The organism is Burkholderia cepacia (assembly GCF_001039005.1).
Lineage (GTDB): Bacteria > Pseudomonadota > Gammaproteobacteria > Burkholderiales > Burkholderiaceae > Burkholderia > Burkholderia theae.
The window spans coordinates 1-56,215 of sequence record NZ_LDWR01000001.1; the positions used below are offsets into that span (position 1 = coordinate 1).

Consider the following 56,215-nt stretch of genomic DNA (forward strand, 5'->3'; position numbering starts at 1 on the left):
GTCTGGCTTAAACATACAAGCGACCCGCTGCCGTCGGTCTGTCCCCCGGGACGTTCACGAACGTGCCACCGCGTGGCACGGTGCTGATCGCGTCACGCTGGAATTAACAGGGCCGGATATGCGCACATTGTCCAGATACACAAACGCCGTCGCGTGGCGGTTGCCGCGCGACGGCGTTCGGTTGCGTGCACCCGGAACGGGCGCGGCGCGATTCGGACGGCTCAGCCCAGGAAGTGGCGGGCGTAGCGCGCGTTGATGTCGGACAGGCGGAACAGCGTCAGGAAATCCGCGCAGTTGAAGTCGGGATCCCAGGCCGGCGCGCCGCAGATCTTCGCACCGAGACGCAGGTAGCCCTTGATCAGCGGCGGCGGCGCCACGACGGTGCCCGTCTGCAGTTCGTCGACCGGCAGTGCCGTGTGCGGGAATGCGCGGTACTCGGGCGCCGTCAGCGAGCTCGCCGCCAGCGACTGGTACAGGTTCGCCGCATAGTGGCCGCCATCGGCCATCGACACGCTCGCGCAGCCGAGCATCGTCTCGTAGCCGTTCTGCATCATGTACGCGCCAAGACCGCCCCACAGCGCCATGATGACGGCGCCGCTGCGGTAGTCGCTGTGCACGCACGAGCGGCCGACTTCGACCATCTTGCCGCGCAGGTGCGTGAGGCGCGACAGGTCGAATTCGCCTTCCGCGTACAGACGGCCGACACGCGCCGCCTGGTGCGGCGGAAGCACGCGATACGTACCGACGACCTTCAGCGTATCGAGATCGCGAACCAGCAGGTGGTCGCAGTACGCATCGAACGGATCGACGTCGAGACCGGAGGGGCCACTGACCTGCGCGCCCATCTCTTCGGCGAACACGCTGTAGCGCAGGCGCTGGGCTTCGCGCAATTCGTCTTCCGTGCGCGCCCACGCGGCGCGCAGGCGATACTCGGATGTGACGGTTTCGGCAGCGCGCGGCAGGTGGCGCCGCGATGTGTCAAGGGGCAGCGAGGCAAATGGGAGCGTAGGCGTCGGCAGTTCTCGCATTAGGCTTTCCTGGTCGTAAGGAATAGGACGACATGCCCGCCAATGTAGTAATCGGCCGTGACCGTTATGTGGCACGACCGTGTCCTTTCAATGACGTGTCGCCGAAATGACTTTAGCAGAAAGCTTGCGAAACCGTATGATGAATCCCTTTAACCCCCGTCAGGCCTGCTTCACACCAGTTCCGGCGTCAATACCGCCCGCAGCACGGCCTGCCGGCTGCCGTCACGCGTGCGGCTCGCGAGCCACACCACACCGCCCTTCTTGACGCTCCAGCTGTCGTCGCTGCCGGCGATCAGTTGCGCGGCGACGCTGCCGAGCGTCGGCTGGTGCCCGACGATCACGACCGTCGGTGCGATCCCTTCCGGCCATCCTGCCGCCTCGAGCACGTCGTCGACGCTGCCGCCCGGCGCGAGCGCGTCGACGGTCCGGTACTGGTCGGTCAGCGCCTCGACGGTCTGCACGGTGCGGGCCGCCGGGCTCGCGAGGATCAGCGCGTTCGTCTCGAGCCGGCCACGCAGCCATTTGGCCATCGCCTGGGCGTCCTTGCGGCCACGGGCGGTCAGTTGGCGCGCGAGATCGCTCGTGGCGTAGTCCTCGGCTTCCGCATGGCGCCACAGGATCAGGTTCATCATGATTTTTCTCCTTGCTTCGGCGAGCGGCGCCGGACACCTGCGTCCGGACCGGCCGGTCACCTGCGGATTGTCGCAAATCGCGACCGATTCGCCGCCGCGACATTTATCCGCATATCGCGATTGACCAAATCAGTAATTAGACGATAGAATCTTTGGCTCGTCGGAGCGTAGCGCAGCCTGGTAGCGCATCTGATTTGGGATCAGAGGGTCGTAGGTTCGAATCCTATCGCTCCGACCAAGGATATCAAGGGGTTACGGTTAAACACCGTAGCCCCTTTTCCTTTTCTGGATCGTCGAGTCGCTCGCCCGGATACCCGGCTCGCGGCCATCCGGTCAATTGGCGGGATTTGCCGACGACACACGCGGCCCGCCCTCAGCCCGCGCACGGTCCTTGCGGGAACACGCGATAATGCGCGTGAACAACCCGCATCCGCGCATGAAAAACAACATTCTCAAGACCACCTTCTGCGCATCGCTGCTCGCGCTCGCGACCGCCGGCACCGCGTCGGCCAAGGCGCTCGACGACGCACTCGACTGCCACTCGAACGGCCACCGGTTCGTCGCACCGCTGCTCGCCGCCGGCGACATCCAGTCGGAACCGATGCATGTCGAATCGAACTCGGTCAACGCATTCCGCACGAGCCGCTCGCTGACGGCGTACGGCTTCGGTGTCTATGTCGTGCTCGGTTACCAGGCAAACGACCCGATCTTCCGTCCGGGCGACGGCACGCCGATCGGCGACTGGGCCTACGGCGTCGTGGTACGCGGCACGAAGAGCGCGGTGGAGGAAGCGGTGCGCAAGGCCGGTAGCGACGCGACCGTCAAGCAGGCGTTCCCGTTCCTGACCGCGATCGTCTGCTCGTCGGACTGAGCGGCCGGCAAAAGCACGCGCGGCGCACCCGCATGCGCGCGCCGCCGCGCCATCAAGCGCCGGTGTACACCACGCGATACGGAATACCGACCTTCTCCCACTCGGCAGCCTCCTGGCTGAGGCTGTAGTCGGTCAACGGGTTCTGCTCGACCCACGCGCTCGGCAGGCGCACTTCATACCCGCCCTTCTTCATCTGCGACACGGAAATGTCGGGCAGCCCCGCATCGGTCCGGCGCCGGCACAGCAGCGCCGCGAGCCGCAGGCAGAACAGCAGCGGCCATTCGACCTCGCGCGCCTGCGACAGCTTGCCGAGCTTGCCCGCGTGACCGAGCACGAGCGCGGCGAGCCGCGCCTGGTCCGTGCGCGAAAAACCCGGCATGTCCGCGTTGCTCGCGATATAGGCCGAATGCTTGTGATACGCGCTGTGCGAGATCGACAAGCCGATTTCATGCAGCGCAGCCGCCCAGCCGAGGAACATCCGCCCTTCCTCGGCCGCTTCGTCGTCGGCTTCCTCGAGCTCGTCGTAGAAGCGCGCCGCGAGCGCGCCGATCCGCTCGGCCTGCGGACGATCGACGCCGTAGCGGCGCGTGAAGCCCTCGACGGTCACCGCGCGCATGTCCTCGTGCTGCGTCCGGCCGAGCAGGTCGTACAGCACGCCGAGGCGCAGCGCGCCGTCGGTCGTATCGACGTAATCGACACCGAGCTCCTCGAACACCGCGAGCATGATCGCGAGACCGCCCGCGAGCACGGGCACGCGGTCGGGCTTCAGCGCGATCAGCTTCAGCCGGTTGACGTTCTCCGACTTGATCAGCGCGCGCTTCAGGCGCTCGAGGCCGCCGCGCGAAATACCGTGCGTGATGCCCGGATCGTTGAAGCCGTTCGCCTCGACGAGCTCCGCGAGCGCACGCGCGGTGCCGGATGAACCGATCGCCTGGTCCCACCCGGCCTTCTTGTATTCGCTGGAAATGATCTGGATCTCGCGCTTGGCCGCGAGTTCGGCCTGCCGCATCGTGTATTCGTCGACGTTGCCGGCCGGAAAGAAGGTGCGGCTGTGGCTCACGCAGCCGATATAGAGACTCTCCATCACGATCGGCGTGTAGTGCGAGCCGATGATGAATTCGGTCGAGCCGCCGCCGATGTCGACGACGAGCCGCTTGCCGGCGCTCGCCGGCACCGAATGCGCAGCGCCCGCATAGATCAGCCGCGCTTCTTCGCGGCCCGCGATCACTTCGATCGGGAAACCGAGCGCCGCTTCGGCCTCGCCGAGAAATTCGCCCGCGTTCTTCGCGACGCGCAGCGTGTTGGTCGCCACCGCGCGCACATGATCGGGATGGAAATCGCGCAGGCGCTCGCCGAATCGCTTGAGCGCCTCCCAGCCACGCTCCTGCGACGCGCGATCGAGCATCTTGTCGCTCGACAGGCCGGCAGCCAGACGGACCGGCTCGCGCAACGCGTCGACGGGATAGATCTGGCTGCCCGCCGGCGTTTCCTCGACGCGACCGACGATCAGCCGGAAGCTGTTCGAGCCGAGATCCACGGCAGCCAGCAAGTGGGGGGTTGTAACCATCAGAATGGGGCTCCGTGCGCGTTCACCCGCGGCTGCCGGTCCGGCACCCCAGGTCGATCAATCATCAATCAAAGGCGACATTTTAAGCGTGGAACGCTTGCCATTGCCACGCTTCACGGGCATGCACACTGCTCGATTGTATATAGCCGAAACATTTATGAGACGAAACGGTTGCAGCGTAGAATTTCCCGATATAAAACCATTATCGTCATCAGAACGTCATCGTACCGTGAGAGTTTCCGAGCGTCCTTTCGAATCATCGCCTGAATCACCCCCTACTCTGCCGATGTCCGTCCGTTATCCGCTTCTCAATCGTGAACTCGGCATCCTCGGCTTCAACGAGCGCGTGCTGGCCCAGGCCGCCGATCCGCAAGTCCCGTTGCTCGAGCGCCTTCGCTTCATCTGCATCACCAGCAGCAACCTCGACGAATTCTTCGAAGTCCGGATGGCGGGCCTGCAGGAACAGATCCGCGACAACCCCGGCGCGCTGACGCCCGACGGCATGTCGTTACAGCATGCTTACGATCTCGTCGTCGAACGCGCGCAGCGGCTCGTCCATCGACAGTACACGATGCTGCACGAAACGGTGCTGCCCGCGCTCGAACAGGAAGGCATCTACTTCCACGCAAGCGAGACGTGGAACGACGAGCAGCTCGAATGGGCACGGCACTACTTCCTCGATGAACTGCTGCCCGTGCTCACGCCGATCGGCCTCGATCCGGCTCACCCGTTCCCGCGCGTGCTGAACAAGAGCCTGAACTTCGTCGTCGAGCTCGAAGGCCGCGATGCGTTCGGCCGCCAGGCCGTGATGGGCATCGTGCAGGCGCCGCGCGCGCTGCCGCGCGTCGTGCGCATGCCGCACGCGCTGTCGGGTTTCGAGCACGGCTTCGTGCTGCTGAGCTCGTTCATGCAGCGCTTTGTCGGCGAGCTCTTCCCGCAACTCGTCGTGAAGAGCTGCAACCAGTTCCGCATCACGCGCAACAGCGAACTGTTCGTCGACGAGGACGAAATCACGAACCTGCGCGTCGCGCTGCAGGGCGAACTGCCCGCGCGCCACCTCGGCAACGCGGTGCGGCTCGAGGTGTCGGCCGACACGCCGGCACACATCGTGCGGCGCCTGCTCGAGGAAAGCGAACTCGGCGAAAAGGACTGCTATCGCGTGGCTGGGTCCGTGAACCTCGTGCGCCTGATGCAGATTCCCGACCTCGTCGATCGACCCGACCTGAAATTCACGCCGTTCACCGCATCGACGCCGGCCGCGATCACGAACGCGCCGACGATGTTCGACGCGATCGACAACGGCGACATCCTGCTGCACCATCCGTACGAGAGCTTCCAGCCCGTGCTCGAACTGCTGCAGCAGGCCGCGAAGGATCCGAGCGTCGTCGCGATCAAGCAGACGATCTACCGCACCGGCACCGATTCGCCGCTGATGGACGCGCTGATGGAAGCCGCGCGCAACGGCAAGGAAGTGACCGTCGTCGTCGAACTGCTTGCGCGCTTCGACGAGGAAACCAACATCAACTGGGCGTCGCAGCTCGAAGCCGTCGGCGCGCACGTCGTGTACGGCGTGGTCGGCCACAAGTGCCACGCGAAGATGATGCTGATCGTGCGCCGTGTCGTGCAGGCCGGCAAGGCGTCGCTGCGCCGCTACGTGCACCTCGGCACCGGCAACTACCACCCGCGCACGGCACGCCTCTACACCGACTTCGGGCTGATGACGGCCGACCAGAAGCTCTGCGAGGACGTCCATCACGTGTTCCAGCAACTGACCGGGATCGGCGGCGAACTCACGCTGCACGAGCTGTGGCAGTCGCCGTTCACGCTGCATCCGCGCATCATCGACGCGATCCGCGCGGAGATCGACAATGCGCGTGCCGGCAAACGCGCCCGCGTCGTCGCGAAAATGAACGCGCTGCTGGAGCCGTCGGTGATCTCCGCGCTGTATGAAGCATCGCAGGCCGGCGTCAAGGTCGACCTGATCGTGCGCGGCGTCTGCGCGCTGAAGCCCGGCGTGCCCGGGCTGTCGGAAAACATCACGGTGCGCTCGATCGTCGGCCGCTTCCTCGAGCACCACCGGATCTACTATTTCCACGCGGGCGGCGCCGAGGACGTCTATCTGTCGAGCGCCGACTGGATGGACCGCAACCTGTTCCGCCGCGTCGAAGTCGCGTTCCCGATCCGCGAGCGCAAGCTCAAGCGGCGCGTGATCGCCGAAGGCCTGTCGGTGTGCCTCGGCGACAACCAGTCGGCCTGGCAGATGCACAGCGACGGTCACTACCGCCGCCGCCGCGCAGGCAAGACGATCCGCAACGCGCAACTCGGGCTGCTCGCGAAGTTCTGCTCGTGAGCCGGCCGCGCGGCGCCGGTCGCGTGCCGCACGACCCATAAAAAAACGCAGCCCGGTGGGCTGCTTTTTTTTACGGACCACACATGCCGCTGCTCGCCGAACGCGCGCGGCCGTTACGCGATCAGGCCTCGTACGCGGCCGGCCGGATCGCGATGATGCGCGAGCCCGGGAACCGTGCCGTGAACGTGCTGCCGCGCCCTTCCTCGCTCTGCACGTACAGGTGCGCGTCGTGCCGCTGCAGCACGTGCTTGACGATCGCGAGCCCGAGCCCCGTGCCACCCGTATCGCGCGAGCGACTGCGGTCGACGCGGTAGAAGCGCTCGGTGAGCCGCGGCAGGTCGGCGGCCGGAATGCCGAAGCCGCTGTCGGTGACGGAAAACACGCCCTGCGCGCCTTCGCGCCGCCACAACACGACGATCTTGCCGCCGTCCGGCGTATAGCGGATCGCGTTCGTGACGAGATTCGCGAACGCGCTGAACAACTCCGTCTGCGCGCCCGTGACGCCGAGCGTCTCGTCGATCGAGAACGCGATGTCGTGATGCCCGTTCGACAGCGACTGCGCGTCCTCCTTCAGATGGTCGAACACGGCGCGCATGTCGATCGCGCGATCGACCGGCGGCTTGCTCTCGCCCTCCAGCTTCGCGAGCACCAGCAGGTCGGTGACGATGTGCCGCATCCGCGACGCCTGCTGCTCCATCATCTCGAGATAGCGGGCGCGGTCTTCCTCGTTCAGCGGCAGCTCGCGCATCGTCTCGAGAAAACCCGACAGCACGGTCAGCGGCGTCTTCAACTCGTGCGACACGTTCGCGACGAAGTCGCGCCGCATCGCGTCGGTGCGCTCGAGTTCGGTGATGTCCTGCGTGAGCAGCAGCTTGCGATTCTCGCCGTACGGAAACACCTGCACGGCCAACACGTTCTGCCGCGACCCGCCCATGCCGCGCATCACGAGCGTCTCGTCGTAATGCTGCGCGTTCAGGTAACGGACGAACTCGGGATGGCGTACCAGGTTGGTGATGTGCTGGCGCAGGTCGCGTTTCGCATCGAGGCCGAAATGGACCTCGGCGATCTCGTTGCACCACTCGATCTGGTCGTGGTCATCGAGCATCGCGACGCCGTTCGGCGACGCCTGGATCGCCTGGATGAAGCGCGAATGCTGTTGTTCGACCTGCCGCACCTGTGCGTGCCATTGTTTCGCGAGCTTGTGCAGACGGTAGTAAATCTCGCCCCAGATGCCCGGCGCGCTCGGCACTTCGCCGTAGACCGGCGCATCGAGCAGCCGCCACAGACGCTGCGTATGGAAGGTGCTGAAGAAACCCTGCGCGACCAGCATCACGACCACGAACACGAGGCCCGCGGTCGGGCCGGCAAAGACGCCGACCAATACGCCGATCAGCACGAGCAGCACGAGCGACACCAGAAAGCGCGCCCAGATGATGTTCATGATTCAGCGCCCGAAAGAATGAACGGCATGCCGTGGCACACGGCATGCTCGAATACGTTACGCGTGCTTGGCGAGCCGGTAGCCGCTGCCGCGCACGGTCTCGATCATCGCATCGCAGCCGGCCGGTTTCAAGGCCGCGCGCAATCGTTTGATGTGCACGTCGACGGTGCGCTCCTCGACGAACACGTGGTCGCCCCACACCTGGTCGAGCAGTTGCGTGCGGCTGTGCACGCGCTCCGGATGCGTCATGAAGAAATGCAGCAGGCGGAACTCGGTCGGGCCGAGATCGAGCTTGATCTCGCTGCCTTCCGCATGCGCGGCGACGCGATGCGTGGCCGGATCGAGGCGCAGCCCGTTGATCGACACGACGTCCTCGGTCAGCTGCGGCGCACGACGGCGCAGCACGGCCTTGATGCGCGCCATCAATTCCTTCGGCGAGAACGGCTTCGTCACGTAGTCGTCCGCGCCGATCTCGAGGCCGAGCACCTTGTCCTGCTCGTCGCCGCGCGCGGTCAACATGATGATCGGGATGTGTTTGGTCCGTTCGTTGTTGCGCAGGTCACGCGCGAACGCGATACCGGACTTGCCCGGCAGCATCCAGTCGAGCAGCACGAGATCGGGCAGCACGTCGCTGATCAGGTTCTGCGCCTGTTCGGCGTTGTACGCACGGATCGGGCAGTGACCGGCGTGCTGGAGATTCACCGAGATCAGTTCGGAAATCGCGGGCTCATCTTCAACGACGAGAATGTTGCTGGGCATCGGCACCTCTTTTTTTCCTGTACGTTGTCGCGTTAACTGTTGGCTTCACGGTCGAGCGTGTCGCGCGGCTGGTGCCGCACGTCGGTGCCCTTCACGATGTAGATGATGAATTCAGCGATGTTCTTCGCGTGGTCGCCGATCCGTTCGATCGCCTTCGCGATGAACAGGTATTCGAGGCCGACCGAGATCGTGCGCGGGTCTTCCTGCATGTACGACACGAGCTTGCGCACGAACGCGCGGAATTCCAGGTCGATTTCCTTGTCGTCCTTGACGATCTGCGCGGCTGCGACCGTATCGAGGCGCGCGAACGCGTCGAGCGCGCGGCGCAGGATCGTCACGGCCATCTCGCCCGACACCTTGATCTCGGCGATGTTGACCGCGCGCGCGGCCGGCTCGTCGACCAGACGGCGCACGCGCTTCGCGATCTTCTCGGCTTCGTCGCCGGCACGCTCGAGGTTCGTAATCGTTTTCGAAATCGACATCAAAAGACGCAGGTCGCGCGCGGCAGGCTGCCTCCGCGCGATGATGTTGCCGCACTCCTGGTCGATGTCGACTTCCATCGCATTCAGCGTTTCCTCGGCCGTGATCACCTTCTCGGCCGCATCGCGATCGAATTCGTTCAGCGCGTACATCGCGCCGACGATCTGCGACTCGACGAGGCCGCCCATTTCCAGCACTTTCGACGACACGGCATTCAGGTCCGCGTCGAACTGACTCGACAGATGTTTATCCGACATGGCTGTTGTTCTCCGTCATCAGCCGAAGCGGCCGGTGATGTAGTCTTCCGTTTCCTTGCGCACCGGCTTGATGAAGATCTTTTCGGTTTCGCCGAACTCGATCAGCTCGCCCAGGTACATGTAGGCCGTGAAATCCGAGCAGCGCGCGGCCTGCTGCATGTTGTGCGTGACGATCACGACCGTGTAGTCGCTCTTCAGCTCCGCGATCAGCTCCTCGATGCGGCCCGTCGAGATCGGGTCGAGCGCCGAGCACGGCTCGTCGAGCAGCAGCACTTCCGGACGGATCGCGATGCCGCGCGCAATGCACAGACGCTGCTGCTGGCCGCCCGAGAGGCCGTAGCCGCTCTGGCCCAGCTTGTCCTTCACTTCGTTCCACAGCGCGGCCTTCGTGAGCGCCCACTCGACCCGGTCGTCCATTTCCGAGCGCGTGAGCTTCTCGAACATCTTCACGCCGAACGCGATGTTGTCGTAGATCGACATCGGGAACGGGGTCGGCTTCTGGAACACCATGCCGATACGCGCGCGCAGCAGCGAGATATCGCGCTTCGTCGTCAGCAGGTTCTCGCCGTCCATCAGGATTTCGCCTTCGGCGCGCTGCTCCGGATAGAGCGCGAACATCTTGTTGAACGTGCGCAGCAGCGTCGACTTGCCGCAGCCCGACGGGCCGATGAACGCCGTCACCTTCCCTTCGGGAATGCGCAGGTTGATGTTCTTCAGCGCATGGAACTTGTTGTAGAAGAAGTTGAGGTTGTTGACCTCGATCTTCGCGTTCAGCGGCTCGAGCGAGCGGCCGCTCGCCGCTTCTTGCGTGCCGGCGGGCGCCGCAGTGCGCTCGACAGGATTCAGGTGGCTTTCTGCCATATTCATCGGATTGCTCCGCCGTTACTTTTTCGAGAAGATCGAGCGCGCCAGGATATTCAGTCCGAGCACCCCGAGCGTAATCAGGAACACGCCCGCCCACGCGAGCGACTGCCATTCCGCGAACGGGCTCATCGCGAACTTGTAGATCGTGACGGGCAGGTTGGCCATCGGCTGGCTCATGTCCCACGAGAAGAACTGGTTCGACAGCGCGGTGAACAGCAGCGGCGCCGTTTCGCCGGCGATCCGCGCGACCGCCAGCAGCACGCCCGTGATGATGCCGCCCACCGAGGCGCGCAGCGTGATCTTCAGCACCATTCGCCACTTCGGCGTGCCGAGTGCGAAAGCTGCTTCGCGCAGCGCGTTCGGCACGAGCTTCAGCATGTTCTCGGTCGTGCGGATCACGATCGGAATCTGCAGCAGCGCGAGCGAGATGACGCCGGCCCAGCCCGAAAAGCGTCCCGACTTCGCGACGACGAGCGCGTACACGAACAGGCCGATGACGATCGACGGCGCCGACAGCAGGATGTCGTTGATGAAGCGGATCGTGCTCGCCAGCAGGTTCTTCTGGCCGTATTCGGCGAGATAGACGCCCGCGAGGATGCCGATCGGCGTGCCGACCAGCGTGCCGAACCCGCACAGCAACAGGCTGCCGACGATCGCGTTCGCGAGACCGCCGCCTTCGGTGTTCGGTGCCGGCGTCGATTCGGTGAACAGCTGCAGCGACAGGCCGCCGATACCGAGGTGCAGCGTCGTGTACAGGATCCACACGAGCCACAGCAGGCCGAATGCCATGGCGCCGAGCGATGCGGCGAGCGCGATCGCGTTGACGGCCTTGCGCTTGCGCTGCAGGCGGTTGCGCATCGCTTCGAGCACGGCGCCGTTCGGCCCCGGGAAATTCATGATGGGCTCGCTCATTTCTTGCCCTCTCCCTTCTCGAGACGAAGCAGCAGCAGTTTGGAGATGGACAGCACGATGAACGTGATCACGAACAGGATCAGGCCGAGTTCCATCAGGGCGGATGTATGCAGGCCCGGCTGCGCTTCCGCGAATTCGTTCGCGAGCGCCGACGTGATGCTGTTGCCCGGCGCGAACAGCGACACGCTGTCGAGCAGGTTCGTGTTGCCGATCACGAACGTCACGGCCATCGTTTCGCCGAGCGCACGGCCGAGGCCGAGCATCACGCCGCCGATCACGCCGGTCTTCGTATAAGGCAGCACGACCTTCCACATCACTTCCCAGGTCGTGCAACCGATCCCGTATGCCGATTCCTTCAGCAGCACGGGCGTGACCTCGAACACGTCGCGCATCACCGATGCGATGTACGGGATGATCATGATCGCGAGGATCACGCCGGCCGCGAGAATGCCGATGCCGATCGGCGGGCCGGCAGTCAGCGGACCGAGCACCCACACGTCCTTGAACAGGCGGCCCAGCGGCTTCTGGAAGTATTCGGCGAAGATCGGCGCGAACACCAGCAGCCCCCACATGCCGTACACGATCGACGGGATCGCGGCGAGCAGCTCGATCGCGATGCCGAGCGGACGGCGCAGCCACACGGGCGACAGCTCGGTGAGGAACAGTGCGATGCCGAAGCTGACGGGCACCGCGATGATGAGCGCAATGACCGACGTCACGATCGTGCCGTAGATCGGCACGAGTGCGCCGTAGACGTCCGAGTTGGGATCCCACTCGGATTGCCACAGGAAGCCGAGGCCGAACTTCTGGATGGTCGGCATCGACGCAATGATCAGGGAAACGATGATCCCGCCCAGCAGCAGCAGGGTCACGATCGCGGCGAGCCGTGCGAGGCCGCCAAATACAACGTCCCCGAGACGGCTCGGCGCGTGTTGCTGCGCAACGTCGGCGGACCGTGAGGACGTATAGGAAATATCAGACATGGGTGCCTGCTTTTGAGTGCCGGGCGCCGTGACGCCCGGCTTTACCGCACACACTGCCCGACCGGTGCGGTCGGGCAGCGAACCGCTGCATTGCTTACTCGGTGGCGACCGACTTGCCCGATGCGTCCGTCACCTTCGCCTTCCACTGCTTGCGGATTTCCGTCTCCACCGCCGGCGGCAGCGAGATGTAGTCGAGGCTGTCAGCAGCCTTCTCGCCGTTCTTGAACGCCCAGCTGAAGAACTTCAGCGTTTCCGCGCCCTGCTCCGGCTTGTCCTGCTTCGCGTGCAGCAGCACGAACGTCGCGCCGACGACCGGCCATGCTTCCTTGCCCGGCTGGTTCGTCAGGATCTGGTAGAACGACTTCGACCAGTTCGCGCCGGCAGCAGCGGCCTTGAACGTTTCCGTCTTCGGCTCGACCACCGTGCCCGTCGAGTTCTTCAGCGCGGTGTAGACCATGTTGTTCTTCTTCGCGTACGCCCACTCGACGTAGCCGATCGCGCCCGGCAGGCGCTGCACGAAGGCCGCGACGCCGTCGTTGCCCTTGCCGCCCGTGCCCGTCGGCCAGTTGACCGTCGTGCCTTCGCCGATCTTCGACTTCCAGTCTTCGTTGACCTTCGACAGATAGTTCGTCCAGATGAAGCTCGTGCCCGAGCCGTCAGCACGGCGAACGACCGCGATGTCCGTATCCGGCAGCTTGACCTTCGGGTTCAGCGCGGCGATCGCCGGGTCGTTCCACTTCTTGATCTTGCCGAGGTAGATGTCGCCGAGCACCGGGCCCGACAGCGTCAGCTCGCCTGCCTTCACGCCCGGCACGTTGACGACCGGCACCACGCCGCCCACCACCGTCGGGAACTGGAACAGGCCTTCCTTCGCGAGCTCGTCATCCTTCAGCGGAGCGTCCGAACCGGCAAAATCGACCGTCTTTGCGTTGATCTGCTTCAGGCCGCCCGACGAACCGATACCTTGATAGTTGACCTTTGCACCGCCGGTCTGCTGATAGTCAGCAGCCCATTTCGTATAGATCGGCATCGCGAACGTGCTGCCTGCGCCCGTGATGTCGGCGGCTTGCGCGGCAACGGCGAAAAGCGCGCCAGCCAGGCCGGCAATCGCGGTTTGCATCAATTTCATGAGACCTCCAGTGTGTGAGCGGATGACTACGGCACCGCGAAGGTTAGGGGCTCCTCATGACGGTAATGTGACAATCGATGAAACTGGCGTGACAGTAACATGACTGGTTGAAAGGCAGTAGCGGGTGCGGCGCGAGCGGCGCCTGGACGGCGTCGGTACGGCGTCGGTACGGCGATGGCGGCAAGAATTGCCTGCCCGGCGGAGAGGGTGCGGACCCCCGTTTGAAGGATCTGCGGACGGATCGTAGCGCAGCGTCGGCGGGACGGGAAGCCCCAGCCCGCGGCGAGCGCAATATAAGGGGTCTGAAGATTTCCCCGGTCAGGCAATGCGTTTGTCGAGGCGCCCCTCTATTAGATAGCGCAAACCTTTGCGTCTGACGAAATTGCGGCGCCTGAAAGGCGCCGCATGCCGGTCCACCGGGGGAGCCGGCGCCGGGCGGCCGGACCGCCCCGCACCGCTGCCGTGCGTCAAGTTGTCGCGGCGCGCACCGCGTCAGCGATTGTCTCCGCATGGTGAACCGCATCGGCTGCCTGCTGCGCTTCGACCATCACGCGCAGCACGGGCTCCGTGCCCGATGCGCGGATCAGCACACGGCCGCTGCCGGCGAGCGCGGCTTCGGCTGCGTCGATCGCGGCGCGAATCGACGTGCTGCCCTTCCAGTCGGCGCCCGGCTTCATCCGCACGTTGATCAGCTTCTGCGGGAACAGCGTGACGCCGTCGAGCATCTGTGCGAGCGTCCGACCGCTGCGCTTCAGCGCGGCCAGCACCAGCAGTGCCGACACGATGCCGTCGCCGGTCGAGTGCCGGTCGAGCGACAGGATGTGGCCCGAGCCTTCCGCGCCGAGCTGCCAGCCGTGCTCGCGCAACTGTTCGAGCACGTAGCGGTCGCCGACCGCCGCACGGACGAACTTCACGCCCTCGCGCTGCAGCGCGACTTCGACGGCGAGGTTCGTCATCAGCGTGCCGACCGCGCCGTCGACCTTGCCGTCGGTCGCGATCCGGTCCTTCACGAGCACGTAGAGCAGCTCGTCGCCGTTGTACAGGCGACCCGCTGCGTCGACGACCTGCAGGCGGTCGGCATCGCCGTCGAGCGCAATGCCGAGATCGGCGTGGTTCGCACGCACCGCGCGCACCAGCGCGTCCGGCGCGGTCGCGCCGACGCCGTCGTTGATGTTGAAACCGTTCGGCGCGACGCCGATCGGGATCACGTCCGCGCCGAGCTCGTGGAACACGTGCGGCGCGATCTGGTACGCGGCGCCGTGCGCGCAATCGATCACGAGCTTCAGCCCGCGCAGGTCGAACGCGGCCGGGAACGTGCTCTTGCAGAACTCGATGTAGCGGCCGGCCGCGTCGTCGAGGCGACGCGCCTTGCCGAGGCCGTCGGACGACGCGCATTCGAGCGGCTTGTCGAGCCACGCTTCTATCGCGGCTTCGGTGTCGTCGGGCAGCTTGTTGCCGTCGGCGGAGAAAAACTTGATCCCGTTGTCGTGATACGGGTTGTGCGACGCGCTGATCACGACGCCGGCCGACAGGCGCAGTGCGCGCGTCAGATACGCGACGCCCGGCGTCGGCATCGGGCCGGCCAGCATCACGTCGACGCCGGCCGCCGAGAATCCGGCCTCGAGCGCGGCCTCGAGCATGTAGCCCGACACGCGCGTGTCCTTGCCGATCAGCACGGTCGGACGCGAGCCTGCCGTGACATCGGCCGAGCTGGCCAGCACCTTGCCGGCCGCATAACCGAGGCGCAATACGAAGTCCGGCGTGATGGGCGCTTCGCCTACCGTGCCGCGAATGCCGTCCGTGCCGAAATATCGACGTCCCATGGGGTCCTTCCTCCTTCGTCTTCTGACTTATCGTTGCCGCGCGGCTTCGCGCACGGCATTCCAGACTTTCAGTGCATCGACCGTCGCCGCGACGTCGTGCACGCGCACGATCGCGGCACCGCGCTCGACCGCGCACAATGCGGCCGCCACGCTCGCCACGACGCGCTCCATCGGCGGCTTGCCGCCGATCACCGCGCCGAGCATCGACTTGCGCGACATGCCCGCGAGTATCGGATAAGCGCGCCCGTCGGGCCGCGCGGGTGCCGTGTCCGGCAACGCGGCCAGCAGCGCATAGTTGTCGTCGACGACCGCCTTGCCGAACCCGAAGCCGGGATCGACGCAGATCCGCTCCGGCGCGACGCCCGCATCGCGCAGCGCCTGCGCGCGCGCGGCGAGAAAATCGCGCACGTCGGTCACGACATCGTCGTAGTCGGGCTCGCCGACCTGCATCGTCTGCGGCTCGCCGAGCATGTGCATCGCGCACAACCCGCTGTTGCCGTCGCGCACCGCGTCGATCGCGCCCGGCTGGCGGAACCCCCAGATATCGTTGATCAGGTCCGCGCCGGCAGCCAGCGCTGCGCGCATCACGTCCGGCTTGTAGGTGTCGATCGACAGCGGCACGTTGAGCGGCCGCAGCGCCTCGACGAGCGGGATCACGCGCGCGAGTTCCTCGTCGAGCGGCACGGGCGGCGCGCCGGGGCGCGTCGATTCGCCGCCGATATCGAGGAGGTCGGCGCCTTCGGCAATCATCCGCTCGGCCTGGCGCAGCGCATCGTCGCGCGCGAGGAAGCGGCCGCCGTCGGAGAACGAATCGGGCGTTGCGTTAAGGATGCCCATCACGAGCGGGCGCTCGAACGTCAGCTCGAAGCGGCCGCAGCGCAGCGGCGCGGGAATCAACGGGGAAACAGCGAAATCGGACACAAGCGACTGGCGTGGATGAATGCAAAACGGGCCGGTGTGAAGCCACACCAGCCCGTGAACGGTACTAAAGCGGAGACTACGCCGCCGGCGTAGCAGGCGCGGGTGCGTTGCCGGGCTTGACCTCGGCGCTGCTGCCGCCCCCCGACGAATCGCCGCCGACAGCCGGCGAGCTCTTCGGCGAGCGCGGCGGACGGCCTTCCATGATGTCGTTGATCTGATCGGCGTCGATCGTCTCCCACTCCATCAGCGCAGCCGTCATCGCTTCGACCTTGTCGCGGTTTTCGTCCAGCAGGCGCCGCGCGAGGTTGTACTGATCGTCCAGCACGCGGCGGATTTCCGCGTCGACCTTCTGTTGCGTCGCTTCCGAGATCGTGCGCGTGAAACCGCGGCCGAACGGCGATGCATCGTTCTCGTCGTCGACGTAGACCATCGGCCCGAGCGCATCGGTCATGCCGAAACGGGCGACCATCGCACGCGCCGTCTGCGTTGCCTTGTTGAAGTCGTCCGATGCGCCGGTGCTGACGAGATTCATGAACAGCTCTTCCGCCACCCGGCCACCGAACAGGATCGCGAGGCGGTCCAGCAGGTAGTCCTTCGAATACGTCTCGTTGTCATGCTCCGGCAACTGCCACGTGACACCCAGCGCACGGCCGCGCGGAATGATCGTGACCTTGTGCACGGGGTCGGCCTTCGGCAGCAGCTTCGCAACCACCGCGTGGCCCGACTCGTGGTACGCGGTCGCACGCTTCGCTTCCTCGCGGATCACGGCCGACTTGCGCTCCGGACCCATGAAGATCTTGTCCTTCGCGTCCTCGAAATCCTGCATCTCGACGATACGCTTGCCACGGCGTGCGGCGAACAGCGCAGCCTCGTTCACGAGGTTCGCGAGATCGGCGCCCGAGAAGCCCGGCGTGCCGCGCGCGATGACTGCCGCATCGACGTCGTTCGAGATCGGTACCTTGCGCAGGTGCACACGCATGATCTGTTCGCGGCCGCGGATATCCGGCAGACCGACGTAGACCTGGCGGTCGAAACGGCCCGGACGCAGCAGCGCCTTGTCGAGCACGTCGGAACGGTTGGTCGCGGCGATCACGATCACGCCCGAGTTCGCCTCGAAGCCGTCCATCTCGACGAGCATCTGGTTCAGCGTCTGTTCGCGCTCGTCGTTACCGCCGCCCATGCCGGCGCCGCGATGACGGCCGACCGCGTCGATTTCGTCGATGAACACGATGCACGGTGCATGCTTCTTCGCCTGCTCGAACATGTCGCGCACACGGGCCGCGCCGACGCCGACGAACATTTCGACGAAGTCCGAACCCGAGATGCTGAAGAACGGCACCTTCGCTTCACCCGCGATCGCGCGGGCCAGCAGCGTCTTGCCGGTACCCGGCGGGCCGACGAGCAGCACGCCGCGCGGAATGCGACCGCCCAGCTTCTGGAATTTCTGTGGATCGCGCAGGAAGTCGACGAGCTCGGACACTTCTTCCTTCGCTTCGTCGCAGCCCGCGACGTCGGAGAAGTTCACCGCGTTGTTGTTCTCGTCGATCAGCCGCGCTCGCGACTTGCCGAACGAGAAGGCACCGCCTTTGCCGCCGCCCTGCATCTGCCGCATCATGTAGAACCAGAACACGATGATCAGGATCGTCGGCCCGAGGTAGTACAGCGCGGACATCAGCGCGTTCGGCTCATCGTCGGCCTTGCCGCTGACCTGCACGCCGTACTTCATCAGATCGCCGACCATCCAGATGTCGCCCGGCGACACGATCTGGTATTTCTGGCCATCAGCCGGAGTGACGGTGAGGTTGCGCCCCTGAACGATGACGTTCTTGACCTTGCCGCTCTTGGCATCGTCCATGAACTGCGAATAGGACACGCCTTCCTGAACGCGGGGCTTGTCGAACTGCTTGAACACCGTAAACAGCACCAGTGCGATCACCAGCCACACCGCTGCCTTCGAAAACATATTGTTGTTCAAAGCACCACTCCTTCACTCGTAGACGAGCGCCTACATTTTCCTTGCGGCGCCCCTCGGTCATTCTAATCCAGTCCGACCACCCTCGCCATAAGCATTGACAACCGCCGCGATAGCGCTTCGCTTGTCTGGCAAGGGCCGGAGCCCGTTTGCGGCACCCCGCTCCGCGTCAGCGCGGATGCTTCAGATGCCGACCCAAAATGAACGTTTCGGACGATTTGTCGCGGGACGCCTTGGGCTTGCGCGGCGCGACGGTCTTAAACTGCTGTTTGAATTTCTCGACGATCTGGCTGTAGCCGCTGCCGTGAAAACATTTCACGAGCAGCGCACCATCCGGCTTCAGATGGTTCTGCGCGAATTCGAGCGCCAGATCGCAGAGATGCTCGATGCGCGCCGCGTCCGCCAGGGCCACGCCGGATAGGTTGGGGGCCATGTCTGAAATAACAAGGTCCACCGGACGACCTTCGAGCACTTCCTCGAGCTGCTGGAGTACTTCTTCCTCGCGGAAGTCGCCCTGGATGAAGTGGACGTCGGCGATCGGCTCCATCGGCAGCAGGTCGAGCGCAATGATCGTGCCGTCGATGCCGCCCTCGCGCGCCGTGTCGCGCTTCTTGCCCTGCGCGAGCTTGTTGCGGGCATACTGGCTCCAGCTGCCCGGCGTCGCGCCGAGGTCGACGATCACCTGGCCCGGACGGACCAGCTTGTCCTGCTCGTCGATTTCCTTCAGCTTGTACGCGGCGCGCGCGCGATAGCCCTCCCGCTGCGCCATTTTGACGTACGGGTCGTTGATGTGGTCGTGCAGCCAGTTCTGGTTAAAGCGGTTTTTTGCCATTCGAGAGAGAGATTGCTGCCATTTGCTTCGTGAAGCCGCGCTTTTAGCGGATAATACGCGTCTTCTTCGCGCGGCTGCGGCCCCTTTTCGGGTCCAAGCCGCGATTTTACGTGGTTTCGGCGCACGGCTGACGCGGTAACTTCCCGCGATCGCTTTTCAGGCAGTGCGCCCTTATTTAGATTTCGACATTCCCATGCCCGCCCTTTCGCTTTCTCCCGCCGAGCGCTCCGCGCTGCGCTCCCAGGCCCATGCGCTCAAGCCCGTCGTGCTGATCGGGGCCGAAGGGCTGACCGACGCCGTGCTGAAAGAAATCAAGGTGCACCTCGGCGCGCACCAGCTGATCAAGATTCGCGTGTTCGGCGACGAACGCGACGAACGCGTCGCCATCTATGACGAGATCTGCGACCGCCTGAGCGCGGCGCCGATCCAGCACATCGGCAAGCTGCTGGTGATCTGGAAGCCCGAAGCCGCCGCGGCTGCTCCGGCCCGCGGCCGTCGTGCCGGCACGCTGCCGAGCGCGGCCGAAGCCGCCGACGACAAGAAAGGCCGCGCACCGCGCACCGTCAAGGTCGTCAAGGTGTCGCCGAACGCCAGCCCCGTGCGTCGCCCGAAGCCGACGAAGGTCGTCGTGCGCGGCAACGAGCGCGTGACGGCGGGCGGCAACGTGAAGCGCGCGAAAAAGCGCCAGGCAAGCACCAAGCGGCCGTTCCAGGACAAGTAAATCGCGGATGCGGCATGGCGCACGCCGTGCCGCCCTGCCCGCGCGGCGCTCAGGCGTCGCGCGCCGGCAGACGCCAGATCAGCATCAGCCCCAGCACACTCTCGACGAGGTAGAACACGCTCGAGACGCCGTGCAGCATCCCGAAGCGACTCGCGTACGGCGAGTTGGCGATATCGGTGCCCGCGTCCATCGCGGCCACCCGCAGCGCATTCATGAACGGCTGCAGCGCGAAATACCCGATCAGCACGCACACGACCATCGCGGCGACGATCCAGCGCACGCGGCGATATTCGCTGCTGCCGTGCCGCACCTGCTGGTTCGACAACGCGAGCAGCAGCACGCCGCACACGACGCCGAGGATCGCCTCGATACGGAACAGCTGGGCGGCGACCGAACCGGCCGTCATCCGCTCCAGCGTCTTGAACAACACGGGCGCGACCGCATACCCGATCGTCAGCAGGCTGCCGACCCACACGGCCGACAGCAGACGGAACACGCGATGCGGCATCACGTCGCCCCGCTTCAGATGTAGCTGACCGAGATGATTTCGTATTCGCGCACGCCGCTCGGCGCCTGCACGGCCGCGACGTCGCCTTCGCTCTTGCCGATCAGCGCGCGCGCGATCGGCGAGCTGACCGAGATCAGGCCGTGATCGATATCGGCTTCGTCGTCGCCGACGATCTGGTACTTGACGGTGTCGCCCGACTCGAGATCCTCGAGTTCGACCGTCGCGGCGAACACCACGCGGCCATCGGCGTCGAGCACCGTCGGATCGATGATTTGCGCGGCAGACAGCTTCGATTCGAGATCCGCGATGCGGCCCTCGATGAAGCCCTGTTTTTCCTTCGCGGCATCGTATTCGGCGTTTTCGGACAGATCACCCTGTGCGCGGGCCTCCGCGATCGAATTGATCACGGCCGGCCGCTCGACGGACTTGAGGCGCTGCAATTCATCGCGCAGTTGCTCTGCGCCACGCTTTGTCAACGGAATGGTGCTCATAAACGGCTCAATCGCTAAAAACGGCTTTAAAAAAAATCACCGCGATTAAGCGCGTTTCCGATGAACCGGAAACACCGCTTAACCGCGGCACGTATTGCTTCGACAGGAACCTGACTGCTTAGTTTAGGCGAGCGTGAAGACCTTGTAAATCATAGACTTCCAGATCCTTCAGGTAGCGCAAACCTTCGACAGCCGCGCGCGCGCCCGACATCGTCGTGTAGTACGTGACCTTGTGCGCCTGTGCGCTCATGCGGATCGAACGCGAATCGGCGATCGCCTGGCGCGTCTCGTCGACCGTCGTGAACACGAGTGCGATCTCGCCGTTCTTGATCATGTCGACGATGTGCGGACGGCCATCCTTCACCTTGTTCACGACCTTCACCGGCACGCCGGCCGCTTCGATCGCGGCAGCCGTGCCCTTGGTCGCGACGATCGGGTAGCCGAGATCGTGCAGCATGCGCGCGACTTCGACCGCCTTCGGCTTGTCGGCATCCATCACGGTCAGCAGCACCGTGCCCGACTCCGGCAGGCGCGAGCCGGCCGCGAGCTGCGACTTGAACAGCGCTTCGCCGAACGTCTGGCCGACGCCCATCACTTCGCCGGTCGAACGCATTTCAGGCCCGAGGACCGGATCGACCGTCGGGAACTTGACGAACGGGAACACGGCTTCCTTCACGCTGAAGTACGGCGGTACGACTTCCTTCGTCACGCCCTGCTGCGCGAGCTTCTGGCCGACCATCGCGCGCGCCGCGATCTTCGCGAGCGGCAGGCTGGTCGCCTTCGACACGTACGGCACCGTGCGCGATGCGCGCGGGTTCACTTCCAGCACGTAGATGATGTCCTGCTTCGAACCGTCCGCCTGCGGCACCTGCTGGATCGCGAACTGCACGTTCATCAGGCCGACCACATTCAGCGCCTTCGCCATCGCGCCCGTCTGGCGCTTCAGTTCGGCCACGGTTTCCTTCGACAGCGAGTACGGCGGCAGCGAGCATGCCGAGTCGCCCGAGTGGACGCCCGCCTGCTCGATGTGCTCCATCACGCCGCCGATGAACACGGCCTCGCCGTCGCAGATGCAGTCGACGTCGCATTCGATCGCGTCGTTCAGGAAGCGGTCGAGCAGCACCGGCGAATCGTTCGACACCTTCACGGCCTCGCGCATGTAGCGCTCGAGGTCGCGCGGCTCGTGGACGATTTCCATCGCGCGGCCGCCAAGCACGTACGACGGGCGCACGACCAGCGGATAGCCGATTTCCTCGGCCAGCTTGAGCGCTTCGTCTTCGGCGCGCGCGGTGCGGTTCGGCGGCTGGCGCAGGCCGAGGTCCTGCAGCAGCTTCTGGAAGCGTTCGCGGTCTTCGGCCGCGTCGATCATGTCCGGCGACGTGCCGACGATCGGCACACCGTGCGCCTCGAGGTCGAGCGCGAGCTTCAGCGGCGTCTGGCCGCCGTACTGGACGATCACGCCGACCGGCTTTTCCTTGTCGACGATCTCGAGCACGTCTTCAAGCGTCAGCGGCTCGAAGTACAGGCGGTCGGACGTGTCATAGTCGGTCGACACCGTTTCCGGGTTGCAGTTGACCATGATCGTTTCGTAGCCGTCCTCGCGCATCGCGAGCGCCGCGTGCACGCAGCAGTAGTCGAACTCGATGCCCTGGCCGATCCGGTTCGGGCCGCCGCCCAGCACCATGATCTTCTTGTTGGTGGTCGGCTGCGCCTCGCACTCTTCCTCATAGGTCGAGTACATGTAGGCGGTTTTCGTCGCGAACTCGGCCGCGCAGGTGTCGACGCGCTTGTAGACCGGGCGCACGTTCAGTTCGACGCGACGCTTGCGGACGTCTTCCGGCGTCGCGCCGAGCAGCTTCGCGAGGCGGCGGTCGGAGAAGCCGCTCTGCTTGACATAGCGCAGCTCGTCGAACGACAGCGACGCGAGCGTGCGGCCCGCGAGCGCCTTTTCCTTCAGGATGATCTGCTCGATCTGCTCGAGGAACCACGGATCGATCGCGGTTTCCGCGAAGATTTCCTGGGCCGTCATGCCGATGCGGAAGGCATCGCCGACATACCAGATGCGGTCCGGACCCGGCTCGTGGATCTCGATCGCGATCTCGTCGCGGTTGGTCGACTTCTCGTCGAGACCGTCGACGCCGACTTCGAGGCCGCGCAGCGCCTTCTGGAACGATTCCTGGAACGTGCGGCCGATGGCCATCACTTCGCCGACCGACTTCATCTGCGTCGTCAGGCGCGAATCGGCTTCACGGAACTTCTCGAACGCGAAGCGCGGGATCTTCGTGACGACGTAGTCGATCGTCGGCTCGAACGATGCGGGCGTCTGGCCGCCGGTGATTTCGTTCTTCAGCTCGTCGAGCGTGTAACCGACCGCCAGCTTCGCAGCGACCTTCGCGATCGGGAAGCCCGTCGCCTTCGACGCGAGCGCCGACGAACGCGATACGCGCGGGTTCATCTCGATGACGACCATGCGGCCGTCCTTCGGGTTGATCGAGAACTGCACGTTCGAGCCGCCCGTGTCGACGCCGATCTCGCGCAGCACCGCGAGCGAGGCGTTACGCAGGATCTGGTATTCCTTGTCGGTGAGCGTCTGTGCCGGCGCGACCGTGATCGAGTCGCCGGTGTGCACACCCATCGGGTCGAGGTTCTCGATCGAGCAGACGATGATGCAGTTGTCGGCGCGGTCGCGCACGACTTCCATCTCGTATTCCTTCCAGCCGAGCAGCGATTCCTCGATCAGCAGTTCGCGCGTGGGCGACAGATCGAGACCGCGCTTGCAGATCTCCTCGAACTCCTCGCGGTTGTACGCGATGCCGCCGCCCGAGCCGCCGAGCGTGAACGACGGACGGATCACGACCGGGTAGCCGCTGCCGCCCGTTTCCGCCATGATCTCGGCCTGCACCTTGGTCGCTTCTTCCATCGAATGCGCGATGCCCGACTTCGCGGAGCCGAGACCGATCTTGGTCATCGCTTCCTTGAACTTCTGGCGGTCTTCCGCCTTGTCGATCGCTTCCGGCGACGCGCCGATCAGCTCGACGCCGAACTTCTCGAGCACGCCATGGTGGTGCAGGTCGAGCGCGCAGTTCAGCGCGGTCTGGCCGCCCATCGTCGGCAGGATCGCGTCCGGGCGCTCCTTCTCGATGATGCGCGCGACGACTTCCCACGTGATCGGCTCGATGTAGGTCACGTCGGCCGTGTTCGGGTCGGTCATGATCGTCGCCGGGTTGCTGTTGACGAGAACGACCTTGTAGCCCTCCTCACGCAACGCCTTGCAAGCCTGCGCGCCCGAATAGTCGAACTCGCACGCCTGGCCGATGATGATCGGGCCGGCGCCGATGATGAGGATGCTCTTGATGTCTGTGCGTTTTGGCATGGCTTGTGAATTCAATAAGTAATCGTTGTCGTGGGTCGGCCGGCGGCGCTCAACTCATGGTGGCGAGCGCAAGCTTCACCGAGAAACCGATGAACAGGCCGCCCACGCTGCTCGCCGCGCCGGCCGCAAGCTTGCGGCGGCGGCGGAAATGCTCGGCGAGCCGCGCACCCGCGAAGATCAGCGTGCTCAGGTACAGGAAGCTCGCGCATTGCGCGATCGCCCCGAGCACGACGAACGACAGCGCGGGATGCGGGAATGCCGGGTCGACGAACTGGATGAAGAACGAGATGAAGAACAGGATCGCCTTCGGGTTCAGCAGGCTCACGATCAGCGCCTTGCGGAACGGCCGCTCGCCGTCGACCGCCTGCGGCGCGTCAGCCGGCGCATTGGCCGGCGCACGCAGCTTTTGCCACGCGCCGCGCAGCATGCCGGTGCCGATGTAGAGCAGGTACGCGGCGCCGCCGTACTTGACGACGGAGAACAGCAGCGGATTCGCCTTCAGCAGCGACGCGACGCCCGCGGCGGACAGCACCATCAGCACCGTATCGCCGACGAACACGCCGCAGGCCGCGCGATAGCCGGCCTTCACGCCGCGCTGCGCCGCGAGCGACAGCACGTACATCGAGTTCGGCCCCGGCAGCAGGATGATGAAGATCACGCCGAACACGTAGGTCCAGATATCCGTGATGCCGAGTGCGTGGCCGAACATGATGCGAATCTCCCGTTCTTCGGTTGCGTTACGCGTTGCGCTGCTTCGCCGCGTCCATCAGCGCGGTGAAACGGTCGAACAGATAGCCGATGTCGTGCGGGCCCGGCGATGCTTCCGGGTGGCCCTGGAAGCAGAACGCCGGCTTGTCGGTCAGCTCGAAGCCCTGCAGCGTGCCGTCGAACAGCGACACGTGCGTCACGCGCGCGTTGGCCGGCAGCGAATCCGCGTCGACCGCGAAGCCGTGGTTCTGCGACGTGATCACGACCCGGCCGTCGCCGAGATCCTTCACCGGATGGTTCGCGCCGTGGTGGCCCGTCTTCATCTTCAGCGTCTTCGCGCCGACCGCGAGGCCCATGATCTGGTGGCCGAGGCAGATGCCGAAGGTCGGCACGCCGCGCTCGATAAATTCCTTCGTGGCCGCGATCGCGTAATCGCACGGCTCCGGATCGCCGGGGCCGTTCGACAGGAAGATGCCGTCCGGATTCAGCGCGAGCGCATCGGCCGCGCTCGCCTGTGCCGGCAGCACCGTCACGTGGCAGCCGCGCTCCGCGAGCATGCGCAGGATGTTGTACTTGACGCCGAAATCGTACGCGACGACGCGGTACTTCGGCGCTTCCTGCATGCCGTAGCCGCCTTCGAGGCGCCATTCGGTCTGCTTCCACTCGAACGGCTTCGTGGTCGACACGACTTTCGCGAGATCCATGCCGGACAGGCCCGGGAACGAGCGCGCGAGCTCGATCGCCTTGGCCTCGTCGTCCGAACCCGCCAGGATGCAGCCGCCCTGCGCGCCCTTGTCGCGCAGGATACGGGTCAGCTTGCGGGTGTCGATGCCGGCGATCGCGACGACGCCTTCGTCGCGCAGGTAATCGCCGAGCGTGCGGTCCATGCGGAAGTTCGATGCGAGCGTGGGCAGATCACGGATGATCAGGCCGGCGGCATGGACTTTCGTGGCTTCGACGTCTTCGGCATTGACGCCGACGTTGCCGATATGCGGGTAGGTGAGCGTAACGATCTGGCGCGCGTAGCTCGGATCAGTGAGGATTTCCTGATAGCCGGTAATCGCGGTATTGAACACGACTTCGCCGATCGTATGGCCTTCGGCCCCGATCGAATAACCACGAAAGACCGTGCCGTCGGCGAGTGCAAGCAAGGCGGGAGAAAAAGACGGCAACACGGGAGGCTCCTTGGGGAACACCCTGCTGCCGACCTGTTTACCCTGCCGCGCGAGCGCCGCGCTGCGTGGGCGCGCGTGGTCGCTTGCTGGACGCGGCCTGCGTTGTCGAGACGCGAACCCGGCGCGTGGCGCACGAGGCTTCGCGGCATCGCCCGGCAGGCGGCGTGCGGCGGATGAACGGGATGAATGAGGTAGGCGCTAGGGTGCGAGGTTGATCAGCACAAACTTTCAAATTATAGCCTGAAAATGGCCCTATCTTCAATCGATATGGCCGTCCGATCATGCGTGCGCCGCCACCGGCAGCGTGGCCGGCGTGCGCGCGCAATGTGCTGCGGCCCCGTTTCCACGGCCGCCCCACCCTTCAGCGTACCGCTGGATCAGTGCGCTTGGCCAGCGCCGCGCGCGGGCCACACGTACCAGACCGCGCTCGCGAGCTGCAGCGCGAGCAGCACGCCCCAGGCGGTGAAGTGCGCGGCGGCCGGATAACGGCCGTCGACCGCCGGCCAGTGCGACAGCACCGCGCCGACGCCGATCTGGAACGCAAAGATCAGCAGGAAGATCACGAGCGTGAGCGTCGTGTTCGCGCGACCGATCAGATGGGCGGGAAAGTGCCCGGCCATCACCGCGTAGGTCAGGATGCCGACGCCGCCGAACATCCCGTATGCGGCCCACAGCACGGCCGGCGGCAGCGGCACGCGCGCGACGATCGCGACCTGCGTCGCGACGAACAGCGCCATGCCGACGCCACAGAACGCGTAGACGGACACGCCGCGCCGCTCGAGCACGCGCGCGGCAGCGCCGAAGCCGACGCAACCGGCCATCATCGCGAAGCCGAGCACCGACACGAGGCGCGCGGCGTGCGGCGCATCGAACCCCGCGACATCGCGCAGGTACGGCCCGACCCACAGCGACTGCATCGCGTAGAACACGCCCTGCGTGACGACGGAGAACGACGAGATCTTCCAGAACGCGCGGCTGCTCAGGATGTGCCAGGTGCCCTTGAACTGACTGACGAGTCCGCCCTGGTGGCGCACCTGCTTCACTTCGGGCGCGCCGAAGCCGATCGAAGCCGCGACGAGCACCGTCAGCACCGCGAGGCCGAAACAGATCTCACGCCAGCTCGTCCAGCCGAGCAGCCAGGTCAACGGCGAACCGACCACGACGCCGCCGAGGCCGCCGACGGCCATCACGAGCCCATTGACGAGCGGCAGCCGGCCGACCGGGAAATGCTGCGCGAGCGCCTTGAACGCCGCGCCGAGACATACCGACACACCAACGCCGATCAGCAACCGGCCGGCCATCATCGTGCCGATGCTGTGCGCGGCACCGAACACGGCCGCACCGGCCGCCGCGAACAGCAGCATGCCGGCCGTCACGCGGCGCGGGCCGAAATGGTCGAGCATCACGCCGGCCGGGATCTGCGCACCCGCGAAGCCCAGGAAATAGAGACTGGTGAGCAGGCCGAGATCGGCGGCCGACAACCCGAGCTCGTGCGTGACGAACGGCGCGAAGCCCAGATTGACACCGCGAAACACATACGACACGAAATACCCGACCGAAAACAGCGCGAGCACCCTCACCTGCACCGACGACATCGCTTCCCCTTGTTATTGAAGACCTTCGACGCAGCGCCCCCGCGCCGCGCACAAACGAAAACGCCGTCACCTCGGTGACGGCGTTTCGTCGCATTCGTCGGATGATAGCGCAATCGGGCGACCGGGGCCGGCCGCACGATGCGCCTTGCAGCCGCGTTACTTCTTCTTGCCCTTGTGCGCGGCGGCCTTGGCCGGCGCGGCTTTCGCGGGGGCAGCCTTTGCCGATCTGGCCGCCGGCTTTGCCGCGCCACGCTTCGCGCCGTGGGACTTGCCGCCCACCGCCAGGCTCGCGCGCTCGATGTGCGCGCCACCGGCCGACGTCGCAATCCGCTCCGGACCCGGTTCGGCCGGCACCGAACGGCCGACCGGCACGTGCAGCACCAGCGCCTGGCCCGGCATCACGAGATCGCGATGCGTGCGGTTCCAGGCCTTCAGCTGGCCGACCGACACGCCGTAGCGGCCGGCGATTGCCGCCATCGACTGCTTGCGGCGCACGCGGATCAGCATCTTGCGCGTGTCGGGCACGTCGGGTTCCATCGCGAGCGCGCCGTTCTCGGCGACGTCGGCGCTGATGTCCTCGTCATCGTCGTCGCCGCGCGGCACGACGATCGTCGAGCCCGGCTTCAGGCGCATGCCGGCCGGAATCTTGTTGATCGACATCAGCGTATCGGCGTCCACGCCGATCTTCTCGGCGATCGCGGCCGGCCGCGCGCGTTCGCTGACCGTATAGGTGGTCCACGACGACAGCTGGCCGTTGTATGCCTTCAGGTTCTTCTCGAACGCCGCCGCGTTGTCGAACGGCAGCAGGATCTGCGGCTCGGTCGCGCCGAGGATGACCGGCTTCGAGAACGACGGGTTCAGCGAGCGGAATTCGTCGAGCGACAGGTTCGCGAGCTTCGCGGCGACCGCCACGTCGATGTCGCGCGCCGTCGTGACCGTCACGAAATACGGGTGGTTCGGGATGTCCGGCAGCGCGAGGCCGTACTGCTGCGGGTTCGCGATGATGTTCTTCACCGCCTGCAGCTTCGGCACATAGTTGCGCGTCTCGTTCGGCATCCGCAGGTTCTGGTAGTCGGTCGGCAGGCCGGCCGCCTGGTTGCGCGCGATCGCGCGCTGCACGTTGCCCTCGCCCCAGTTGTACGCGGCAAGCGCCAGATACCAGTCGCCGAACATGTCATGCAGGCGCGACAGGTAGTCGAGCGCGGCACTCGTCGACGCGAGCACGTCGCGGCGCTCGTCCTGCCACATGTTGCGCTTCAGGTTGTACGTGCGGCCCGTGCCGGGCATGAACTGCCACATGCCGGCCGCCTTCGCGACCGACAGCGCCTGCGGGTTGTACGCGGACTCGATGAACGGCAGCAGCGCGAGCTCGGTCGGCATGTGACGCGCCTCGAGCTCCTCGACGATGTGATACAGGTACTTCTGCGAGCGCTCGGTCATGCGCTGCACGTAATCGGGCCGCTGCGTGTACCAGGTCGTCTGCATGTCGACGAGGTCGCTCTGCAGGTCGGGCATCTGGAAACCGCGGCGGATGCGCCCCCAGAGATCAGGGTCTGCACTGGTCAGGTCGCCGACGGATTGCTTGTCGACGTCGACAGTCTCTTTGGCGGTGGCTGATTTACGGAGGTAGGTGGACGTCGCCTGCGAATCGGCGGCGTTGTTGGCGACAGGGGCCTGGCTCGCACAAGCGGCGAGTAGCAGGACCACCATCGCACTCAATATAAGTCGCATGAAAATCTCGGCTTCCGACGGCTGGAAATTGCAGGCGATACTACGGAAGTGCGTGCTTCACGTCAATAAAAACACCGAAAACTCAGCGAAATCCTACATTTGGAGCAATTTTTACAGACAACGCTTGAGCTTTGGAGTCCTCCGGAATTGATCATCGGAACCGATTTTTCCACTCGCGCATCAGCGTGAACGCCGCCAGACGATCCGGAACCGTTTCGTGAAGCTCGGCCTCGAGCGTCGCGCGAATCGCGTCGCTGTCGGCCCGCATGAACGGGTTAACGGCACGCTCGTGCGCGATCGTAGTGGGCAGCGTCGGCGCGCCGCGCGCGCGCAGCGCCTGCGCGTCGTCGCGCCACGCGGCGAGCGCCGCGTTGCCGGGCTCGCACGCGAGCGCGAAGCGGATGTTCGACAGCGTGTATTCGTGTGCGCAATGCACGTGCGTGTCGCCCGGCAGCGCGGCGAGCGCGTCGAGCGACGCGAGCATCTGCGCGGGCGTGCCCTCGAACAGGCGGCCGCAGCCGCACGAGAACAGCGTGTCGCCGCAGAACACGTGCGGTGCGGCGGCGCCCTGCCCGGCCGCGCCTTGACCGGCCGTCTGGAAATAAGCGATGTGGCCGCGCGTATGACCCGGCACGTCGAGCACGTCGAACGCGACGGCCGGCGCGTCGAGCGCCACCCGATCGCCGCCCGCGAGCGGCCGCGTAACCACGCCGATCGCCTCGGCCGCGGGGCCGTAAACGGCGAGCGGAACATCGTCCGGTTGGCTATTGCGCAGCGCCTCGACACCGCCGACGTGGTCGGCGTGATGGTGCGTGAGTAAAATAGCGGTCAACCGCCAGCCTCGTTCGGCAAGAACCCGGCGTACGGGCGCGGCTTCACCCGGATCGACGGCGATCGCATCGCGGCCGTCCGAGACGAGCCAGATATAGTTGTCTTCGAATGCCGGCACCGGCACGTATTCCAGCTCGTTCATGGGCGCGCAATCATCGTTATGTCTGACCGACAAATTATAGACTGGCCTGCCTGGACCGACTCGCCTCCCGGCCGCTACGTGCTGGGCTGGGAGCAGGCGCAGCTCGACCGGATCGTGTCCGACGTGTTCGGGTTCCACGCGCTGCAGCTCGGCCTGCCGCAGCTCGACGCACTGCGCGAGAACCGCATGCCGTATCGCGGCCTCGTGCTCGATCCGGCGAGCGGCGCGAGCGCGCCGTACCAGTACCCGTGGGCGCGCGAAGCGCATTCGCCGGAGCACGCGCCCGCCGATCGCAGCACGACCTGGTGCGACCTGCTCGACCTGCCGTTCGAGTCGCAGAGCGTCGACCTGATCGTGATGCCGCACACGCTCGAATTCACGTCCGACCCGCACCGCCTGCTGCGCGAGGCCGAACGCGTGCTGATGCCGGAAGGCCAGCTCGTGATCACCGGCTTCAATTCGCTCAGCCTGTGGGGCATGCGGCAATCGTTCGGGCGCATGGCGAACCGGCCGTTCGTGCCGGCCACGCGCGACCAGATCGCGTTCATCCGGCTCAAGGACTGGATCAAGCTGCTCGGCTTCGACCTCGAACGCGGCCGCTTCGGCTGCTACCGTCCGCCGCTCGTCACCGACAAGTGGCTGGCCCGCTACGGCTTCATGGAAGCCGCGGGCGACCGCTGGTGGCCGATCTTCGGCGCCGTCTACATGGTGACGGCCGTCAAGCGCGTGCGCGGCATGCGCCTCGTCGGCCAGATCAAGATGAAGAAGCCCGTGCTTGCGCCGGGCCTGACGCCGGCGGCCTCCCCGACCACCCATCAAGAACATTCATGACAACCGATACCATCGACATCTATACCGACGGCGCCTGCAAGGGCAATCCCGGCCCGGGCGGCTGGGGCGCGCTGATGCGCTACGGCGACCGCGAGAAGGAGCTGTTCGGCGGCGAGCCCAACACGACCAACAACCGCATGGAGCTGATGGGCGTGATCTCGGCGCTCGAGGCGCTGAAGCGGCCGTGCCAGGTGATCGTGCATACCGACTCGCAATACGTGCAGAAAGGCATCAGCGAGTGGATCCACGGCTGGAAGAAAAAAGGCTGGGTCACCGCGGCGAAGACGCCCGTGAAGAACGCCGACCTGTGGAAGCGCCTCGACGCGCTGGTCGCGCAGCACGAGGTCGAGTGGCGCTGGGTCAAGGGCCACGCGGGCCATCCCGAAAACGAGCGCGCGGACGCACTCGCGAATCGCGGCGTCGAATCGCTGACGGCCTGAACGCAGGCCGTTCCCCTGTTTCCTTCGTTTTTCCCGACATGCGCCAGATCATTCTCGATACCGAAACCACCGGCCTGAACGCCCGCACGGGCGACCGCCTCATCGAAATCGGCTGCGTCGAGCTGCTGAACCGGCGGCTCACCGGCAACAACCTGCACTTCTACGTGAACCCCGAGCGCGACAGCGATCCGGGCGCACTGGCGGTGCACGGCCTCACGACCGAATTCCTCAGCGACAAGCCGAAATTCGCGGAAGTCGCCAACCAGATCCGCGACTTCGTGAAGGACGCGGAGCTGATCATCCACAACGCGCCGTTCGACCTGGGCTTCCTCGACGCCGAATTCGCGCGGCTCGACCTGCCGTCGTTCACCGAACATTGCGGCGGCGTGATCGACACGCTCGTGCAGGCCAAGCAGATGTTCCCGGGCAAGCGCAACTCGCTCGACGCGCTGTGCGACCGCTTCGGCATCAGCAACGCGCACCGTACGCTGCACGGCGCACTGCTCGACTCGGAGCTGCTCGCGGAGGTGTATCTCGCGATGACGCGCGGCCAGGACAGCCTCGTGATCGACATGCTCGACGACGCAGGCGCCGACGGTGGCGCGGCGAACGGCCAGCGCGTGTCGCTCGCCGCGCTCGACCTGCCCGTGGTGACCGCGAGCGACGACGAACTCACCGCGCACCAGGCGCAACTCGACGAGCTCGACAAGTCGGTCAAGGGCGCCTGCGTGTGGCGCAAGTCCGCGGACACGGACGCCGCGCAGACGGCCTGACGCACTCAGCTTGCGCTGCAGCCGCGCTCACGCGCGCGGCTGCAGCGCGATGACCGCCATCCCGCCCAGCGCAAGCACCGCGCCGGCCACATCCCAGCGGGTCAGCGCCACGCCGTCGACCACCCGCAGCCAGATCAGCGCAACCGCGATATAGACACCGCCGTACGCCGCATAGGTGCGCCCCGCCGCGCTCGGGTGCAGCGTCAGCAGCCACGCAAACAGCGCGAGCGACAGCGCGGCCGGCACCAGCAGCCAGACCGGCCGACCGTCCTTCAGCACGAGCCAAGGCAGGTAACAGCCGACGATTTCGGCCAGCGCGGTGGCGGCGAACAGCACCGCGATCCTCATCAGTTCGGTCATCCGGTTCCTCGTGAATTCGGCCCCCGTCACCGGAGGCTGCACGGCCCCGCCGCGCGCCGCCGATCATAACCGAGCAGACCCCGCCGGATGCCCCGCCAGACGGGCGCCTCCCGGCAATTTGCGCGATCATCCGTCATCGTGCTATCATGTCGCCTGTTTCAACATTCAATCTCTGTCTATTCGATTTCGCAAGAAGTCCGTCCGCGCGTTGCGGGCCGGCCCTTCGACCGAAATTGCACCCACAGGAAAGCCCGCCCGACAGGCCCGCTTTTCTCGTTTCATGGCCCCTTTCGGGGCGCTTGCCGGAACGCCGGACAATCGGTCCGCACCGGCATCTGCCGCCTGCATCACGCGGCCCATTCTTCATGAGCGCACTGTCGCGTCGGCCCGTCGGGCCCGCGTCGAAGCAGCCCCTTTCGGCCCTTTACCGCCTTTTACGCAGTAAGTGCTTAATGGTCTGCCCCGACGCGCCGCATGCGACACCGCGCTCGCCGGCAAACCGTGTCGGACGGCCCACCCGTTCCGGCGCAGTCAAAGGAGTGCATGACCTTGACCGCAACACACGTCAGCCCGACCGCTGCTTCTTCCTCCGCTTCGTCGTCCGGCGAGGCCCCGCTCGCCGCGGATGACATTACCGTCGTCGACCAGAGCCTGCTCAAGCGCGCCGTCAGCGCGATGGCCATCGGCAACGCGATGGAATGGTTCGACTTCGGCGTCTACAGCTACATCGCCGTCACGCTCGGCAAGGTGTTCTTCCCGTCCAGCAGCCCGTCCGCGCAGTTGCTCGCGACCTTTGGCACGTTCGCGGCCGCGTTCCTCGTGCGCCCGCTCGGCGGCATGGTGTTCGGCCCGCTCGGCGACCGCATCGGCCGCCAGCGCGTGCTCGCCGCGACGATGATCATGATGGCCGTCGGCACCTTCGCGATCGGCCTGATCCCCAGCTACGCATCGATCGGCATCATGGCGCCCGTGCTGTTGCTCGTCGCCCGCCTCGTGCAGGGCTTCTCGACCGGCGGCGAATACGGCGGCGCGGCCACCTTCATCGCCGAATTCTCGACCGACAAGCGCCGCGGCTTCATGGGCAGCTTCCTCGAGTTCGGCACGCTGATCGGCTATGTGATGGGTGCGGGCGTCGTCGCGCTGCTCACCGCGTCGCTGTCGCAGGAAGCGCTGCTGTCATGGGGCTGGCGCGTGCCGTTCCTGATCGCCGGCCCGCTCGGCCTGATCGGTCTCTACATCCGGATGAAGCTCGAGGAAACGCCCGCGTTCAAGCGCCAGGCCGAAGAGCGCGAAGCGCAGGACAAGGCCGTGCCGAAGGCGCGCTTCCGCGAAACGCTGATGCGCAACTGGCGTGCGCTGCTGCTGTGCGTCGGCCTCGTGCTGATCTTCAACGTGACCGACTACATGGTGCTGTCGTACCTGCCGAGCTTCATGTCGTCGACGCTGCACTTCGACGAATCGCACAGCCTCGTGCTCGTGCTGATCGTGATGGTGCTGATGATGCCGATGACACTCTATGCCGGGCGCCTGTCCGACAGGATCGGCCGCAAGCCTGTGATGCTGGCCGGCTGCGTCGGGCTGCTCGCGCTGTCGATCCCGTCGATGATGCTGATCCATGCGGGCACCACGGCGTCGGTGTTCGGCGGCCTGCTGATCCTCGGCGTGCTGCTGTCGTGCTTCACCGGCGTGATGCCGTCGGCGCTGCCGGCGCTGTTCCCGACCGAGATCCGCTACGGCGCGCTCGCGATCGGCTTCAACGTGTCGGTGTCGCTGTTCGGCGGCACGACGCCGCTGATGACCGCGTGGCTGGTCGACGTGACGCACAACCTGATGATGCCCGCGTACTACATGATGGGCGCCGCCGTGATCGGCATCGTGTCGGTCGTCGCGCTCGCCGAAACCGCGCGCCAGCCGCTCAAGGGCTCGCCGCCGGCCGTCGCGTCGCGCCGCGAAGCGCACCAGCTCGTGCGCCAGCTGCGCGAGGACGATGACGCGCAGATCTATGGCGCGGTGACGACCGCACGCGCCTGAGCGTCGCCCATGAAAAAGCCCCGGCCGAAGCCGGGGCCCGATCGAACCCGATCCGCCCGACCGGCTTGCGCCGGCCGGGCTTTTTTTATCCATTCAGCACGAGCGATCTCACGCGTGCGCTTCGCAGTGACGGCAAAAGATCAGCGCGCGCGAACGCGACACGGCCGCCTGCGCGCCGCGTGCCGCGACAATCAGCCCGACCTGGCCGAGATTGAAATCGCGCTCGACCATCAGCTGCGTCAGCGCGGCAAGCGGCAACAGGACGGACGGGTGGTACAGGCTCGATTCGATCAAGGCTTTCATCATCGGCTCCATCAGGCAATGCGTGATTCGATGGAGTGGATTCTAGGGACCGGCCGCGTCCGGATAAACAGCACGAATGCGAAGTCACTTGTCAGCCACCGAGAACAATCGGCGGCGGCTTGCCGGACGGGGCCGAGCGGGCGACAAGCAACGGCGCGGGGCGGCGTTCCGCCCCGCCGGCGGGCCTAGACGAGCGGCGTTTCGACGAAAGCCGGCAGCGCTTCCGCACGCGCCGAGTGCGCGGCGAGCGCCGGATAGCGGGCCGGATCGATCCGCGCGAGCGCCGGGTAGTCGGCCGCCATGAACTGCGTGAAGCGCCAAGACACCGCGACCGTCACGTCGGACTGCAGCAGGCGCGCGCCGCCGAACCAGCCGTTCGCGGCCGCGACGAGCGGCTCCAGCTCGCCGTACGCGCCCTCGAGCTGGCTCAGCACGCGCTCGAGCCACGGCGCGTGCTGTTTGTCGGCCGGGCGCAGCGCCTGCTCGTAGACGACCTGCACGGTCTTCTCGGCCGCCGCCAGCGCGAATCCGATCGGCTCGAGCGCGCGCAGCCGCGCATCGGCGGCGTCGGGCAGCAGGCGCCGCTCGGGCGCCACCAAGTGATCGAGATAGTCGACGATCAGCGACGAATCGATCAGCGTCGCGCCGTCCCCGGTCACGAGCGTCGGCGCCTTGACGACCGGGTTGACCGTCCTGAACTGCTCGAAATGACGGAACACCGAGATCGACTCGTGTTCGAACGGCAGGTCGAGCAGCTTCGCCGAAATGGCGACACGGCGCACGAACGGGGAATCCAGCATGCCGATCAGCTTCATCGCAAACGCTCCGCTTAAGGGGAATGGGACCGACGACTGTAGCAGCGTCGCGCGCCATCGCCTAGCGTGCTCGTGCGCTTGATGCGCGTCGGCCGGCCGCACACCGGGCTCACGCTGCGCGGCCACAGTGACCATAATGCAGATTCACGCCCCTTTCGCCCCAAGGTTCGCCATGTGGTATGCCCTCGTCGAGCAGCAACGGGAATGGATGCGTGCCTGGCGCGCGGCCACGCGGCATGCGTTCGACGCGTGGCCGTCGGCAACGCTGCCGCACGCCGCGTCGTCGTGCTACGACGACCTGTTCGAGCCGCTGCTCGGGCCGCCGGCCGGGCCGGCGCACTTCGACATCGGGCGACCCGCCGCCGACGAGCGGGTCGTCGCGCGCACGCCGTTCTGCGACCTGCGGCGCTTCACTCGGGCCGACGCGCGGCGCACGGTGCTGCTGTGCGCGCCGCTCGCCGGGCACGCGGCCGTGATGATGCGGGAAACCGTCGAGACGCTGCTCGCCGACGGCGACGTCTGCGTGACCGACTGGCGCAATGCGCGCGACGTGCCGCTCTCGTCGGGCCGTTTCGGGCTCGACGACTATGTCGCGACGCTCGACGGCTTCGTCGACGGGCTCGCGCTCGACGATCGGCCGCTGCACGTCGTCGCCGTGTGCCAAGCGACCGTGCCCGCGCTCGGCGCGCTCGCGCTGCGCGCCGCGCGCGGCCTCGCGCCGCCCGCGAGCGTCACGCTGATCGGCGGCCCGCTGGACGCGCGCCTGAATCCGAGCGCGCTCGGTACCGCCGCGGCCGACCATTCGCTCGACTGGTGCCGCCGCCACCTGATCGACATCGTGCCGCCCGGATTCGCGGGGCATGGCCGCCACGTGTTCCCGACCTATCTCCAGCAGGGCGAGATCGCGCTCATGTACCCGCAGCACTTCCTATCGCTGATCGAGGCCTACGCGCTGGCCGCGTCGCGCTTCGACATGGCCGGGCTCGCCGGTGCGCGGCGCGCGCTACGCGAATACACGGCGCTGCTGGACATGCCGGCCGAATATTTCCTCGACACGGTCGACATCGTGTTCCAGCGCATGAGCCTCGCGAACGGCACCTGGGACGTCGGCGGCCGGCGCGTCGAGCCGGCCGCGCTGCGCGGCATCGCGCTGCTGACCGTCGAAGGCGCATGCGACGGGGTCACGGGCGCCGGCCAGACGCATGCGGCGCTCGACATGTGCAGCGGCCTCGCGGCCGACGAGCGCTACCGCGTCGACATCGACGATTGCGATCACTACGGGCTGTTTACGGGGCCACTCTGGCGCGGCAAGGTTCATCCGGCGCTGCAGCGCGTGTTCGCGCTGGACTAGGGCCTGTTCCCGCTAATAACGGGCTGGTGCTGGCCCCACGAATGAATTTTTCCAAACAGGAGAACGTGCCCTCGGGCGGCATCAGGCAGACGTGACGCCCCGTCACGGACGGGCCGCGTCGAGCAACGTGCGCACCTCGTCGTCGCTCGTCTGCTCGAAGCGCGCATAGAACTGGCTGATCCCGAAGAACGGCAGCGGCTGCGACACCGTGACGAATGCGTCGGCAAGGTCGTCGAATGCATGCCCTGCGCCCGCCGGCGCGACCGGCGCCGCCGCCACGATGCGCGCGGGGTGACGCTCGCGCAGCGCCTGCAGCGCGGCGCGCATCGACGCGCCGGTCGCGATGCCGTCGTCGACGACGATCGCGATGCGGCCGTCGACCGGCAGCGGCGCCGCCGCGCCGCGATACAGCGCTTCGCGGCGATGCAGCTCGACCGTCTCGCGCGCGATCACGTCGGCGAGCTGCGCGTCGGTCACGCCCATCGAACGGATCACCGAACGCTGCAGATGGATCGCGCCGCCCGTTGCGATCGCGCCCATCGCGAGCTCGGGATCGTACGGCACGCCGAGCTTGCGCACGACCAGCACGTCGAGCGGCGCGCCCAGCGCGCAGGCGACCGGATACGCGACGGGCACGCCGCCGCGCGGCAACGCGAGCACGACGACGTCGCTACGCCCGGCGTAGTCGCGCAACGCGCCGGCCAGCTGGCGGCCGGCATCGGCGCGATCGGCAAAACACTCGGTCACGATCGGCTCCCTGCCGTTGCGCCGGATGCGCGCAATCCGCGCCGGCGCCTGCCAACGAGCATGGTTCATCGGCGGCGCCGATGCAAGCGGGGTCACACCGGCGTGCGCGACGCCAAGCGAAGGGGTCAGAGGCCGCTGGCCTGCCGGTACAGCCGCCAGAAGGACTGTGCGTACGATTGCGCGAGCTCGGGCGCGCGCTGGAACACGTTCACCGTTTCCGCATGCGCGGCCGCGCTGTCGGACAGCGTCGTCAGCGCGACGCTGTCGTCGACGATCACGAAGCGCGGCGCGGGATCGCCATGCCGGGAATCGATCGCCACGTCGACGCCGGCGGATTTCAGATAACCGGCGCCGCTGTACTTGCCCGCGCTCGCCGAGCGCACCAGCACGACCCGAACCTCGATCCCGCGCGCGCGTGCCGCCCGCAGCGCGCTCGCGACCGCGGGCGGCACGTGCGTATAGCCAGCCAGCAGCACGCGGCGCTGCGCCTGTTCGATCAGGTCGACGGTCGCGTCGGCTGCCGCGTTGTCATACGAAAAGTACGTGCCGACCGATGCGGCGTCGGACGGAATCTGGCTGGCGTGGGCGCTCGCCGCGCAGCAGAGCGTGACGAGAAGGAAGGCGGCTGGTCTCATGGCGGGCGCCATTGTAGCGACGCCAATCGGCGTGGCAAGCGCCGGCTGCGGCGCTGCGGCGCCGACGCAACACACAGCGGGAAATGCGCGTCCGGCGACGATCGTTCCGGCCGTCGATCAGCCTGCCGCGACGCGCGAAAGCCAGCTCGTCACACCGTCGACGGAACGAAAATCCGCGAGGCTGCGCGCCGGCAGCGCCGGATACGCGCCACCGGCCATCTCGGCCAGCGCGCGCCCGGGGCCGAGTTCGAGAAACGCGGTCGCCCCGGCCTCCACGCAGGCGGCAAGACACGCCGCCCACTCGACCGGCTCCGCGATCTGCCGCGCGAGCTTGTCGAGGCCCGCGTCGACGTCGAGCACCGACGCACCGTCGATGCCCGAAAACAGCCGCGTGCCCGGCATTGGCCGGCACACGCCCGCCGCAGCGAGCGACGCACGAAACACCGGCACGGCCGCTGCGAGCCAGCGCGTGTGCGACGCGATCCGCACGCAGACGGGCGCGACGCGCAACGCGCCGTCGCGCGCCGCGTCGGCGGCCACCGCATCGACGTCGGCCTGCCGCCCCGCGACCACGAACGCGTCGCCGGGGTTCGCGATCGCGATCGCCGCGTCGCGGCCGTCGCACAACCGCGCAAGCTGCGCGCGCGTCAGGCCGCGCACGAACGCCATCCGCTCGTCGCCGCTGCTTGCGGCATCCATCGCGCGCGCGCGTGCATCGGCCAGGTCGAGCGCGTCGTGCGGATCGATCATCCCCGCGACGCTCCACGATGCGACCTCGCCGACGCTGTAGCCCGCGACGCAGCGCCGGCGCGGCCACACTGCGTCGAGCAGCACGGTGGCCGCGAGCGCCTGGACCGTGCAAAGGATCTGTGCGGCACGGTTTTCATGCAACGCGTCCGGTGCGGCCTGGCGGACCCACGCGCGCGGATCGTCGCCGAGAAGCCGGCCCGCGTGCGCGAACAGCGCGTCGGCCTGCGGCGCCGTGCCGGTCAGGTCGAACATGTCGGCGCGCTGCGCGCCTTGCCCCGAACAGAGGATGGCCAGCGTCATCGCGCCTCCCCGCCGGCTTCGTGCGCATCGACGAATACGCTCATCGCGAGCAGGTCGGCCGCGCCGCCCGGGCTCAGCCTGCGCGCAACGAACGCACGATGCGCGGCGGCCGCACGCAGCCGCCAGTCGCGCGCACGCACGCCGCCGCGTGCGACGAACGCGCGTGCGGTCGCCCGCGCGAAATCGAGGCCGCCCTGCCCGCCCCGGTGCAGCAGGTTCGTGTCGTCGAGTGCGGCGATCAGCGCGAAGCACGCATCGACGCGCGCGGCTTCAGGGTCACCCGGCAGGTCGCGCCGCGCGCGGCGCAACGCGGGCAGCCCGACCGCATACACGGTCGTGAAGCCGTCGGCCGCCTCGCGGCGTGCCCCGCCGACGCCGTAGCGGCGGGTCGCGCGCTCGCCGTGACTGTCCGGCAGACGCGGGCCGCCGAGGATATCGGTGCCCCATCGGCGGGAAACCAACGCGCCCAGCGTCATCCCGCTTGCCGTGGCATCGAACATTGCGCGCCGGCCAGCGGCCGCGCACAGCAGCCCGAGCCCGAAGATCGCGCCGCGATGCGTATTGATGCCGCCGGTCGCGGCGAGCATCGCGTGCTCGGCACGCAGGCCGATCTTGCGCAGCACGGCCATGTCCGCGTCGTGTGCGCCCGCGTCGGCGAGTTCCGCGAAGTACGGCCGCAGCACGGCGGCGCTGCGCGCGAACGTCGCGGCGTCCATGTCCGAATGACTGCCGGTGTCGACGTGACTGACGAGCCCCGGCTTCGGATAAGTCTCGATCTCGAGTACGAGGCTGCGCTCGGCCAACCCCGCGATGCGTTCGGCATCGGACGGTGCCGGTACACAGCAGGCAGCCCATGCGCTCATCGCGCGTCTCCGGTGAAGGCGTCGGCCGGCATCAGCTCGACGGCAATCGCGGTCTTGATCGCGACCTCAGGCAACCGTGCATGCAGTTCGCGCCAGTTGGCGCCCGCGCCGTCGGCGCGCAGCAATTCGCCGTCGATGCGCATCGGCGCGCGGGCGTCGATCTCCGCGAGGCCGTCGAGCAACGGCGCAAGCGACGCGGCATCCGGCAGCGGAAACACGATGTCGAGATCGGACGACGGGCCCAGGTAGGGCTCACCCGTCAGCACTTGCCACGCGAGGCTGCCGAACACGCGGCCCTGGACGCCGCAGCGCGCGCCCAGCGCATCGAGTTCGCGCAACGGTGCGTGCCATGCGTCGGGTGCGGCCGCAAGCACGTCGCCCAACGTCGGCAGCGGGCCGACCGTCGCGAGCGCGTCGGCGGCGACGTTCAGTGCGATGCGCCGCTTGCCCGCCGAAGGCGGTAGCGGCAGGCCGAGCGGCACGCGGCCGGCATCGGCCTCGTCGGGCGACGCGCGGCGCACGATGAGCGGCCGGCCGTGCGCGGCCCACGCGCGCACGAGCGGATCGGCCGCGAGCGCGGGATCACGCGCGCATGCCGCGCCCCACCCCGCCGCCGTCAGCGTGACGAGCGTGTGGCGGCGCAGCGGCAGCTCAGCGTGCGTCACGCGCGAGTACCTCGACGCGGCCCGCGACGTCGGCCGCAACCGGCCGGCCGCGCGCCGCGCGCCGGTCGATGCGATCGAGCGGCTTGACGAGCCATTCGCCGACCTGCGCGTCGAGCGCGCGGGCCGGATCGAGTACGGCGTCGACGGCGCCCATCTTCACGAGGTTGTCGAGCCCCGGCGCGAACACCGGCGTCGACCGCGACATCTCCTTCAGCACGTCGATCGACAGCTTGGTCACACGCGACATCGACGGCAGGTCCATCACCTCCGGCTCGGCGCCCGGCAGCGCGAGCAGCGTGCGCGTCGCGAGCGCGGTCGCGATGAACGCGCCGGCGGCCGTGTGGCCGTACAGCACGCCGATCGTCCGGTGCCCGGCGAGATCCGCGTGCATCAGGCATTTCGCGAGATGCGACAGCCCTTCGTTCAGGCCGAGCAATTCGTCGCGCTTGCTCATCCGCTGGCTGTCGCTGTCGACGAGGACCAGGATCGGCGTATCGCCACCGCGCGCGATCGTGTCGAGCACGCGCGATGCCAGCGTCAGCGCCTCGTCGATGCCGAACGGCAACCGGTCGGCGACGCCGATCACGTCCACGCGCGTGCCGGCCAGTTCCGCGTGGCCCGTCAGCAAGCCGCCGGTGCGCGCGATCGAGTGGCCGTTGGGAAACAGCGAGTTCAGTACTTCATCGAGCGTCATGCGGGCTCTCCTGCAATTGATCCGCGAGCGTCGCGAACGTGTCGTCCGGCATGCCCGGAATCGCTTCCGGCGTGCTCGCACCGAGCGTGCGCCACACGTCGAGCGCGTCCTTGCATGCGCCGAACCGTTCGACGCGCGCCTCGAGGCGTGCCTGTTCCGCACGCAGCATCGCCGCATCGAATGTCGGCGCGCAGCCGATCAGGTCGAGCGCCGCCGCGCGGAACGCGTCCGGCGTATCGGCCACATAACGATCCGCGCCGCCGATCAGCCGGCGGTGTTTGCCGCCCATCGTGCGCCAGATCAGCGCGCGGTCCTTCGCGTCGAATTCCTCGACACCGCGATTGGTCTCGATCACCTCGGGGCCCGACACGCTGATGCGCCCCTGCTCCGACACCGCGAGCGCCGAACAGCATGCGGCGAGCAACCCGCCGCCGCCATAACAACCCGCGCGCCCGCCGATCAGCCCGATCACCGGCACGCCGGTCGCACGCGCTTCGACGAGCGCGCGCATGATCTCGGCGATCGCGAGTTCGCCCGCGTTCGCTTCCTGCAGCCGCACGCCGCCCGTATCGAACAGGATCAGCACCGGCTTGCCGAGCTCGCGCGCGGCGCGCAGCAGCCCGGTGAGCTTCGCGCCGTGCACTTCGCCGAACGCGCCGCCCATGAAGCGGCCTTCCTGCGCGGCGACGAACACCGGCTTGCCGTCGAGCCGGCCGTGGCCGACCACCATCCCGTCGTCGAACTGCTGCGGCAGGTCGAACAGCGGCAAGTGCGGGCTCGTCACGCGTTCGGCCGGCCCGAGGAATTCGCTGAAGCTGCCCGCATCGAGCAGCCCGTCGATGCGCTGCCGCGCCGACGCTTCGTACCAGCTCGCGCCGTTCGCGACGAACGCGGGCGCGTCGTGGATCACTTCGGTCGTCATGCGTCCCCCTCGATCGCGCGCACGGCTTGCGCGAGCCGCAGCGACACCATGTCGGGCCGCGCGCCGCCGTCGTTGATCGACAGCTTCAGGCCGCCCGGCGTGCGCCGCTCGACGAAATCCGATACCACGGCCTGCCACACCGCGCCGAAGCCGACGGCCGCGGTGCGGATGTCGATCTCGCATTCGTTGCCCGGCAGCACGCGCTCGACGAGCACTTCGAGATTGCCGGACGCGACCACGCCGACGAGCGCCGCGGCCAGTTCGCCCTTCGCACGCTCGCGCGCGGTGAAGCGATAGTTCAACTGTTCCATGCCCTCTTCCTCACCAGTTGCGGAACCGGGCCGGCGGCGCATAAAGCCCGCCCGACCAGTGCACGAGATCCTTGATCGAACGCGCGGCAAGCCAGCGGCGGTCGGCGTCGAGCGGATCGATGCCGAGATCCTCCGGGCGGCGGATCACGCCACGCTCGCGCAGCCGCTCGACCATCTTCCGGTCGCGGCCGCGGCCGACGTCCGTATAGCCGGCGACGCCGCGGATCGCATGTTCGCGCTCGTCCTTGTCGCGGCACATCAGCAGGTTCGCGATCCCTTCCTCGGTGACGATGTGCGTGACGTCGTCGCCGTAGACCATGATCGGCGCGAGGTCGAGCTGCAGCTTGTCGGCGAGCTTCAGCGCGTCGAGCTTCTCGACGAACATCGGCACGTTCTTGTCGCCGAAAGTCTCGCCGATCTGCACAACGAGCTTGCGGCCGCGCCTGAGCGGCGCCGGCGTGTCGGGGTCGGCTTCCGCGCCGGCCTTCAGCCACGGCTCGCTCGGATGGCGCCGGCCGCGCGCGTCGCTGCCCATGTTCGGCGCGCCGCCGAAGCCGGCGATCCGCTCGGCCGTGACCGTCGACGAATGGCCCGACAGGTCGATCTGCAGCGTCGAGCCGATGAACATGTCGCACGCGTAGAGGCCGGCCGTCTGGCAGAACGCGCGGTTCGAGCGCAGCGACCCGTCGGGGCCCGTGAACCATACGTCGGAACGCGCGCGGATGTACTCGTCCATCCCGACCTCGGAGCCGAAGCAATGGACCTGCTCGACCCAGCCCGACTCGATCGCGGGAATCAGCGTCGGGTGCGGATTGAGCGCCCAGTGCGTGCAGACCTTGCCCTTCAGCCCGAGCTTCTCGCCGTAGGTCGGCAGCAGCAGCTCGATCGCGGCCGTGTTGAAGCCGATCCCGTGATTCAGGCGCTTGATGCCGTACGGCTCGTAGATGCCCTTGATCGCAAGCATCGCGGTGAGGATCTGCGTTTCGGTGATCGCGGCCGGATCGCGCGTGAACAGCGGCTCGACGTAGAACGGCCGGCCGGCCTCGACGACGAAATGCACGCGGTCGCCGGGGATGTCGACGCGCGGCACCTTGTCGACGATGCGGTCGACCTGCGCGATCACGATGCCGTCCTTGAACGCGGTGGCCTCGACGACGGTCGGCGTGTCCTCGGTGTTCGGGCCGGTGTACAGGTTGCCGTCGCGATCGGCGCTGACCGCGGCAATCAGCGCGACGTGCGGCGTGAGATCGATGAAGTAGCGCGCGAACAGTTCGAGATAGGTGTGCACCGCGCCGAGCGCGATCTTGCCGCCGAACAGCAGCTTCGCGATCCGCTGCGACTGCGGGCCCGAATAGGCGAAATCGAGACGTTTCGCGATGCCGCGCTCGAACACGTCGAGATGCTCGGGCAGCACGACGCCCGACTGCACCATGTGCAGGTCGTGCACCTTCGCGCTGTCGACGTCGGCGAGCGCCGTCGCGAGCAGGTCGGCCTGCTTCTGGTTGTCGCCTTCGAGGCAGACGCGGTCGCCGGGCCGCAGCACCGCTTCGAGCAACGCCACGGTGTCGCGCGCATCGACCCGCTTGCCCTGCGCGTAAGCCGCGCCGGCCGCGAGGCGTGCATCGCGCGCCTGCCGCGCGTGATTCCATCCCGTCATGAACAGTTCTCCGCTTCGATGGTTCAGCGGCATTCTAAGCCTGGCGCCGCCGCCGATTGATGATGTTGACGAATGCGACTCAGAGGACGCCGCGATGGATGCAGCCCGCACGCGGGCCGCGTCGCATGACCCTAGCCGCCCACCAGCGCGCGCGTCGCGAAGAACAGCACCGACGGGCCGAGCAGGCAGCCGACGCCCGTATGGAACGTCGCGACCAGCGCACCGTACGGGACGAGCCGCCGGTCGGTCGCGGCGAGCCCCGCGCTCACGCCGCTGACGGTGCCCGCGAGGCCGCCGAAGATCATCGCGGAACGCGGCGTCTTCAGACCCATGAAATTCGCCGCGACCGGCGTGCCGACCATCACGATGATCGCCTTCACGAGCCCCGTCGCGATGCTGAGCGCGATCACGTCGGAACTCGCCCCGATCGCCGCGCCCGTGACGGGCCCGACGATGTAGGTGACGGCGCCCGCGCCGATCGTCGTCATGCTGACCGCGTCGGTATAACCGAACGCGCGCGCGATGCACGCGCCGACGATGAACGGCAGCACGGTGCCGAGCAGCAGCGACACGACGCCGACGAGCCCGGCCTTGCGCGCCTCGGTCGGCTGCACTTCGAACGCGGTCGCGACGATCGCGAAATCGCGCAGCATCGCGCCGCCCATCAGGCCGACGCCCGCGAACAGCGGCACGTCGGCGATCCCCTTCTCGCCGCCGGTGAACGCGCCGCCAACATACGCAAGCGCGAGACCGATCACGATCGCGATCGCGGAGCCGTGCACGCGGCCGAACGTGAGCTTGCGCGACGCGATCGACGACAGCCACATGATCAGGCCGACCAGTGCGAACGACGCGACGAGCCCGTTGTGGGCGACGACTTTTTCGAGCATCTGCAGCATGGCGGCCTCCGTTACTGTTCTTCGAATTGCGGCACGCCCGCGAAGGCCGTGTCGTCGCGCCCGGTGCGCACGAGTACCGCGATGCAGCATGCGCAGATCGCGACCGCGCCGACGGCAGCCAGCAGCGCGACGGGGCCGCCCTTCAGCGCGGCGACGACGTTCTGGTTCGCGGCCATCGCGACGACGACCGGGATGTACATCGCACCCCAGAAACCGACGCCGGCCTCGGTTTCCTTCGGCAGCCAGCCGCGCCGGTGCAGCCACAGCCGCAGGCAGATCAGCAGCAGCATCGCGATGCCGACGCCGCCGACGTTGGTCTTCACGCCGATCGCGGTGCCCAGCAGGTCGCCGAGGAACAGTCCGGCCAGGTGGCAGAACGCCAGCAGCGCGGTTCCGTAGATGATCATGAGCGTCTCCAGTCTCTTCGTGACGGGCGCCTGACGCGTGCGGGAGGCAGGCCCGCACGTCGATCCCGTGCGCGGACTGTCTCCAGCGGCGGTGCGCCGCGGCCCGGCGGCCCGTCGTGCGGGCGCGTTCTCGGGCGGTCGATGGGATGATGCGGTTTCGGGCCGGACGCCGTATGCCGTAGACTGACCGATACAGCCTCGGGGCACGACGCGGGTTGCGCGTCCGGTTCGTCCCGTTGCGCGGGCCGCACCGGGGCGTGATCCGATACTAGCCCCGCAATATCCGGCCATTTATGAAGTTGTCGAAACCGATTCAGTGGATTTAGCAATGCGTCCGTTACCGCCCGAGCTGCTGCGCAGCTTCGTCGCCGTCGCCCAGTCCGGCAGCTTCACCGCCGCGTCGGAGCGCGTGAACCTGTCGCAGTCGACCGTCAGCCAGCACATCCGCCGGCTCGAAGAGCTGCTCGACCGGCCGCTGTTCGAGCGCGACACGCGCAACGTGCACCTGTCGCAGCACGGCGACGCGCTGTTCCGCTACGCGGTGCGCATTCTCGAACTGATGGACGAAGCCGTCACGTCGGTGTGCGGGCCGCCGCTGTCGGGCAAGGTGCGGCTCGCGATGTCGGAGGATTTCGCGTCGGCGCACCTGACGGCCGCGCTCGCGAGCTTCGTGCAGCGTAATCCGGATGTCGAGCTCGCGATCTCGACCGGGCTGTCGGGCGACCTGTTCGACGCGCTCGACGAGGGGCGGCACGATCTCGTGTTCGCAAAGCGCATCGCGGGCAGCCGGCGCGGCCGCGTGATCCGCAGCGAGCCGCTGTACTGGTGCACGGGCCCCGATTCGCGGATCACCGGCCACGAGACCGTGCTGCCGCTCGCGATGCATCCGGAACCGAGCGTGTCGCGCCGCCGCGTGCTCGAATCGCTCGAGGCCATCGGGCGGCCGTACCGGATCGCGGTCGTGAGCAGCAGCGTCGCGGTGCTGCGCGCGGCCGCGAGCGCGGGGCTCGGCGTCAGCGCGTTCGCCGGCTACGTGATTCCGGCCGGCCTCGCACGGCTCGACGCCGGGTTGCCCGAACTCGGCGAACTCGAATACGTGATCGACCGGCCGGCGGCCGCGTCGCGCTCGACGCTCGCACTCGAAGCCACGCTGATCACGGCGGCGGCGGAGTTGTAACCGCACCGGGTGCGGCGCGCGCATGCGCGGTCGCACCCGCAACTGGCAGCTTTGCCCGGAACGCGTCATCGTCCGCGCAGCACCCGCTCGCGACAATGGGGCCCATCGGAACGCACGGCATGTTGCCGTGCGCATCCGGTGTCCCGTCCCCTTGATCGGAGCGCACCATGAACGTCTTGCGATTCGCCGTCGCGACCGCCGCAGCCGCCCTGCTGTCCCCCGCCTTTGCCCAGACCGACGCCGCGGCGCCCGAGCAGGGCCTGACACGCACGGAAGTCATCGCCCAGTTGAAGCAAGCCTATCTCGACGGCGAACTGCCGACGAACGACGGCAACTACCCGCCGAATGCCGCGACACGCGCGCGCAACCGCGAACTCGTGCAGGCCGCGAGCCCCGCATGGCTCGCGCAGACGCCGCAGGCCCCGCAAACGGCGGCACAGCAGTAACCGGTCGCGGCCCCGCCGATACACGACGCGGCATCGCGATCAGGGCAGAAAGCTGCGGCGCCGCGCGTCGATCAGCTCGACGAGCAGCCGGTCGCGCTCGGCCGCCAGCTCCTGCATCGAATGCTCGCCCTGGATCGCGCGCAGTTCGTCGTTCAGCTTGCGATCGACGTCCGGATCGAATGATGGCGTGCCGAGGTCGTCCCACCAGCTCGTGATCGGCCCCGACAGGTGTTCGAGAAAGTGCGCGATCCCGCCCGCGCCGCCGCCGAGGTGATAGGTCAGGCACTGCCCCATCAGCCCCCAGCGCAGGCCGGGGCCCCATGCGACCGCCTTGTCCGCATCGGCAACGCTCACGACGCCTTCGCCGACGAGGTGATACACCTCGCGGAACAATGCAGCCGCGAGCCGGTTCGCGACGTGGCCGGTCATCTCCTTGTTGAGGACGATCGTCTGCTTGCCGAGCGCATCGTAGAAGTCCTTCACGCGCGCAATCACGTCCTTGCCGGTCGCGTCGCCGCCGACCAGCTCGACGAGCGGAATCAGGTGCGGCGGATTGAACGGATGCGCGATCAGGCAGCGTTCCGGATGCTTCGCGCACGCGCTCTGAATGTCGGACATCTTCAGGCCCGACGAGCTCGACGCGATCGGCACGTGCGCGGGCAGCACGTCGTCCATCTGCCGGTACAGCGCACGCTTCAGGTCGAGCCGTTCGGGGCCGCTCTCCTGCACGAAATCGACGCCGTCGAGCGCGCGCACGAGATCGGCGTCGAACGACAGCCGCGCGGCGAGCTCGCCGGCGCGCTCGCCAAGAAACGCGGCAAGCGCTTCGCGCAACCGCGCGTCGGCTTGCGGCGCCGGATCGGTCGCGACGACGTCGAAGCCCTTCGTCAGGTAGAAAGCCGCCCAGCTCGCGCCGATCACGCCGGCGCCGACGATCGCGATGCGTTGAATGTCCATGGTTGTCCCGTGTCGTTGGTCTGCGGATAGTGCGCGGCGATTGTCGCATCGAATCGCGCGGGCACGCGTTGACGCAAGTTGCAATTTCCCTCTTGAAATGCGCGGCGACGGCCACTAATTACGTGTTGCCGGGCAGTGCTCCATGCAACGCACTGCCCCCGTTTCGATCCAGTGGAGCAACCCGTCGCGCCCGCCGCAGGCGTCGCGTCGTCACGTCTCCCGCGTTTCCTGTTCCGGAGGACCAACATGAGCGGTATTCATTTCGGCAACGACCTGTTCGACGAATTCGCCCGCGTGCAGCGGCAAGTGGCGAACCTGTTCGGCGAGCGCCCGTCCGGCATCCGCGCGGTGCGGCCGGGTTCATTTCCCGCGCTCGACGTCGGCGCCACCGACGACGCGATCGAGATCGTCGCGTTCGCGCCCGGCATGGCCGCGACCGACTTCGACGTGTCGATCGACAAGGACCTGCTGACGATCAGCGGCGAGCGCAAGCCCGCGCTGCGCAGCGAAGGCGACGATGTGCGCACTTATGCGCAGGAGCGCTTTCACGGCACGTTCCGCCGCGTCGTCGAGCTGCCGCGGGACGCGGATCCCGATCAAGTCAGCGCCCGCTACGAAAACGGCTGCCTGCTGATTCGCGTGGGCCGTCGCGAGGTATCGAAGCCACGTGCCATCACCGTTCAATAATATTCAGGATACCGACATGAATACGAACCCGACTCTGGCCGAGCGCCACACGAGCACCGTCCACCCCGCCGCCGCCGAAGCCGCGCGCCGGCCCGCGATCACGCCGGCCGTCGACATCGTCGAGAACCATCTCGGCGTGACGCTGCGGGCCGACCTGCCCGGCGTGCCGCGCGAGAACCTCGACGTGAAGGTACACGACAACACGCTGACGATCGAAGCCGACACACGTATCGATACGTCCGCCGACCTGCGCGTGCGGCACGCCGAAGTCCGCGCGCTGCGCTACGCGCGCACGTTCGTGCTGAGCCCCGACCTCGACACGTCGCGGATCGACGCGAACCTGCGCGACGGCGTGCTGACGCTGACGATTCCGCGCCGCGAGGAAACGCGCCCGCGCCGCATCGACGTGACGGCCGGAAACGCGTAAGCGTCGTCGCACGTCGTCACGCGACGCGCGACGCGCATGAAAAAGCCCCGCCCCGGCGCGATGCCGGGCGGGGCTTTTTTGCAACGGGCGACGCGCGGGCGATCACATCGCAGCCGCAATCAATCGAAATCGAACAGGTCGAACACCGATTTGCGGCGGCGCTGGCCGTCGTGCCGGTGACGGTCGTCGTGCGAACGACCGTCGCGTCCCCAGCCGTCGCGATCGCGCGGTGCGTCGGCGGCGCGCGGCGCGGGCGCCTCGTCGCGGCGTGCCGGCGCGTCGCCGCTCTCGCGTGCGATCAGCTTGTCGAGTTCGCCGCGATCGAGCCACACGCCGCGGCACGTCGGGCAGTAATCGATCTCGATCGACTGGCGCTCGGCCATCAGCAGGTCGGGCGTCTTGCAGACAGGACATTTCATCGCGTTTCTCCTTTTCGTGCGATTGACGTACGCATTCCGGATGCAGGCGCGCGAGCCGGCCGCCATCGTGGCCGGCCTCGCACGCGCCCACTCAACGGCCTTCCACCCGCGCCGCGCGCTTCGTCTTCGCGCGCCGCGCCAGCATGTTCATGCCCTCGACGAACGCCGAGAACGCCATCGCCGCGTAGATGTAACCCTTCGGCACGTGCGAACCGAAACCTTCGGCGATCAGCGTCATGCCGATCACGACGAGGAATGACAGCGCGAGCATCACGATGGTCGGGTTGCGGTCGATGAAGCGTGCAAGCGGCTGCGCGGCGAACAGCATCACCGCCACGGCGACGATCACCGCGACGAACATGATCGGGACGTGCTCGGTCATGCCGATCGCGGTCACGATGCTGTCGATCGAGAACACGATGTCGAGCATCACGATCTGGCCGATCGCGGCCCACACCGTCAGGCCGGCCGCGCCGCCGGAACCGCCCGCGCCTTCGCCGTCGTGCGACACGTGATGATGGATCTCGGTGGTCGCCTTCCACACGAGGAACAGGCCGCCCGACAGCAGGATCATGTCGCGCCACGAGAACGCGTGGTCGAACAGCGTGAACACGGGTTCGGTCAGGCTCGCGATCCACGCGACGCTGCCGAGCAGCGCGAGGCGCATCACGAGCGCGAGCGCGATGCCGAGGCGCTGCGTGCGGGCGCGCTGCGCTTCGGGCAGCTTGTTGCTGAGGATCGAGATGAAGATCAGGTTGTCGATGCCGAGCACGACTTCCATCACGACGAGCGTCAGGAGCGCGGCCCAGACGGCGGGGTCGGCGGCAAGCGTCAGCAGGTAGTCCATGTAATGGGCCGATACGAAAGTGGAAAGCCCGATGATATTCCGCCCCGAACTTCGAAAAAATCAGAGAGAATCTGAATTTAGGTTCGGTTTTTACGATATGTTGATCCGATGCTGAATTTCCGACATCTGTACTATTTCTGGGTCGTCGTGAAGGAAGGCGGCTTCGCACGGGCGGCCGGGCGGCTCGACATGGCCGTACAGACGATCAGCGCGCAGGTGCGCGAGCTCGAGAAATCGCTCGGGCACCAATTGCTGCGCCCGGCCGGGCGCGGTGTCACGATGACCGACGCGGGCCAGGCCGCATTTGCGCGCGCGGAGGTGATCTTCGAGATGGGGCGGCTGATTCCCGACGAAGTGCGCGCGGCGGCCAGCCAGCCGACCGTGCGGCTCGCGGTCGGCCTCGCCGATGGCATCTCGAAGCTCGCCGCGCACGCGATCCTCGCACCGGTGCTCGACACGCCCACGCTGCGGCTGCTGTGCCACGAGGGCGAGCACGATGCGCTGCTCGCGGAACTCGCGCTGCATCACCTCGATCTCGTGCTGGCCGGCCAGGGCGCGCCGTCCGGTTCGAACCTGCGCGTGACGAGCGAGCGGCTGGTCGCGTCGCCGGTCGACTGGTACGGGCCCGCGGCGCTCGTCACGCCGGCCGCGCGGCAACGCTTTCCGCAGTGCCTGGCCGACCTGCCCGTGCTGCTGCCGACCGCGCATTCGGCGCTGCGCGCGCGCCTCGACCAGTGGCTGGAAGCGGAGCGGATCGTGCCGCGCGTGGCCGGGGAATTCGAGGACAGCGCGCTGATGGCCGTGTTCGCAACGCGCGGCCTCGGCGTGTTTCCGCTGAGCGAGCTCGGCGCGAACGATGCGTCGCTGCTGCGCGGCCTCAGGCGGCTCGGACGCGCGGGCGACGTAACGGAAGAGATCCACGCGATCCGCTCGCGGCGCGGCGAACACCATCCGCTGACGTCGCAATTGCTCGCCATGACGCGCGCCGCGCCGGTCGGCTGATGCGAGCGCGACATCAAACGAAACTATAATGACGCCCCGGCCATACGAGATTGCCGCGCGCATCATCCACGCACCGCCATTGCGCGACATCTCGCGAGCCTTCTGAAAGACGCCATGCACAACCGATTTCGCCTGTTTTCCGTTTCGTGCGCGCTCGCGGCCGCGACCGTGCTGGCGGCGTGCTCGTCGCCGCCCAAGCCGATCTACCAGCAGGAACAGTTCGATGCGACGACCAGCCCGTATGCGCATACGTTCCACTCGAAATCCGACGCGACCTGCGAGGCCGCGCGGCGCGCGCTGCTGAGCCAGGGTTACGTGGTGTCGTCGTCGCGCAACGACGCGGTCGACGGCAGCAAGAATTTCCAGCCGAACAACGACATGCACGTCGTGATCGAGTTTCACGTCGTGTGCGCGGATGCGAACGCGGACGGCTCGTCGAGCATCGCGTACGTGAACGCGGTGCAGGACCGCTACACGCTGAAGAAGTCGAATACGTCGGCGAGCGTCGGCCTGAGCGTGTTCGGCTCGCTGTCGCTGCCGATCGGGTCGAGCGACGATGCGCTCGTCAAGACCGCGAGCGAGACGATTCCCGCCGGCGTGTTCTATGAGCGTTTCTTCAATCTCGTCGACCATTTCCTGAAGATCGACCCGGCCCGCCGCGACCGCGCGACCGTGAAGGCCGCCGAGAAGGAAGCCGTCACGCCGCTGCCCGAACCCGCGCCGACGCCGCAAGGCGAACCGATGAAGATGACGACGCCGGCCGTGCCGACGCCACCCGCAGCGCCGGTGCCGCTTTCGGTGCCGGGCGTGGTGCCTGAATCGGGTGCGAATATCGCGCCGGCTGCGATGCGCGCTGTCGCGCCGGCGGCGGCTTCCGGGTCGGTGGCCGCATCGGCGCCAGCGGCTTCCGGTTCGGCACCTGCACCGGCTTCGGCTCCGGTGCCGGTTTCCGCGCCGGTGCCCGCTTCCGGCCCTGTATCGGCGCCTGCCGTCGCGGCATCCACGCCCGCCGTTTCGGCGCCGGCCACGGCTACGCCGGTATCGGCTGCGCCTGCGGCCGCGGCATCCGCCCCCGCACCGGCATCCGCGCCTTCGAGCGCGTCGCCTGCGCCGGCGGACAAAACGCCGGCGCAGGCCGCCGCCAACCCCGCCGCGTCGTCCGCGCCGGCCGGTGCGAGCGCACCGGCCGCGAACTGACCAGCCTTCCTGACCAGCCGTCCTGATCGGCCCTCCTGATCGGCCTTCCTGATCGGCCTTCCTGATCGGCCTTCCTGATCGGCCTTCCTGATCGGCCTTCCTGATCGGCCGTCAGTATTGTCGCGCCGCCCCACATCCGGCGCAGCGCGACGATACGCTCCCCATCATTCTCCGCAGAAAATCCCGCGCCCCCGGCTGCCTGCCGGCTGCGTAGCCATTATTGCTTCAACGGGAAAGCGACCGTGACGCGCCGTGACAGCCCAACGCGAGGCAAACGCCCAAGGTCATCGAAGCCAATAACCATCCGGCCGTCACCCGACAAACCCGCGCACCGCCTCCCCCGCTTACCGCAACTTCGCGCGCAGCGTCTGCAGATCCTCGACGGTCGCCGTCACGCCGCCACAGACGATCACGGCGATCTCCGTCGCCGACGCCAGCACGGGCACCGGCCGCTCGAGCGCGGCCAGCGCGGCGCCGCACGCGGGCTCGACGACGATCCGGTGTTCGTCGAGAAACCGCAGCGACGCAGCCACCGCTTCGGCATCGGATACGACGACAGGATGGATCTCGTGGCGCGTCGCCCATTCGACCGCCGCGTCGCACGGCCGCTTCGCGCCGAGCGACGTCGCGATGCTCGCGATCGCCGGCAATTCGATGGGGTGCCCCTGCGCAAGCGAGCGCGCATAGCAGTCGGCACCTTCCGTTTCGGCCGCGACAACTGGCACGTCGTGCCAGCCGTTGCGCGCCAGCCCTTCGAGCACGCCGCACAGCAACCCGCCGCCGCCGACCGCGAGCACGACCGCGTCGGGCTTCGGACCGGCCGCCGCCATCTCGTCGATCATCGTCGCGTGGCCCTGCCACAGCACGCGGTCGTCGAACGGATGCACGAACGCGTCGTGCTCGCCGAGGGTCGACTGCGCGAACGCGTTCGCCTCGGCCCAGCTCGCGCCGTGCACGACGAGCTCCGCGCCTTCGACGAGGATCAGCTCGCGCGCGCGGGCCGACGCGCTTTCCGGCACGACGACGAGCACCGGCACGCCGAGTTCGCGGCCGCAATACGCGACGGCGATGCCCGCGTTGCCGCCCGACGACGACACGAACCGCCGCGCGCCGGCCGCATGCCGCGCTTCGCAGACGGCGCCGATGCCGCGCAGCTTGAACGAGCCCGACGGCTGCAGCGCATCGAGCTTCAGCCGAATGGTCCTGCCGAGCCGGCGGGACGCGATTTGCGAGCGGATATAAGGGGTCGGGATATGAAGCGGCATGGGATCGGACGCGGCGAAATGGGAACGGAGGGAACGCACGCGACTCGTGAGCGAGTGCGGCAATGACGGCCATCGTACGACACGCCCGTCATGCTTTCCAATACCATCGGATGACGTTTGTTATGCTTCACAGGCATATCAACGAACCGGAATGGACACCGCATGCGCCAGATCGAACTGCGTCACCTGCGCTACTTCGTGGCCGTCGCGCAAGCCGGCAGCGTGATGGGCGGCGCCCGCGCGGCCGGCATCGTCCAGCCCGCGCTGTCGCGGCAGATCCGCGAACTCGAGGACGCGATCGGCACGCCGCTGCTGATCCGCCGCGCCACGGGCGTCACGCTCACGGCGGCCGGCGCGAGCTTCCTGCAGGATGCGACCGGCCTGCTCGCGACGCTGCAGGACAGCCGTGAGCGCGCGTTGCGCAGCGCGGCCGGCCAGCTCGGCGAATTGCGGCTCGGCGCGCTGCCGAACTGCCTGCCGCTGCCGGTCGTCGCGAACGTCCTCAAGGCGTTTCGCGATGCGTGCCCGGACGTGAAGCTGTCGATCGCGCCGATGCTGTCGGCCGAACAGGCGAGCGCGCTGGTGCGTGGCCAGCTCGACGGCGGGATCATGGCGTGGCGTCGCGACGAGGCACCGCACCTGTCGGGCGTGCGGCTGCTGAGCGACCGCTTCGTGCTCGCGATGCCCGCGCCGCCGGGCGGACGCGTCGACACGCCGCGCACGCTGGCCGACGTCGCGAACGAGCCGTTCGTCTGGTTCGACGCGCAGCGCTCGGCCGCGCACCACCGGTTCCTGATGGCGCAGTGCCAGCAGGCCGGCTTCACGCCGCGTATCGCGCAGGTCGGCAGCGACATCCCGACGCTGATCGGCCTCGTCGCGGCCGGGATGGGTTGTGCATTCGTGCCGGAAAGCGCGTCGCCCACCTGTCCGCGCACGGTCCGGCTCGTCGCGCTCGACGAGCTCGCGAGCCGCTTCGACATCGAGTTCGTGTTCGACGGCGCGGCGGCGGTACCGTCGCCGGTCGTCGCGCGGTTTCTCGCGGCCGTGCGCGACGCGGCCGGTGCGCCGGATTGAACGGGTGTCGGACGCCGGCCGCGTCGGGCAAGCGATCCTGCGACGCGATTCGTGTCACCGATTGACGAGCGGATTCCGATATCCGTTAAAGCAACGATTTAGCCGTGTTGACGCACTAAACAACGGCACAGTGTCTACTAAAAATCTCTCCAAACGATGACGACGGATACCGCAGCGCCGGCATTTTTAAATTGACACCAAAAACGGCCGTTTAACGCCCGTTCGAATTGTCATGTGCCGAAATATACTTCGCACGCATCCAACCCTCGTGCCAAAGAGAGGATGCGTTTCCGCCCCGGTCACGGTCCCCCTGTGGCCGGGGCTTTTTTTGCCCGCAGGCCTTGCCGACAAAGGACTTTCAGCCAGCAGGCGATGTTCTCGCCGGGTATGACCGGCGCTTGAACAGCCGGCCGGATCTGCCCGGCCGCGCGATCACCGGACGATACCCGGATCGTCGCGCGGCGCGACCATCGATCAACTGCGAACCACCATCGGATCGCAATTCACCGGGCCATGAAGCGGCCTTCTTCATCACGAAAGCCTTTCCGAAAAAGACTCCATCGTTCGCCCGCCCCACCGGAGCGCCGCCAGCCAGCCTTGCGCGCATGCGCGCGTGCCCCGCATTGTTGACATGAAATCAAGATAATTTCTTTCTAATGCGGCTTTTTCGGCAAAAGTAATGCGGGCACACTTCGCGCTGTTCTCAACGGCTTCGTGCCGTTGCCTCTCGAATACAGGAGCCCATCGCGTGAACGCCACGACTTCTTCCCCCTCCCGCCCGGGCGGCAGCGCCGCGCTGCCGCTGCTGGCGCTCGCCGCCGGCGCGTTCGGCATCGGCACGACCGAGTTCTCGCCGATGGGCCTGCT

The 56,215-nt window shown here is 67.2% G+C and carries 56 protein-coding genes and 1 tRNA gene (1 of these 57 cut by a window edge); 17 read left to right on the top strand and 40 right to left on the bottom strand.

All coding sequences use genetic code 11. The features are described from left to right. Positions 1-221: 221 nt before the first annotated feature. Complete coding sequence (locus tag VL15_RS00005; RefSeq protein WP_048242410.1) at positions 222-1,028, bottom strand: GNAT family N-acetyltransferase; 807 nt, start codon at positions 1,026-1,028, stop codon at positions 222-224. Between the two features lie 170 nt (positions 1,029-1,198). Then, positions 1,199-1,660: a phosphohistidine phosphatase SixA gene (gene sixA, locus VL15_RS00010; protein ID WP_048242411.1), complete on the bottom strand. Its 462-nt coding sequence runs from the start codon at positions 1,658-1,660 to the stop codon at positions 1,199-1,201. A 161-nt stretch (positions 1,661-1,821) separates the two neighbouring features. On the opposite strand from sixA, the gene VL15_RS00015 reads away from it, so the two are divergent. Beyond that, positions 1,822-1,898: transfer RNA gene (locus VL15_RS00015), tRNA-Pro, on the top strand. A gap of 198 nt (positions 1,899-2,096) precedes the next feature. Further along, positions 2,097-2,531: a hypothetical protein gene (locus VL15_RS00020; protein WP_048242501.1), complete on the top strand. Its 435-nt coding sequence runs from the start codon at positions 2,097-2,099 to the stop codon at positions 2,529-2,531. A 52-nt stretch (positions 2,532-2,583) separates the two neighbouring features. Here VL15_RS00020 and ppx read toward each other — a convergent pair whose 3' ends face one another. Beyond that, entirely contained in the window at positions 2,584-4,098 is a 1,515-nt protein-coding gene (gene ppx, locus VL15_RS00025) for an exopolyphosphatase (RefSeq protein WP_048242412.1), read from the bottom strand. 286 nt (positions 4,099-4,384) lie between these two features. Between ppx and ppk1 the strand changes: the two genes are divergently transcribed. Beyond that, the gene (ppk1, locus tag VL15_RS00030; protein ID WP_048242413.1) at positions 4,385-6,448 is read left to right on the top strand and encodes a polyphosphate kinase 1; all 2,064 of its coding nucleotides are present in this window, start codon (positions 4,385-4,387) and stop codon (positions 6,446-6,448) included. 121 nt (positions 6,449-6,569) lie between these two features. Here the strand turns inward: ppk1 and phoR are convergent, their stop codons facing one another. The 11 genes from phoR to VL15_RS00085 all read right to left on the bottom strand — a co-directional run bounded on the left by phoR (position 6,570) and on the right by VL15_RS00085 (position 18,821). Continuing rightward, positions 6,570-7,889, bottom strand: coding sequence for a phosphate regulon sensor histidine kinase PhoR (phoR, locus tag VL15_RS00035; protein WP_048242416.1), 1,320 nt, complete (start codon positions 7,887-7,889; stop codon positions 6,570-6,572). 57 nt (positions 7,890-7,946) lie between these two features. After that, complete coding sequence (gene phoB / locus VL15_RS00040; RefSeq protein WP_027787869.1) at positions 7,947-8,648, bottom strand: phosphate regulon transcriptional regulator PhoB; 702 nt, start codon at positions 8,646-8,648, stop codon at positions 7,947-7,949. Between the two features lie 32 nt (positions 8,649-8,680). Further along, the gene (gene phoU, locus VL15_RS00045) at positions 8,681-9,385 is read right to left on the bottom strand and encodes a phosphate signaling complex protein PhoU (RefSeq protein ID WP_048242418.1); all 705 of its coding nucleotides are present in this window, start codon (positions 9,383-9,385) and stop codon (positions 8,681-8,683) included. Between the two features lie 18 nt (positions 9,386-9,403). Next, the gene (pstB, locus tag VL15_RS00050; RefSeq protein WP_048242419.1) at positions 9,404-10,252 is read right to left on the bottom strand and encodes a phosphate ABC transporter ATP-binding protein PstB; all 849 of its coding nucleotides are present in this window, start codon (positions 10,250-10,252) and stop codon (positions 9,404-9,406) included. Between the two features lie 15 nt (positions 10,253-10,267). Beyond that, positions 10,268-11,161 (bottom strand): phosphate ABC transporter permease PstA, encoded by an 894-nt coding sequence (gene pstA / locus VL15_RS00055; protein WP_048242421.1) that lies wholly within the window; start codon positions 11,159-11,161, stop codon positions 10,268-10,270. Then, a complete protein-coding gene (pstC, locus tag VL15_RS00060; RefSeq protein WP_048242422.1) occupies positions 11,158-12,144 on the bottom strand; it encodes a phosphate ABC transporter permease PstC in 987 nt (328 codons plus the stop codon). The genes pstA and pstC overlap by 4 nt, the downstream gene beginning before the upstream one ends. Positions 12,145-12,238: 94 nt before the next feature. After that, positions 12,239-13,273 carry a phosphate ABC transporter substrate-binding protein PstS gene (pstS, locus tag VL15_RS00065; protein ID WP_048242423.1) on the bottom strand — a complete coding sequence of 345 codons (1,035 nt, stop codon included), beginning with the start codon at positions 13,271-13,273 and terminating at the stop codon, positions 12,239-12,241. A 467-nt stretch (positions 13,274-13,740) separates the two neighbouring features. Continuing rightward, positions 13,741-15,096, bottom strand: coding sequence for a phosphoglucosamine mutase (glmM, locus tag VL15_RS00070; RefSeq protein ID WP_048242424.1), 1,356 nt, complete (start codon positions 15,094-15,096; stop codon positions 13,741-13,743). 27 nt (positions 15,097-15,123) lie between these two features. Then, a complete protein-coding gene (gene folP / locus VL15_RS00075; RefSeq protein ID WP_048242426.1) occupies positions 15,124-16,065 on the bottom strand; it encodes a dihydropteroate synthase in 942 nt (313 codons plus the stop codon). 28 nt (positions 16,066-16,093) lie between these two features. After that, positions 16,094-17,992, bottom strand: coding sequence for an ATP-dependent zinc metalloprotease FtsH (gene ftsH, locus VL15_RS00080; protein WP_048242427.1), 1,899 nt, complete (start codon positions 17,990-17,992; stop codon positions 16,094-16,096). Positions 17,993-18,158: 166 nt separating this feature from the next. Beyond that, complete coding sequence (locus VL15_RS00085; protein WP_048242428.1) at positions 18,159-18,821, bottom strand: RlmE family RNA methyltransferase; 663 nt, start codon at positions 18,819-18,821, stop codon at positions 18,159-18,161. 193 nt (positions 18,822-19,014) lie between these two features. Between VL15_RS00085 and VL15_RS00090 the strand changes: the two genes are divergently transcribed. Next, positions 19,015-19,542, top strand: a complete 528-nt coding sequence (locus VL15_RS00090) for a YhbY family RNA-binding protein (protein ID WP_048242429.1) — start codon at positions 19,015-19,017, stop codon at positions 19,540-19,542. 49 nt (positions 19,543-19,591) lie between these two features. Here VL15_RS00090 and VL15_RS00095 read toward each other — a convergent pair whose 3' ends face one another. The 8 genes from VL15_RS00095 to gloB form a co-directional block, all read right to left on the bottom strand. Further along, on the bottom strand, positions 19,592-20,050 hold the full coding sequence (locus tag VL15_RS00095; protein ID WP_048242430.1) for a DUF4149 domain-containing protein: 459 nt from the start codon (positions 20,048-20,050) through the stop codon (positions 19,592-19,594). Between the two features lie 14 nt (positions 20,051-20,064). Then, positions 20,065-20,541, bottom strand: a complete 477-nt coding sequence (greA, locus tag VL15_RS00100; protein ID WP_048242431.1) for a transcription elongation factor GreA — start codon at positions 20,539-20,541, stop codon at positions 20,065-20,067. 118 nt (positions 20,542-20,659) lie between these two features. Continuing rightward, positions 20,660-23,914: a carbamoyl-phosphate synthase large subunit gene (carB, locus tag VL15_RS00105; protein ID WP_048242432.1), complete on the bottom strand. Its 3,255-nt coding sequence runs from the start codon at positions 23,912-23,914 to the stop codon at positions 20,660-20,662. A 49-nt stretch (positions 23,915-23,963) separates the two neighbouring features. Next, a complete protein-coding gene (leuE, locus tag VL15_RS00110) occupies positions 23,964-24,623 on the bottom strand; it encodes a leucine efflux protein LeuE (RefSeq protein WP_048242433.1) in 660 nt (219 codons plus the stop codon). Positions 24,624-24,651: 28 nt separating this feature from the next. Continuing rightward, positions 24,652-25,797 carry a glutamine-hydrolyzing carbamoyl-phosphate synthase small subunit gene (gene carA, locus VL15_RS00115; protein WP_048242434.1) on the bottom strand — a complete coding sequence of 382 codons (1,146 nt, stop codon included), beginning with the start codon at positions 25,795-25,797 and terminating at the stop codon, positions 24,652-24,654. A 377-nt stretch (positions 25,798-26,174) separates the two neighbouring features. Next, on the bottom strand, positions 26,175-27,392 hold the full coding sequence (locus VL15_RS00120; protein ID WP_048242435.1) for an MFS transporter: 1,218 nt from the start codon (positions 27,390-27,392) through the stop codon (positions 26,175-26,177). A 156-nt stretch (positions 27,393-27,548) separates the two neighbouring features. Next, positions 27,549-29,123 (bottom strand): transglycosylase SLT domain-containing protein, encoded by a 1,575-nt coding sequence (locus tag VL15_RS00125; protein WP_048242436.1) that lies wholly within the window; start codon positions 29,121-29,123, stop codon positions 27,549-27,551. 151 nt (positions 29,124-29,274) lie between these two features. Continuing rightward, a complete protein-coding gene (gene gloB / locus VL15_RS00130) occupies positions 29,275-30,096 on the bottom strand; it encodes a hydroxyacylglutathione hydrolase (RefSeq protein WP_048242437.1) in 822 nt (273 codons plus the stop codon). Between the two features lie 18 nt (positions 30,097-30,114). Here gloB and VL15_RS00135 point away from each other — a divergent pair, with 18 nt between their 5' ends. The 3 genes from VL15_RS00135 to dnaQ are packed head-to-tail and all read left to right on the top strand — an operon-like array spanning position 30,115 to position 32,140. Continuing rightward, positions 30,115-30,927: a class I SAM-dependent methyltransferase gene (locus tag VL15_RS00135; protein WP_048242438.1), complete on the top strand. Its 813-nt coding sequence runs from the start codon at positions 30,115-30,117 to the stop codon at positions 30,925-30,927. Next, the gene (gene rnhA, locus VL15_RS00140) at positions 30,924-31,367 is read left to right on the top strand and encodes a ribonuclease HI (protein WP_048242439.1); all 444 of its coding nucleotides are present in this window, start codon (positions 30,924-30,926) and stop codon (positions 31,365-31,367) included. The genes VL15_RS00135 and rnhA overlap by 4 nt, the downstream gene beginning before the upstream one ends. Before the next feature lie 38 nt (positions 31,368-31,405). Next, positions 31,406-32,140, top strand: a complete 735-nt coding sequence (dnaQ, locus tag VL15_RS00145; RefSeq protein WP_048242440.1) for a DNA polymerase III subunit epsilon — start codon at positions 31,406-31,408, stop codon at positions 32,138-32,140. Between the two features lie 27 nt (positions 32,141-32,167). On the opposite strand, the gene VL15_RS00150 is transcribed toward dnaQ, so the two are convergent. Continuing rightward, entirely contained in the window at positions 32,168-32,500 is a 333-nt protein-coding gene (locus tag VL15_RS00150) for a YnfA family protein (RefSeq protein WP_048242441.1), read from the bottom strand. Between the two features lie 543 nt (positions 32,501-33,043). On the opposite strand from VL15_RS00150, the gene proP reads away from it, so the two are divergent. Next, complete coding sequence (gene proP, locus VL15_RS00155) at positions 33,044-34,531, top strand: glycine betaine/L-proline transporter ProP (RefSeq protein WP_048242442.1); 1,488 nt, start codon at positions 33,044-33,046, stop codon at positions 34,529-34,531. 108 nt (positions 34,532-34,639) lie between these two features. Here the strand turns inward: proP and VL15_RS00160 are convergent, their stop codons facing one another. Next, positions 34,640-34,837 (bottom strand): hypothetical protein, encoded by a 198-nt coding sequence (locus VL15_RS00160; protein ID WP_034185467.1) that lies wholly within the window; start codon positions 34,835-34,837, stop codon positions 34,640-34,642. Between the two features lie 182 nt (positions 34,838-35,019). Then, positions 35,020-35,649, bottom strand: a complete 630-nt coding sequence (locus VL15_RS00165; protein ID WP_048242443.1) for a glutathione S-transferase family protein — start codon at positions 35,647-35,649, stop codon at positions 35,020-35,022. A 172-nt stretch (positions 35,650-35,821) separates the two neighbouring features. Between VL15_RS00165 and VL15_RS00170 the strand changes: the two genes are divergently transcribed. Beyond that, complete coding sequence (locus VL15_RS00170) at positions 35,822-37,000, top strand: polyhydroxyalkanoate depolymerase (protein ID WP_048242444.1); 1,179 nt, start codon at positions 35,822-35,824, stop codon at positions 36,998-37,000. Positions 37,001-37,102: 102 nt separating this feature from the next. Here the strand turns inward: VL15_RS00170 and VL15_RS00175 are convergent, their stop codons facing one another. The 11 genes from VL15_RS00175 to madL all read right to left on the bottom strand — a co-directional run bounded on the left by VL15_RS00175 (position 37,103) and on the right by madL (position 45,850). After that, a complete protein-coding gene (locus tag VL15_RS00175) occupies positions 37,103-37,747 on the bottom strand; it encodes a phosphoribosyltransferase (protein ID WP_048242502.1) in 645 nt (214 codons plus the stop codon). A 125-nt stretch (positions 37,748-37,872) separates the two neighbouring features. Further along, positions 37,873-38,394, bottom strand: coding sequence for a phospholipase D-like domain-containing protein (locus VL15_RS00180; RefSeq protein WP_048242445.1), 522 nt, complete (start codon positions 38,392-38,394; stop codon positions 37,873-37,875). A gap of 105 nt (positions 38,395-38,499) precedes the next feature. Then, entirely contained in the window at positions 38,500-39,432 is a 933-nt protein-coding gene (gene mdcH, locus VL15_RS00185; RefSeq protein ID WP_048242446.1) for a malonate decarboxylase subunit epsilon, read from the bottom strand. Beyond that, positions 39,429-40,295, bottom strand: coding sequence for a triphosphoribosyl-dephospho-CoA synthase MdcB (mdcB, locus tag VL15_RS00190; RefSeq protein ID WP_048242447.1), 867 nt, complete (start codon positions 40,293-40,295; stop codon positions 39,429-39,431). The genes mdcH and mdcB overlap by 4 nt, the downstream gene beginning before the upstream one ends. Continuing rightward, positions 40,292-40,960 (bottom strand): malonate decarboxylase holo-[acyl-carrier-protein] synthase, encoded by a 669-nt coding sequence (gene mdcG, locus VL15_RS00195; protein WP_048242448.1) that lies wholly within the window; start codon positions 40,958-40,960, stop codon positions 40,292-40,294. Before mdcG ends, mdcB begins: the two co-directional genes overlap by 4 nt. Further along, positions 40,947-41,654, bottom strand: a complete 708-nt coding sequence (gene mdcE / locus VL15_RS00200) for a biotin-independent malonate decarboxylase subunit gamma (protein WP_048242449.1) — start codon at positions 41,652-41,654, stop codon at positions 40,947-40,949. The genes mdcG and mdcE overlap by 14 nt, the downstream gene beginning before the upstream one ends. Further along, the gene (locus VL15_RS00205; RefSeq protein ID WP_048242450.1) at positions 41,641-42,576 is read right to left on the bottom strand and encodes a biotin-independent malonate decarboxylase subunit beta; all 936 of its coding nucleotides are present in this window, start codon (positions 42,574-42,576) and stop codon (positions 41,641-41,643) included. Before VL15_RS00205 ends, mdcE begins: the two co-directional genes overlap by 14 nt. Continuing rightward, positions 42,573-42,887: a malonate decarboxylase acyl carrier protein gene (gene mdcC / locus VL15_RS00210; RefSeq protein ID WP_034183256.1), complete on the bottom strand. Its 315-nt coding sequence runs from the start codon at positions 42,885-42,887 to the stop codon at positions 42,573-42,575. The genes VL15_RS00205 and mdcC overlap by 4 nt, the downstream gene beginning before the upstream one ends. 10 nt (positions 42,888-42,897) lie before the next feature. Beyond that, the gene (gene mdcA / locus VL15_RS00215; protein WP_048242451.1) at positions 42,898-44,544 is read right to left on the bottom strand and encodes a malonate decarboxylase subunit alpha; all 1,647 of its coding nucleotides are present in this window, start codon (positions 44,542-44,544) and stop codon (positions 42,898-42,900) included. A gap of 131 nt (positions 44,545-44,675) precedes the next feature. Beyond that, positions 44,676-45,443, bottom strand: a complete 768-nt coding sequence (gene madM / locus VL15_RS00220) for a malonate transporter subunit MadM (protein ID WP_048242452.1) — start codon at positions 45,441-45,443, stop codon at positions 44,676-44,678. Between the two features lie 11 nt (positions 45,444-45,454). Next, positions 45,455-45,850: a malonate transporter subunit MadL gene (gene madL / locus VL15_RS00225; RefSeq protein WP_048242453.1), complete on the bottom strand. Its 396-nt coding sequence runs from the start codon at positions 45,848-45,850 to the stop codon at positions 45,455-45,457. Positions 45,851-46,178: 328 nt separating this feature from the next. Between madL and VL15_RS00230 the strand changes: the two genes are divergently transcribed. After that, the gene (locus VL15_RS00230) at positions 46,179-47,027 is read left to right on the top strand and encodes a LysR substrate-binding domain-containing protein (protein WP_048242454.1); all 849 of its coding nucleotides are present in this window, start codon (positions 46,179-46,181) and stop codon (positions 47,025-47,027) included. Positions 47,028-47,194: 167 nt separating this feature from the next. Then, entirely contained in the window at positions 47,195-47,473 is a 279-nt protein-coding gene (locus tag VL15_RS00235) for a DUF4148 domain-containing protein (protein WP_048242455.1), read from the top strand. A gap of 39 nt (positions 47,474-47,512) precedes the next feature. Here the strand turns inward: VL15_RS00235 and VL15_RS00240 are convergent, their stop codons facing one another. Beyond that, entirely contained in the window at positions 47,513-48,430 is a 918-nt protein-coding gene (locus VL15_RS00240) for a 3-hydroxyacyl-CoA dehydrogenase NAD-binding domain-containing protein (RefSeq protein WP_048242456.1), read from the bottom strand. 246 nt (positions 48,431-48,676) lie between these two features. Here VL15_RS00240 and VL15_RS00245 point away from each other — a divergent pair, with 246 nt between their 5' ends. Continuing rightward, positions 48,677-49,117 carry an Hsp20/alpha crystallin family protein gene (locus VL15_RS00245; RefSeq protein WP_048242457.1) on the top strand — a complete coding sequence of 147 codons (441 nt, stop codon included), beginning with the start codon at positions 48,677-48,679 and terminating at the stop codon, positions 49,115-49,117. Between the two features lie 16 nt (positions 49,118-49,133). Next, a complete protein-coding gene (locus tag VL15_RS00250; RefSeq protein ID WP_048242458.1) occupies positions 49,134-49,544 on the top strand; it encodes an Hsp20/alpha crystallin family protein in 411 nt (136 codons plus the stop codon). 119 nt (positions 49,545-49,663) lie between these two features. Here the strand turns inward: VL15_RS00250 and VL15_RS00255 are convergent, their stop codons facing one another. After that, positions 49,664-49,963 carry a zf-TFIIB domain-containing protein gene (locus VL15_RS00255; RefSeq protein WP_048242459.1) on the bottom strand — a complete coding sequence of 100 codons (300 nt, stop codon included), beginning with the start codon at positions 49,961-49,963 and terminating at the stop codon, positions 49,664-49,666. Positions 49,964-50,054: 91 nt separating this feature from the next. Beyond that, positions 50,055-50,810 (bottom strand): TerC family protein, encoded by a 756-nt coding sequence (locus tag VL15_RS00260; RefSeq protein ID WP_048242460.1) that lies wholly within the window; start codon positions 50,808-50,810, stop codon positions 50,055-50,057. Positions 50,811-50,918: 108 nt separating this feature from the next. Here VL15_RS00260 and VL15_RS00265 point away from each other — a divergent pair, with 108 nt between their 5' ends. Both VL15_RS00265 and VL15_RS00270 read left to right on the top strand, forming a co-directional pair. Beyond that, a complete protein-coding gene (locus VL15_RS00265; RefSeq protein WP_048242461.1) occupies positions 50,919-51,812 on the top strand; it encodes a LysR family transcriptional regulator in 894 nt (297 codons plus the stop codon). 114 nt (positions 51,813-51,926) lie between these two features. Then, complete coding sequence (locus VL15_RS00270) at positions 51,927-53,009, top strand: DUF2242 domain-containing protein (RefSeq protein WP_048242462.1); 1,083 nt, start codon at positions 51,927-51,929, stop codon at positions 53,007-53,009. A 344-nt stretch (positions 53,010-53,353) separates the two neighbouring features. Here the strand turns inward: VL15_RS00270 and VL15_RS00275 are convergent, their stop codons facing one another. Further along, positions 53,354-54,274: a pyridoxal-phosphate dependent enzyme gene (locus VL15_RS00275; RefSeq protein ID WP_048242464.1), complete on the bottom strand. Its 921-nt coding sequence runs from the start codon at positions 54,272-54,274 to the stop codon at positions 53,354-53,356. Positions 54,275-54,436: 162 nt separating this feature from the next. Between VL15_RS00275 and VL15_RS00280 the strand changes: the two genes are divergently transcribed. Beyond that, on the top strand, positions 54,437-55,348 hold the full coding sequence (locus tag VL15_RS00280) for a LysR family transcriptional regulator (RefSeq protein ID WP_048242465.1): 912 nt from the start codon (positions 54,437-54,439) through the stop codon (positions 55,346-55,348). 748 nt (positions 55,349-56,096) lie between these two features. Next, positions 56,097-56,215, top strand: partial view of an MFS transporter gene (locus VL15_RS00285; RefSeq protein ID WP_048242466.1) — the 5' end (the start) only. 1,087 nt of this gene lie beyond the right edge of the window; 119 of the gene's 1,206 nt are visible here — the first part of the coding sequence; it begins with the start codon at positions 56,097-56,099; its stop codon lies beyond the right edge, outside the window.

Bases quoted from the DNA above. Each gene is read 5' to 3' on its own strand.
- VL15_RS00205 (WP_048242450.1), bottom strand. From the start codon at position 42,576: ATGACGACCGAAGTGATCCACGACGCGCCCGCGTTCGTCGCGAACGGC.
- VL15_RS00090 (WP_048242429.1), top strand. From the start codon at position 19,015: ATGCCCGCCCTTTCGCTTTCTCCCGCCGAGCGCTCCGCGCTGCGCTCC.
- phoB (WP_027787869.1), bottom strand. From the start codon at position 8,648: ATGCCCAGCAACATTCTCGTCGTTGAAGATGAGCCCGCGATTTCCGAA.
- gloB (WP_048242437.1), bottom strand. From the start codon at position 30,096: ATGAACGAGCTGGAATACGTGCCGGTGCCGGCATTCGAAGACAACTAT.
- pstA (WP_048242421.1), bottom strand. From the start codon at position 11,161: ATGAGCGAGCCCATCATGAATTTCCCGGGGCCGAACGGCGCCGTGCTC.
- VL15_RS00265 (WP_048242461.1), top strand. From the start codon at position 50,919: ATGCTGAATTTCCGACATCTGTACTATTTCTGGGTCGTCGTGAAGGAA.
- madM (WP_048242452.1), bottom strand. From the start codon at position 45,443: ATGCTGCAGATGCTCGAAAAAGTCGTCGCCCACAACGGGCTCGTCGCG.
- ppx (WP_048242412.1), bottom strand. From the start codon at position 4,098: ATGGTTACAACCCCCCACTTGCTGGCTGCCGTGGATCTCGGCTCGAAC.
- VL15_RS00255 (WP_048242459.1), bottom strand. From the start codon at position 49,963: ATGAAATGTCCTGTCTGCAAGACGCCCGACCTGCTGATGGCCGAGCGC.
- leuE (WP_048242433.1), bottom strand. From the start codon at position 24,623: ATGTTCGGCCACGCACTCGGCATCACGGATATCTGGACCTACGTGTTC.
- VL15_RS00125 (WP_048242436.1), bottom strand. From the start codon at position 29,123: ATGCGACTTATATTGAGTGCGATGGTGGTCCTGCTACTCGCCGCTTGT.
- VL15_RS00165 (WP_048242443.1), bottom strand. From the start codon at position 35,649: ATGAAGCTGATCGGCATGCTGGATTCCCCGTTCGTGCGCCGTGTCGCC.
- VL15_RS00230 (WP_048242454.1), top strand. From the start codon at position 46,179: ATGCGTCCGTTACCGCCCGAGCTGCTGCGCAGCTTCGTCGCCGTCGCC.
- VL15_RS00280 (WP_048242465.1), top strand. From the start codon at position 54,437: ATGCGCCAGATCGAACTGCGTCACCTGCGCTACTTCGTGGCCGTCGCG.
- VL15_RS00250 (WP_048242458.1), top strand. From the start codon at position 49,134: ATGAATACGAACCCGACTCTGGCCGAGCGCCACACGAGCACCGTCCAC.
- VL15_RS00120 (WP_048242435.1), bottom strand. From the start codon at position 27,392: ATGTCGTCGGTGCAGGTGAGGGTGCTCGCGCTGTTTTCGGTCGGGTAT.
- carB (WP_048242432.1), bottom strand. From the start codon at position 23,914: ATGCCAAAACGCACAGACATCAAGAGCATCCTCATCATCGGCGCCGGC.
- proP (WP_048242442.1), top strand. From the start codon at position 33,044: ATGACCTTGACCGCAACACACGTCAGCCCGACCGCTGCTTCTTCCTCC.
- madL (WP_048242453.1), bottom strand. From the start codon at position 45,850: ATGATCATCTACGGAACCGCGCTGCTGGCGTTCTGCCACCTGGCCGGA.
- VL15_RS00085 (WP_048242428.1), bottom strand. From the start codon at position 18,821: ATGGCAAAAAACCGCTTTAACCAGAACTGGCTGCACGACCACATCAAC.
- phoU (WP_048242418.1), bottom strand. From the start codon at position 9,385: ATGTCGGATAAACATCTGTCGAGTCAGTTCGACGCGGACCTGAATGCC.
- phoR (WP_048242416.1), bottom strand. From the start codon at position 7,889: ATGAACATCATCTGGGCGCGCTTTCTGGTGTCGCTCGTGCTGCTCGTG.
- VL15_RS00020 (WP_048242501.1), top strand. From the start codon at position 2,097: ATGAAAAACAACATTCTCAAGACCACCTTCTGCGCATCGCTGCTCGCG.
- mdcH (WP_048242446.1), bottom strand. From the start codon at position 39,432: ATGACGCTGGCCATCCTCTGTTCGGGGCAAGGCGCGCAGCGCGCCGAC.
- VL15_RS00275 (WP_048242464.1), bottom strand. From the start codon at position 54,274: ATGCCGCTTCATATCCCGACCCCTTATATCCGCTCGCAAATCGCGTCC.
- VL15_RS00160 (WP_034185467.1), bottom strand. From the start codon at position 34,837: ATGATGAAAGCCTTGATCGAATCGAGCCTGTACCACCCGTCCGTCCTG.
- VL15_RS00245 (WP_048242457.1), top strand. From the start codon at position 48,677: ATGAGCGGTATTCATTTCGGCAACGACCTGTTCGACGAATTCGCCCGC.
- dnaQ (WP_048242440.1), top strand. From the start codon at position 31,406: ATGCGCCAGATCATTCTCGATACCGAAACCACCGGCCTGAACGCCCGC.
- mdcB (WP_048242447.1), bottom strand. From the start codon at position 40,295: ATGAGCGCATGGGCTGCCTGCTGTGTACCGGCACCGTCCGATGCCGAA.
- sixA (WP_048242411.1), bottom strand. From the start codon at position 1,660: ATGATGAACCTGATCCTGTGGCGCCATGCGGAAGCCGAGGACTACGCC.
- pstC (WP_048242422.1), bottom strand. From the start codon at position 12,144: ATGTCTGATATTTCCTATACGTCCTCACGGTCCGCCGACGTTGCGCAG.
- VL15_RS00135 (WP_048242438.1), top strand. From the start codon at position 30,115: ATGTCTGACCGACAAATTATAGACTGGCCTGCCTGGACCGACTCGCCT.
- pstB (WP_048242419.1), bottom strand. From the start codon at position 10,252: ATGAATATGGCAGAAAGCCACCTGAATCCTGTCGAGCGCACTGCGGCG.
- mdcA (WP_048242451.1), bottom strand. From the start codon at position 44,544: ATGACGGGATGGAATCACGCGCGGCAGGCGCGCGATGCACGCCTCGCG.
- glmM (WP_048242424.1), bottom strand. From the start codon at position 15,096: ATGGGACGTCGATATTTCGGCACGGACGGCATTCGCGGCACGGTAGGC.
- VL15_RS00180 (WP_048242445.1), bottom strand. From the start codon at position 38,394: ATGGCGCCCGCCATGAGACCAGCCGCCTTCCTTCTCGTCACGCTCTGC.
- mdcE (WP_048242449.1), bottom strand. From the start codon at position 41,654: ATGACGCTCGATGAAGTACTGAACTCGCTGTTTCCCAACGGCCACTCG.
- greA (WP_048242431.1), bottom strand. From the start codon at position 20,541: ATGAGCACCATTCCGTTGACAAAGCGTGGCGCAGAGCAACTGCGCGAT.
- VL15_RS00240 (WP_048242456.1), bottom strand. From the start codon at position 48,430: ATGGACATTCAACGCATCGCGATCGTCGGCGCCGGCGTGATCGGCGCG.
- mdcC (WP_034183256.1), bottom strand. From the start codon at position 42,887: ATGGAACAGTTGAACTATCGCTTCACCGCGCGCGAGCGTGCGAAGGGC.
- VL15_RS00170 (WP_048242444.1), top strand. From the start codon at position 35,822: ATGTGGTATGCCCTCGTCGAGCAGCAACGGGAATGGATGCGTGCCTGG.
- VL15_RS00235 (WP_048242455.1), top strand. From the start codon at position 47,195: ATGAACGTCTTGCGATTCGCCGTCGCGACCGCCGCAGCCGCCCTGCTG.
- VL15_RS00150 (WP_048242441.1), bottom strand. From the start codon at position 32,500: ATGACCGAACTGATGAGGATCGCGGTGCTGTTCGCCGCCACCGCGCTG.
- rnhA (WP_048242439.1), top strand. From the start codon at position 30,924: ATGACAACCGATACCATCGACATCTATACCGACGGCGCCTGCAAGGGC.
- VL15_RS00095 (WP_048242430.1), bottom strand. From the start codon at position 20,050: ATGCCGCATCGCGTGTTCCGTCTGCTGTCGGCCGTGTGGGTCGGCAGC.
- VL15_RS00005 (WP_048242410.1), bottom strand. From the start codon at position 1,028: ATGCGAGAACTGCCGACGCCTACGCTCCCATTTGCCTCGCTGCCCCTT.
- VL15_RS00260 (WP_048242460.1), bottom strand. From the start codon at position 50,810: ATGGACTACCTGCTGACGCTTGCCGCCGACCCCGCCGTCTGGGCCGCG.
- ppk1 (WP_048242413.1), top strand. From the start codon at position 4,385: ATGTCCGTCCGTTATCCGCTTCTCAATCGTGAACTCGGCATCCTCGGC.
- VL15_RS00270 (WP_048242462.1), top strand. From the start codon at position 51,927: ATGCACAACCGATTTCGCCTGTTTTCCGTTTCGTGCGCGCTCGCGGCC.
- pstS (WP_048242423.1), bottom strand. From the start codon at position 13,273: ATGAAATTGATGCAAACCGCGATTGCCGGCCTGGCTGGCGCGCTTTTC.